This is a genomic window from Elioraea thermophila (ex Habib et al. 2022), from assembly GCF_003336755.1.
In the GTDB taxonomy this organism is placed as follows: Bacteria; Pseudomonadota; Alphaproteobacteria; order Acetobacterales; family Acetobacteraceae; genus Elioraea; species Elioraea thermophila.
Window position 1 is genome coordinate 56051 of record NZ_QMDI01000013.1, and the last position, 56067, is coordinate 112117.

Below are 56067 nucleotides of genomic sequence, written 5' to 3' on the forward strand. Positions count from 1 at the left end.
CTCGGGGGTCAGCGCCTCGCCGAACGCCACCGCCTTGGCGGCGATGACGTGCATCAGCGGCCCCCCCTGCAGGCCGGGGAAGACGGCGGAGTTGATCCGTTTGCCGAGCTCGGCGTCGTTCGAGAGGATCATGCCGCCGCGGGGCCCGCGCAGCGTCTTGTGCGTGGTCGTGGTGACCACGTGGGCGTGCGGAAAGGGCGAAGGGTAGAGCCCGGCCGCGATCAGCCCGGCGAAGTGGGCGACGTCGGCCATGAGCCAGGCGCCGACCTCGTCGGCGATCTCCCGGAAGGCCTTGAAATCGAGCGCGCGCGGGATGGCGCTGCCGCCGGCGATGATCATCTTCGGCCGGTGCTGGCGGGCGAGGTCGCGCACCTCGTCCATGTCCACACGATGATCATCCCGCCGCACGCCGTAGGTGACGGCCTTGAACCACTTGCCGGAAAGATTGACCGGGGCACCGTGCGTGAGGTGCCCGCCCGCGGCAAGGTCCTGGCCGAGGATGACGTCGCCGGGTTGCAGCAGGGCGAGCATCACCGCCTGGTTCGCCTGCGCCCCCGAGTGCGGCTGGACGTTGGCGAAGGCGCAGCCGAACAGCGCCTTGGCGCGGTCGATGGCGAGCGCCTCGACCTTGTCCACCTCTCCGCAGCCGCCGTAGTAGCGCCGGCCCGGGTAGCCTTCGGCATACTTGTTGGTCATCACCGAGCCTTGTGCCTCGAGCACGGCGCGGGAGACGAGGTTCTCGGAGGCGATGAGCTCGATCCCGTCCTGCTGGCGGGCGAGTTCGCCCGCGATCGCCGCCGCGACCGCCGGGTCGACCTCGGCCAAGGGGGCGGTGAAGAAGCGGGCGGGGCTGAGGGCAGCGGCGGCGACGTTCATCGCACGGGGTCTCCGGTCAGTTCGATCTTGGCGACACGACGCTCGTGCCGCCCACCCTCGAAGGGCGTGGCAAGGAAGGTCTTCAGCGCATCCAGCGCCGGCTCGACCCCCGTGGTGCGGGCGCCGAAGGCGATGACGTTGGCGTCGTTGTGGGCGCGGGTGAGGCGTGCCCCCGTGACGTCGTGGATCAGGGCGCAGCGGATGCCCGGATGGCGGTTCGCCGTCATCGACATTCCGATGCCCGTGCCGCAGACGAGCACGCCGAAGCGCGCCCTGCCCTCGAGCACGGCGCGGCAGACGGCATGCGCGAAATCCGGATAGTCGACGGAGGCGGTGCCGTCGGTGCCGCAGTCGATCACCGGGTGGCCCCACTCGGCCAGCGCCGCGGCGAGGGTCGCCTTCAGGGGGTAACCCGCGTGGTCTGCGCCGATGGCGACGGCGGATTTGGCTTCGGTGTCCGTCATTCGGGTGTCCTTGCGCCGCGTCAGTGGAGCGCCGGCTGTCTGTTACCACGGGCGGGGCAGGGTCGAAACCGTCGCCACAAGGGGTGGCAGGGGTGTGTCGCTTCGACAAAACCAGAAAACCAGTTGTTTGGCCGCAGGCGCGCGGCTAAGCTGAAGACATGACGCTCGACGAGGCGGCCGCGGTGCTCGCCCAACTCGGCAACCGCTCGCGGCTCGAGATCCTGCGGCTGCTGGTCCGTGCCGCGCCGGAAGGGCTGACCGTCGGCGAGATCGGCGAGCGGCTCGCCCTGCCGCCGTCCACGCTTGCCTTCCACCTGCGCGGTCTCGTTTCGGTCGGCCTCATTGCGCAGACGCGGGAAGGGCGCACGGTGCTCTGCCGCCCCTGTTTCGCCGCTCTCGACCAGGTGGCCGCGTTCCTGAAGGCGGAATGCCGCTGCGACGGCGCGGCGTCAGCCACGGATGCCTCCACCCGCGATGCCGCCTGAGCCCTCCCCGCGCTTCCCCAGCTGCGGAGGCGCGCGATGATCACCGAGGCCCTGACCCCGGGTGCCCCCTCCCCTCGCGCGCCCTGGCGCCACGTCTTCACCACGAGGCTTGGCCGCGCAGACCGCGTGGTGGCCGCAATCGGGGCGATCCTCCTCGCCCTTCTCATCGTCGATCCCACCCAGGCTTGGGCGAGCTTCATGTTCGCCGTGTGCGCCCTGGCCGCGATTGCGCCGTTCCTCGCCCTGTCCGTTCTGCTCGCCGCGGGGGCAAAAGCGACGGGAGCCGACCAGCAGGTCTCGCGCGTGCTGCAGGGACGGGAATCGGTCGCGATCCTCGCTGCTGCGATGTTCGGCGCCCTGTCGCCTTTCTGTTCCTGTGGCGTGGTGCCGCTGATCGCGGGCCTTCTCGGCGCAGGCGTGCCGCTTGCGCCGGTGATGGCGTTTTGGCTTGCGAGCCCGTTGATGGACCCGAACCAGTTTTTCCTCTTGGTCGGGGCCATTGGTGCCGACTTCACGATCGCCAAGACGCTGGCTGCCATCGGCATCGGCCTTCTGGGCGGCTTCGGAACGCTTGCGATCGCCTGCGCCGGTGGCTTCACCGAAGTACTCCGCCCGTCCATCGCCCGGCCGACCTGTTGCGCGAAGAAGCGCGCACTGAACCCGCTGCCGCCGGTCTGGCGCTTTTGGCAGGAGCCGGAGCGAGGCGGGCGTGAGGCGTGGTTCCTCGTCCGCATCCTCGCCCTCGCACTCCTGCTCGAAAGCCTGATGCTGACCTTCCTGCCGGCCGATGCCGTGGCGCGCCACCTCGGGGAGGGCAATACCTTCGCCATCCCGCTTGCCGTGGCGCTCGGCGTTCCCGCCTGATTGAACGGTTTAGCCGCCATCCCCCTCGTCAGCGGTCTGATCGAGCTCGGCATGAGCCCTGCCGTCGGCCTCGCCTTCCTGCTGGCGGGCGGCGCGACGTCGCTGCCGGCGGCCGTCGCGGTGTGGGCTCTCGTTCGCCCGCGCGTCTTCGCCGCCTACCTCGCCTTCGCCGGCCTCGGCTCGACCCTCGCCGCCCACGCCTTCGCTGCGGTGCTCTGCTGCGGGGGTTGCCTCGGCCGAATCGTGAGGTGGTGGGCTTGCCGGCTCCGCCCTGAAAACGCGTGCTCGTACCCGACGCCCCTACGCTCGCCCCCACCCGGCCCTTAGCCCGCTCACGGTGTCAGTCTCGCCTCAATCGCCGCGCGAGTTTCGCTGCCGCCAAACGCTCCACCATCGCCGGCGAATCCGCCGGACCCGTCGCCACCGCCTCCTCGCCGGTGCAGGGGTCGACCGCCGCCACGCGCAACCAGGCACCGAGGCGACGATGCTCGAACAGCACCTCGCCGCCGGTCCCCCACGGCCGCCCGCACGCCCCGTCTGGCACGCGGGACGGGGCTCGCCTATCGTCGCCGCCGGTCACACCGAATATCCACCGGGGAGGCGCCGCCGATGACCACGCATCGTCCCGAAACCCTCGTCCTGCACGCAGGCTACCGGCGCGACCCCGCAACCGGCGCCGTCGCCGTGCCGATCTACCAGACCACCTCTTACCAATTCGACAGCACCGAGCACGCGGCCAACCTGTTCGCGCTGAAGGAGCTCGGCAACATCTACACCCGCATCATGAACCCGACCGTCGACGTGCTGGAGAAGCGCGTCGCCGCCCTCGAAGGCGGGGTCGCCGCCCTCGCCCTCTCTTCCGGCCAGGCGGCCACCACCTTTGCCATCCTCAACCTCGCCCAGGCCGGCGACAACATCGTCTCCTCCACCGACCTCTACGGCGGCACCTGGAACCTGTTCGCCAACACCTTCAAGCAGCTCGGCATCGAGGTGCGCTTCGTCGATCCGCAGGAGCCCTCGAACTTCGCCGCCGCGACGGACGATCGCACCCGCGCCTACTACGCCGAGACGCTGCCCAACCCGAAGCTGCACGTCTTCCCCATCCGCGAGGTGGCCGAGATCGGGCGCAAGCTCGGCGTGCCGCTGATCATGGACAACACCGCAGCACCAGTGATCTGCCGCCCGCTCGAACACGGGGCGGCGGTGGTGATGCACTCGACCACGAAATGGATCGGCGGGCACGGCACCTCGATCGGCGGCATCGTGGTCGATGGCGGCAATTTCGACTGGGAGGCGAACGCCAAGCGCTTCCCGCTGCTGAACGAACCCGACCCCTCCTACCACGGCGCGATCTGGACCCAGGCGGTGAAGCCGCTCGGCCCCATCGCCTACATCATCCGCATGCGCGTCACGCTCTTGCGCGACCTCGGCGCGGCGATGAGCCCGTTCAACGCCTTCCTGTTCCTGCAGGGGTTGGAGACGCTGCCTCTGCGCATGCAGCGCCATTGCGAGAACACACTGAAGGTCGCGCAGTATCTCGCATCCCACAAGGCGGTGACGCGCGTCATCCACCCCTCGCTGTTCGCGGGCGAACAGAGGCGCCGGGCCGATGCTTACCTCAAGGGCGGCTACGGCTCGCTGATCGGCTTCGAACTCGCGGGCGGAGTCGAGGCCGGGCGTCGCTTCATCGACAACCTCAAGCTCCTCTATCACGTCGCCAACATCGGCGATGCGCGCAGCCTCGCCATCCACCCCGCCTCCACCACGCACAGCCAGCTCGATGCCGACGAGCAGGCGGCATCGGGCGTGACGCCCGGCTACGTGCGCCTCTCCATCGGCATCGAGCACGTGGACGACATCATCGCCGACATCGATCAGGCGCTCGCCGCCGCCACGGGCGGCATCGCCAAGGCCGCGGAGTGAGGTGAGCGTGCCGCACCGCTTCGCAGGCCGCTTCCCCGCCACCCGCGCGCGACGCAACCGCCGCGACGGCTGGACGCGCCGTCTCGTCGCCGAACACGTCCTCACCGTCGACGACCTGATCTGGCCGATCTTCGTCAAGGAGGGGGTGGATTCGTCCGAACCCGTCTCATCCATGCCGGGGGTGGAACGGCTCTCCATCGATCGCGCGGTGCGCGCGGCGGAGGAGGCGGCGCGCCTGGGCATACCCGCGATCGCGCTGTTCCCCGTCACCCCGCCCGAACTCAAGGACGAGGAGGGAACGGAGGCGACCAACCCGCAGAACCTGATGTGCCGGGCGGCGCGCGCGATCAAGTCGGCGGTGGGCGACGCGATCGGGCTGATCGGCGATGTCGCCCTCGACCCCTACACCAGCCACGGCCACGACGGGGTGATCCGCGACGGCTACGTGGCGAATGACGAGACGGTGGCGATCCTCTGCCGCCAGGCGGTGGTCCAGGCCGAAGCCGGGATCGACGTCATCGCGCCGTCCGACATGATGGACGGCCGCGTCGGCGCGATCCGGGCCGCGCTCGACCAGGCCGGATTGATCCACACCCGCATCATGTCCTACGCGGCGAAATACGCCTCGGCCTTCTACGGTCCGTTCCGCGACGCGGTCGGATCCGCCACGGCGCTGAAGGGCGACAAGAAGACCTACCAGATGGACCCGGCCAACACGGATGAGGCGCTGCGCGAAGTGGCAATGGACATCGCGGAAGGGGCGGACATGGTGATGGTGAAGCCCGGCCTGCCCTATCTCGACATCGTCCGCCGCGTGAAGGACGGCTTCGGCATGCCGACCTTCGCCTACCAGGTCTCGGGCGAGTACGCGATGATCGCGGCGGCGGCGGAGCGGGGCTGGCTCGATCGCGAACGGGCGATGATGGAGTCCCTCCTCGCCTTCAAGCGCGCGGGGGCGGACGGCATCCTCACCTACTTCGCGCCCTTCGCGGCGAAGCTGTTGCGCGGCGAGCGCTGAGGGCGTTCCCACTTCCGCTCGAACGGTTCGGTTGAGGAGGGATCGGTTCGCATGGCGATCGCAGCTGGTGCTGAGAAGCAGGTCGGCAAACTCGTCATCCGCAACCTCGGTCTGGTCGTCTCCGGCGACCTCGACCAACCCTTGCTGGACGCCGACACCATCGTCGCCGAAGGCGGCCGGATCGTCGCCATCGGGCGGCAGGCCGACTGCGACACGGACGGCGCGCGCGTGGTGATCGACGCCAAGGGCTGCGCGGCCATTCCGGGCTTGATCGACAACCACGTGCACACCGTGTTCGGCGACTGGACGCCGCGGCAGAACCAGCTGGGCTGGATCGAGTCCTGCCTGCATGGCGGCGTGACCAGCATGATCTCCGCCGGCGAAGTGCACCTGCCGGGCCGGCCGCGCGACCCCGTCGGCGCGAAGGCCTTGGCCATCGTCGCCCGCAAGTCCTTCGGCGACATCATGCCGAACGGCGTACGCGTGCTCGCGGGCGCGGTGATCCCCGAACGCGGCCTCACCGAGCCTGATTTCGCCGAGATGGCGGCGGCAGGGGTGAAACTGATGGGCGAGATCGGCCTCGGCTCGGTCACGCAGGCCGAGGAGGCGCGCGAGATGGTGGCGATGGCGCGACGGCACGGGCTTTCCACCGTCACCCATGTCGGCGGGCCGTCCGTGCCGGGCTCCTCCTACATCGGCGCCGACGTGGTGCTGGCGGCCGATTCGGATGTCTGTTCGCACATCAACGGCGGCCCCACCGCGCTCGATCAGCGCCAGATCCGGCGCATCTGCGAGGAAACCACACGCGCGGTGGAGATCATCCACAACGGCAACCCGCGCGTCGCCCTGTTCGCCATGCGCACCATGCTCGAACTGGGCAAGGAGGCGCAGCTCACCTTGGGCACCGATGCGCCGGCCGGCTCGGGCGTCCAACCCCTGGGCATGCTGCGCACCATCTCGCTGCTCTGTTCGGTCGGGGGTGCGGCGCCGGAACGCGCGATCTGCTGGGCAACCGGCAACGTCGCGCGCGTGCGTAGGCTTGAGCAGGGCGTGCTCGCCGTCGGCCGCCCTGCCGACCTCGTGCTCTGCGACCGTCCGCAGGGCTCGGACAGCACCAATGTGCTCGAGGCGCTCTCGGTCGGCGACCTGCCGGGGATCGGCATGGTCATCACGGACGGCGTGATCCGGGTGACGCGAAGCCGCAACACCCCACCGGCGGAACGGATGCCCGAGCGCGTGGTGTGACCGCGCTTCCCCTCGGCCCCGCGGTCGACGACACGCCGCGGCCATTGCCCGCCCGCATCGCGCACGCGGGACGCAGCGTGCGCCTCGAGCCGCTCGGGCCGAGCCATGCCGCCGACCTCTGGCTGGCGGCGGCGGGAGCCGAGGCGAGCTGGACATACCTCTCCTACGGCCCTTTCGAGAGCGAGACCGCCCTGCGCAGGCACCTCGCCCGCCTCGCCGCCCGGCACGATCCCCTGTTCTTCGCCGTCCTGCCCACGGCGAGGGGCGGTGCCGCGGGCTGGATCTCCTTCATGGAGATGCGGCCCGACGATGCCGACATCGAGATCGGCCACATCTGGTTTCCGCCTGTCCTCGCCCGCAGCCGTGCGGCGACGGAGGCGATCGCCATCCTGATGCGCCACGCGCTGGATGACCTCGGCTACCGCCGCCTGACCTGGAAGTGCGACGCGCTGAATGCCGCCTCGCGCCGCGCCGCCGAACGCCTCGGCTTCACCTTCGAGGGCATCCACCGCAACCACCGCATCGTGAAGGGACGATCGCGCGACACGGCGTGGTATTCGATCATCGATGCCGAATGGCTGCTGGTGCGCGATGCCCTCGCCGCCTGGCTCGATGACGCCAATTTCGACGAGGACGGGCAGCGGAAGCGGTCACTGGCCGCCATCAGGGCGGAGCTCGCCCGCGCGCGATGAACTATCGCCACGCCTTCCACGCCGGCAACCACGGCGACTGCCTCAAGCACGCCCTCCTCGTCGCCTTGCTCGATCGGCTCCTGCGCAAGGACGCGCCGCTCGCGGTGGTCGATCTGCACGCGGGTCGCGGCCGCTACGACCTCGGCGGCCCGGAGGCGAGCCGCACCGGCGAGTGGCGCGACGGAATCGGCCGCCTGCTCGACCAGCCGCCCGCACCGCTCGCCCGCTATGTCGGGCTCGTGCAGGCACTCGGCCTCTATCCCGGCAGCCCCGCCCTTGCGCAGGCTCTTCTTCGCCCGACCGATCGCCTCGTGCTGAACGAGAAGCAACCCGAGGAGTTCGCCGCCCTGCGCGCCTGGGCGGAGGGAGATGCCCGCATCGTGCTTCGTCAGGGCGACGCGTGGGCGCTGAAGGGGATCGTTCCGCCGGCGGGCTATCGGCGCGGCCTCGTCCTGTTCGACCCGCCCTATGAAGCGGAAGGCGAGCACGCGCGCCTCGCTGCTGCCTTGCGGGAGGCCCATCGCCTCGCCCCCACCTTCGTCCTCGCCGCTTGGTATCCGGTCAAGCATCTGGCGCCGGTGCGGGCCTTGCGCGACTCGCTCGCCGGCCTGCCCAAGCTGGTCGATGCCGCGCTCTACCTGCGCCCGCCGCTCGATCCGACGCGCCTGAACGGGTCGGGGCTAATCGTCGTCAACGCGCCCTGGGGCTACGCCGAGGAAGCGCAGGCGATCGTTGAGGCGCTGCGCGGCCGCCTCGCCGACGAGGCGGGGGCGGCGGTCCACCTCGCCGCGGCATGAGCCGGCTCACCGTGCTCGGTGCCGGTGCGTGGGGCACTGCGCTCGCCGTTCGGCTGGCGGAACGGAACCGTGTGACGCTCTGGGCCCGCGACCCCACGCGAGCAAAGGCGATCGCCAGCGCGCGACGCAACGAGCGCTACCTGCCGGGGATCTCCCTGCCTGAGGCCGTCGTGGTGACGGCCGATCCGGCCGAGGCGATCGCCGGTGCGGAGGCGGTGCTCGTTGTCATCCCCACGCAGCATCTGCGGGCGGTGGCGGAGCGTTTCGCCGCCCTTTGGCCCTCCGGCATGCCGGTGGTGATCTGCGCCAAGGGCATCGAGGCCGGCACGCTCCGGCTGCCGAGCGAAATCCTCGACGCGGTGTTGCCGGGAGCACCCCTTGCCGTGCTGACGGGTCCTTCCTTCGCGCACGAGGTGGCGCGGGGCCTGCCCGCCGCCCTCGTCCTCGCGTGTCCGGACGAAGCCGTGCGGGCCGACCTCCGCCAGCGTCTCGCCATCGACCGCATTCGCCTGTACGGCTCGCCCGACGTGATCGGCGCGCAACTCGGGGGAGCGGCGAAGAACGTGATCGCGATCGCCGCCGGCGTGGTCGAAGGTGGGGGTTTCGGCGAGAACGCCCGGGCGGCGCTGATCACCAGGGGGCTTGCCGAACTCGCGCGGCTGATCCTCGCGGAGGGCGGGCGGGCTGAGACGGCGTCGGGGCTCGCCGGGCTCGGCGATTTGATCCTCACCTGCACCGGGGCGGCAAGCCGCAACCACAGCCTCGGCGTCGCCCTCGGGCGGGGCGAGCCGCTGGACGCGATCCTCGCCGCCCGCCGCGGGGTGACGGAGGGGGTCGCGACTGCACCCGCCCTGGTCGCCCGCGCGCGCATGCGGGGTATCGAACTGCCGATCGCGGAGGCGGTGGCCGACCTGCTGGCCGGCCGCGCCTCCCCGTCGGACCTGGCCGAGCGCCTTCTTGGCCGCCCGCCGCGGGACGAGTGAGTTATTCCGCCGCCGAACGCAGCGCCACGCCGGCGGCGAGCGGCGCCAGCGGCAGGGCGGCGGCGAGCAGGGCGCCGAGCATGGCGAGATGGGGGGAGACGGGAAGACCCACCGAAGCGGCCTCCACCGCCGCCGCCCCGAAGATCAGCACCGGGATCGTCAGCGGCAGGACCAGCAGGGGAAGCAGCACGCCGCCGCGACGCGCACCGAGCGTGAGCGCGGCCCCCGCGATGCCGAGCAGGGAGAGCACCGCCGTGCCAAGCGCGAGGGCGGCAACCAGCGCGGGGATGGCGCGCAGCGGCAGCGCCAGCATCACGCCCCCGAACGGGGCGGCAAGCAGCAGCGGCACGCCGGTGGCAAGCCAGTGCACGGCCCCCTTCGCCGCCGCGATCGCCGCCGGATGCAGCCCCGAGACGAGCAGCTGATCGAGCGTTCCGTCCTCGTAATCGGCACCGACCAGGCGATCGAGCGGCAACAGCGCGGCAAGCAGGGCGGCGACCCACACCACGCCCGCCGCGATCCGCGCCAGCACCATCGGGTCCGGCCCCACCCCGAACGGAAAGAGCCCGCAGGCGAGCAGGAAGAAGGCGACGGCGGCGAGCGTGTCGCCGGCATTGCGGCGCGCAAGCGCAAGGTCGCGCGCCACCAGACCGAACCAGGCCTTCACGCCGCGAGCCTCAGCGTGCGGGCATCGGCGATCGGCAGATCGAGATGCGACGAGGCGACCACGATGCCGCCGCGCGCGCGGTGCGCCGCAACGAGACGCCCCAAGGTCGCAACCCCGGCGGCGTCCAACGCCACCGTCGGCTCATCGAGCAGCCAGAGCGGACGGTCGCCGAGCAGCAGGCGCGCGAGAGCCACGCGGCGTCGTTGCCCCGCCGAAAGGATTCGCACCGGCGCCTCGGCGAGCGGCTCGAGCCCGACCGCCACGATCGCCTCCTCCGCCGACCCGCCGCGAAGGCGCGCCTCATGATGGAGGGTCTCGAACACGGTCAGTTGCGGCTTCAGCGCATCGAGATGACCGAGGAGAGCGACGCGGGCGGCATGGGCGAGCGGATCTTCGCGGACGTTTTCGCCCTCCCAGGCGAGCGTTCCGTCGGCGACACGACCGAGACCGGCGAGCACGCGCAGGAGCGAGGTCTTGCCCGCCCCGTTCGCGCCGAGCAGCACCAGCGCCTCGCCGCGCGCAAGGCAAAACGAAACGCCGGCGAACACCAGCCGCCCCCCGCGCTCGCCGGCCAAGTCCCGCGCCTCCAACACCGCTGCCCCCGACTCCCGCTCGATGGACGGGTCGCACCCTATGGTGTAACGAGCCCTTCCGCCAACACGCCCAGGCGCTGTGTGCCATCTGGGGCGAAAGGAGAGCGACCGCCATGCGCATGATCGGGCAGGACAGCCTGAACACCCGCCGCCGGCTCGCGGTGGACGGCAAGGAATACGTGTATTTCTCGCTGCCGGAGGCGGGGCGCGCCCTCGGCGTGGATCTCTCCCGCCTGCCGATGAGCCTGAAGATCCTGCTCGAGAACGTGCTGCGCTTCGAGGACGGGCGGAGCTACACGGTGGAGGATGCGCGCGCGATCGCCGCTTGGCTGGAGGCCGGTCACTCCGAACGCGAGGTGCCGTTCCGCCCCGCGCGCATCCTGATGCAGGACTTCACCGGCGTGCCGGCGGTGGTCGACCTCGCCGCCATGCGCGACGGCATGATCCGCCTCGGGGGCGATCCGCAGAAGGTCAACCCGCTGGTGCCGGTCGACCTCGTCATCGATCACTCCGTGATGGTCGATCACTTCGGCCGCCCCGACGCCTTTCGTCGCAACGTGGAGGTCGAGTTCGCGCGCAACCGCGAACGTTACACCTTCCTCCGGTGGGGGCAGGAGAGCTTCAACCGTTTCCGCGTCGTCCCACCGGGCACCGGCATCTGTCACCAGGTCAACGTCGAGTATCTCGCCCAGGTGGTCTGGACCGACGAGGTGGACGGCACGACCTACGCCTACCCCGACACCTGCTACGGCACGGACAGCCACACCACGATGGTGAACGGGCTCGGCGTGCTCGGCTGGGGGGTGGGCGGCATCGAGGCCGAGGCCGCGATGCTCGGCCAGCCGATCGCGATGCTCATCCCCGACGTGGTCGGGTTCCGCCTGACGGGCAGGCTGCCCGACGGAGCGACGGCGACCGACCTCGTGCTCACCGTCACCCAGATGCTGCGCAAGAAGGGGGTGGTGGGGAAATTCGTCGAGTTCTTCGGGCCGGGGCTTGACGACCTTCCGCTCGCCGATCGTGCCACCATCGCCAACATGGCCCCCGAGTACGGCGCGACCTGCGGCTTCTTCCCCATTGATGCCGCGACCTTGCGCTACCTCGAACTGACGGGGCGCGATGCGCACCGGATCCGCCTCGTCGAGGCCTACGCGCGCGCGCAAGGCCTGTTCCGCGATGCGACCACGCCCGAGCCGCGCTTCTCGGACGTGCTCGAGCTCGATCTCTCCACCGTGCAGCCCTCGCTCGCCGGCCCGAAGCGGCCGCAAGACCGCGTGCCGCTGGTGAACGTCGCGCGCGCCTTCGAGGAGGAGCTGACGAAGAGCCTCGGGGTGTCGCCGCAAGAGGCGACGAAGCGCGTGCCCGTCGAAGGCACGAACTACGAGCTCGGCCACGGCGACGTGGTGATCGCCGCCATAACCTCCTGCACCAACACCTCCAACCCCTCGGTGATGATCGCGGCCGGGCTGCTCGCCCGCAACGCCCGCCGGCGCGGGCTCACCACCAGGCCATGGGTGAAGACCTCGCTGGCGCCAGGGTCGCAGGTGGTGACGGAGTATCTGGAGAAGTCCGGGCTGCAGGCCGATCTCGACGCGCTCGGGTTCAACCTCGTCGGCTATGGCTGCACCACCTGCATCGGCAACTCGGGCCCGCTCGATGAGCGCATCGTCGAGGCGATCGAAGGCAACAAGCTCGTCGTCGCCGCCGTGCTGTCGGGCAACCGCAACTTCGAGGGTCGGGTGCACCCCAACGTGCGGGCGAACTACCTCGCCTCCCCGCCCCTCGTCGTCGCCTATGCGCTGGCGGGCTCGATGCGGGTCGATCTCGCCGCCGACCCGATCGGCCACGACCCGGACGGCAAGCCGGTCTTCCTGCGTGAGATCTGGCCGTCGAACGCCGAGATCGCGCGCGTCGTCGAGGGTAACGTCACGCGGGAGATGTTCCGTACCCGTTACGCCGACGTCTTCAAGGGCCCGCCCGAGTGGCAGGCGATCGCGGTCGAAGGCGGCGAGACCTATCGCTGGAACGACGCGTCGACCTACGTGAAGAACCCACCCTACTTCGAGGGCATCACGCCGACCCCGGCGCCGATCGCCGACATCGTCGGCGCGCGGCTCTTGGCGCTCCTCGGTGACTCCATCACCACCGACCACATCAGCCCGGCGGGGTCGATCAGGAAGACCTCGCCCGCCGGCCAGTACCTGCTCGAACGCCAGGTGCGGCCGGAGGACTTCAACAGCTACGGCGCGCGCCGCGGCAACCACGAGGTGATGATGCGCGGCACCTTCGCCAACATCCGGCTGCGCAACGAGATGGTGCCGGGCGTGGAAGGCGGGGTGACGCGGCATCAGCCCTCGGGCGAGGTGATGACGATCTACGACGCCGCCATGCGCTACGCGGCGGAGGGCGTGCCGCTCGTGGTCGTCGCCGGCAAGGAGTACGGCACCGGCTCCTCGCGCGACTGGGCGGCGAAGGGCACGCGGCTCCTTGGCGTGCGCGCGGTGATCGCCGAAAGCTTCGAGCGCATCCATCGCTCCAACCTGGTCGGCATGGGGGTGCTGCCGCTCGTCTTCCGCGAGGGGACGGACCGCAAGACGCTCGGCCTCGTCGGCGACGAGACCTTCGACGTGCTGGGGGTTGCCGATCTCCGCCCGCGGATGGAGCTCGAGCTCGTCATCCGACGTGCCGACGGGCGCGTCGATCGCGTGCCGGTGCTCTGTCGCGTCGATACCGCCGATGAGGTTGAGTATTTCCGCCACGGCGGCATCCTGCCCTACGTGTTGCGCGGCATGGCGAAGGCGGCCTGAGCCGCTCCGCCGCCGGGGCGAAGGCGGAGGCGGCGGTCAGTCGAGCTGCAAGAGGAGGCTCTTGAGGTAAGCGCTCTCGGGCAGTTGCGGGTGTACGGGGTGGTCGGGCCCTGCCCCGGCAGCGCGCAGGATGCGCCCTTCCCGTTCAGCCTTTGCGAGGCCCTTGGCTGCGCAGGCAGCGAACTCCTCCGCCGAGACGTGGTGGCTGCAGGAGGCGAGGAACAGGAAGCCGCCCGGCGCGACCACCGAAGCGGCGAGGCGCGCGAGCTTCTCGTAGCCCTTCAGCGCCGGGCCGTGGTCCTTGCGTGACTTCGCGAAGGCCGGCGGGTCGGCGATCACGAGGTCGAAGCGGGCGCCTTCGGCGGCAAGGTGCTCGAGCAGGCCGAAGGCCTCCGCCCGCACGATCTCGACCCGCTCGGCAAGCCCGTTCGTCCGCGCCGTCTCGGCCGCGATTGCCAAGGCCGGTTCCGAGCGGTCGGCGAGCGATACGCGTGCCGCCCCGGCGGCGGCGCAGCGCAGCCCGAAGGCGCCGGTGTGGCAGTAAAGATCGAGCACGCGCGCCCCTGCGGCGAGGGCTGCGACGGCGTCGCGGTTGAACCGCTGGTCGTAGAACCAGCCGGTCTTCTGCCCCTTCAGCACGTCGATCGGAAAGACGACGCCGCCCTCCTCCAGCTCGAGCCGCTGCGGCAGGCGGCCGGCGAGGACGGCCGCGCGCTCCGGCAGACCCTCGAGGGCGCGCGCTGGTCCTTCGTCGCGCGCGACCACGGCGAGTGGGGCGAAGAGATCGTCGAGCGCATCCAGGAGCTCCGCCTCCAGCCGCGCCGCCCCGGCCGCGCCGGCGGAGACGACGAAGACCTCGCCGTAGCGATCGATCACGAGGCCCGGCAGGCCGTCGGCCTCGGCGTGGCACAACCGATACCAGGGGGATGCGAAAAACCGCGCGCGCAGGCAGGATGCGGCGGTCAGACGGGCGGCAAGGAACCGGGAATCGATCACCGCCTCCGGGTCGGGGGAGAGACGCCGGGCGGCGATGAGGCTATGGGGATTGAACATGAAGGTGCCGAACGCACGTCCCGAGGCGCTCTCGAGGCGCACGAGCCCGCCGGCAGGCAACGCGCGCAAGCCCGGGCTCCACTCGAGCTCGTTCGAGAACGCCCATGGATGACCCGCGCGGAGCCGTCGGTCATGCCCGGGCAGAAGCCGAAGAAGAGGGCGATCAAGGCGTGTCGGATGATCGGGATTGTCGGACATTCGCGGCGAACTCCGGCGGGCCTGCAGGGAGCGGCGGGCCGTCAACCCCCGTTGTTTCCGACCGAAAAACTCGGGTAACCCTCGAGCGAGCGGGCGAGGTGAGCGACATCGCGGATCGCCTCAAAGGGGAGTTGAGCGCAGCCATGGTTCAGCACGAACCCCTTCGCGTCGTCTCGCAGCGTCTCGGCGCGCTGCCCGCCCCCTGCGCCCACTGCGACGTGCGTGAACGCAACTTTTGCGCCGCGCTCGAGCCGGAGGAGGTGCTGGCGCTGACCAAGATCATGACGGAGGCGAGGTTCGCCCCGCACGCCACGCTGTTCCGGGAGGGCGAGCCGGCCGAGACCGTCATGAACATCACCTCCGGGGCGGTGAAGCTGTACAAGCTGCTCGCCGACGGCCGCCGGCAAATCCTCGGCTTCCGCTTCGCGGGCGACTTCATCGGGCTGACCGCAGGACGCGAATACACCTACACGGCGGAGGCGCTGGAGGACACCCGAGTCTGCCGTTTCCCGCGCAAGCGCATGGAAGCCTTGCGCGAGAGCTTCAAGCGGATCGACAAGCGGCTGCTCGAACTCTCCATGGAGGAACTGGCGGCGACACAGGAGCAACTCGTCCTGCTCGGGCGCAAGACGGCGGAGGAGAAGGTCGTCTCCTTCCTGCTCCTGCTCGCCAACGGCCAGGTCCGGCGGGGCGAGCCGCTCGAGCCGATCCGGCTGCCGATGACGCGCAGCGACATCGCCGACTATCTCGGGCTGACCATCGAGACGGTGAGCCGCACCTTCTCGCTTCTCAAGCGGCGCGGGCTGATCGCGCTCGACGACACCACCCACGTGCGGGTGAGCGATCGCGCGGCGTTGGAGGAGATCGCCGCCGGTTCCGGCTGACGCCCGCGGGACGGGGCGAGGGTCGCGGTGCGCTGCGACGGCGCGCGCCGCCGACAGGGCGCTCAGCGCACGAACACCCGCACCTCGGTGACCGTCGCCTCGCGCGCGGTCGCCGCCGACAGCGACAGCCGCTCCGACGGCATGCCCATCTCGACCAGCGCGCGCAGCACGCCCTCCGCCTGCCGGCGTGCCTCGTTCGCCGCCCGCGCCTGTTCGGCGGGCTCGCCGCGCGCCGGTGCCACCCCCTGCACCTCGAACTGGACGGCCGGGTTGCGGTCGAGCGCGGCGGAGACGGCGTCGTAGAGCGGCTGCCGGTAGGCGACTTCGGGGCGGTCGAAGCGGATGGTGACGAGCGGGCGTCGCTGCGCCGCCGCCGGCACGGGGCGGGGTGGTGCGGCCTGCGGCCCCGTGGCGACACGGGCCGAGAGGGGAGCGCCGAACATCCGTCCCGAATTGATCGCCAAGCCCAGGCTGCCCAGCGTGCGCCGCTCGGCGGCCACGGTGGCGGATTGGCGGCTGATGTCGTCGGTGATCTCGTTCAGAAGCCGCTCGATGGTGACGATGGTTCGGTTCAGGTCGTCCTCGAGCAGGTCGAGATTGCGGTGATCCTGATCCACGCCGCCCGACAGGCGATAGGCCGAGCGGATGGCGCTGTGCAGGAAGTTGGCGGTCGCGGCATTGGCAGCCACACGGGTGGAGAGGGCGGAAAGACGCCCGACGTTGCGGTCGAGCTCACCGAGCAGCCCCTGCGCTTCGTTCCAGGCCGCGATGAGCTCGGGATTGCCCGGCGTGGTGCCGACCTGCAGCCGCGCGGTCATCGTGCCGACGAGCGTCTGATAGCGGCCGGTGATGTCGGCGATCGCGGCCCGCACGGCGCGGAACTCCTGGGCGTTCGCCATCACCGAACTGCGCAAGCCGGAGAGTTCGGAGGCGAGACCCTGCACGCGCTGATCGACCACCGTGCCCGTGGGCACCAGCCTGGCCGGCCCGGCGCCGAGGATCGAGGAGTCCTCCGAGGCCGCGCCAAGCTCGAAGCGCGGCGACGCTTCCTCGGGCACCCGGCTCTGACAGGCGACCGCGAGCAGGGCGACGAGGGCCAGGGCGACGGGCTGAGCCGGAAGTCGGGCAGAAGGCACGGTCACGATTTTCCCAGGGATCGCCGGGCGGAGGGAGGACGCTCGCGCCTCCTCTAGCAGAGCGGTCGGCAGCCGCGAAAGGCCCGGGGCCCGTTCTGGCCCGCCGGCGCGCCGAGTGCTATCGAGCCCCCGCCGAACGGAACAAGGTCAGTCATCGTGTCGCTCGACGCCGCAACCGTCAGACGAATCGCCGATCTCGCCCGCATCGCCGTCACCGACCAGGAGGTCGCCCGCCTGCAGGGCGAACTCAACGGCATCCTCGCCTGGATCGAGCAACTGAACGAGGTGGCGACAGAGGGGGTGGAGCCGCTGACCGGCGCGGTGCGCATGCGGCTTCGCCTGCGCGAGGACATGGTGACGGAGGGCGACCAGCACGAGGCAATCCTCGCCAACGCGCCCGACCGCGCGGACAACGCCATGGGCTCGTTCTTCGCCGTGCCGAAGGTGGTGGAATGAGCAAGCCGACCGATCTCACCATCGCCGAGGCGCGCGAGATGCTCGCCCGGCGCGCGCTGTCGGCGCGCGAACTCGCCGAAGCCCACATCGCGGCGATCGAGCGTCTCGCTTCGCTCAACGCCTACATCACCGTCACCGCCGAGCGGGCTCTCGCCGATGCCGCGCGGGCGGATGATCGTCTCGCCCGCGGCGAAGCGCGCCCCCTTGAGGGGATCCCGCTCGGCATCAAGGACCTGTTTTGCACCGAGGGGATCAGGACCACCGCGGCGAGCCGGATCCTCGACGGTTTCACCCCACCTTACGAGAGCACGGTCACCCGCAAGCTGTGGGAGGCGGGGGCGGTGTGCCTGGGCAAGACCAACCTCGACGAGTTCGCCATGGGCTCGTCGAACACCACCTCCGCCTTCGGCCACGTGGTGAACCCGTGGCGCCGTCGCGGCGACAATCGCGATCTCGTCCCGGGCGGATCCTCGGGCGGATCGGCGGCGGCGGTGGCGGCCAGGCTCTGCCTCGGCGCGACCGCAACCGACACCGGGGGTTCGATTCGCCAGCCCGCAGCCTTCACCGGCACGGTCGGCATCAAGCCGACCTACGGGCGCTGTTCGCGCTGGGGCATCGTCGCCTTCGCCTCCTCGCTCGATCAGGCCGGGCCGATCGCGCGCACGGTGCGCGACGCCGCGATCCTGTTGCGCGCGATGTCCGGTTTCGATCCGAAGGACAGCACAAGTGCCGATGTGCCGGTGCCGGATTTCGAGGCCGCGGTCGGCCGCGGCGTGAAGGGGCTGAGGATCGGCGTGCCGAAGGAGTATCGCCTGCCGGGGATGAGCGCGGACATCGTCTCGCTCTGGGAACGGGGGGCGGCGTGGCTGCGCGAGGCGGGGGCGGAGATCCGCGAGATCTCGCTGCCGCACACGAAATACGCGCTCCCTTGCTACTACATCGTCGCCCCGGCGGAGGCGTCGTCGAATCTCGCCCGTTACGATGGCGTCAGGTTCGGCATGCGGGTCGATCCGGGTGGCGATCTCGATGATCTCTACGCCGCGACGCGCGCCGCCGGTTTCGGCGCCGAAGTGCGGCGGCGGATCCTGATCGGCACCTACGTGCTGAGCGCGGGCTACTACGACGCCTACTACCTCAAAGCGCAGAAGGTCCGGGCGCTGATCGCGCGCGATTTCGAGACCGCCTGGGCGGAGGTCGACGCCATCCTCACCCCCGCCACGCCGACCTCGGCCTTCGCCATCGGCGAGAAGCAGGACGACCCGGTGACGATGTACCTGAACGACGTGTTCACGGTGACGGCCAATCTCGCCGGCCTGCCGGGAATCAGCGTGCCGGCCGGGGTCGACGAGGGCGGCCTTCCCCTCGGCTTGCAGGTGATCGGCCGGCCGTTCGATGAGGAGACGGTGTTCGCGGTGGCGGGCGCGATCGAGCGTGCGGCCGGTTTCGATGCGCTGCCGGCGGTGAGGGCGTGACGATGGGCTACGTGATCGAAGGGCGGACGGGTCCATGGGAGATCGTCTGCGGGCTTGAGGTGCATGCGCAGGTGATCTCGAAATCGAAACTGTTCTCGGGGGCGGCGACGGCCTTCGGCGCGGCGCCGAACACCCAGGTCAGCTTCGTCGATGCCGCCTTTCCGGGGATGCTGCCGGTGCCGAACCGCGAGTGCATCGCGCAGGCGATCCGCACCGGGCTGGGGCTGAACGCGCAGATCAATCTCTGGTCGCGCTTCGACCGCAAGAACTACTTCTACGCCGATCTGCCGGCCGGCTATCAGATCAGCCAGTACCAGCACCCGATCGTCGGTCGCGGCGAGATCACCATCGAGCTTGCGGACGGCAGGACGCGCCGCATCGGCATCACGCGCCTTCATCTGGAACAGGACGCAGGCAAGTCGCTGCACGACCAGCACCCGACGAAGTCCTACATCGACCTCAACCGCGCCGGCGTGGCGCTGATGGAGATCGTTTCCGAACCCGACATCCGCAGCCCCGAGGAGGCCGGGGCATATCTGACGAAGCTGCGCCAGATCCTGCGCTATCTCGGCACCTGCGACGGCAACATGGAGGAGGGCTCGCTGCGGGCGGACGTGAACGTCTCCGTCCGCCGGCCGGGCGAGGGCTACCGCACGCGCTGCGAGGTGAAGAACGTCAACTCCATCCGCTTCGTCATGCAGGCGGTGGAGGCGGAGGCGCGGCGCCAGGTCGAGGTGTGGGAGTCGGGCGGCGAAGTGGCGCAGGAGACGCGCCTCTTCGACCCGGCGCGCGGCGTCACCCGACCGATGCGGTCGAAGGAGCACGCCCACGACTACCGCTACTTCCCCGACCCCGACCTCTTGCCGCTCGAACTCGACGCCGCGTGGGTGGAAGAGCTCCGCCGCACTTTGCCCGAACTGCCGGACGCGAAGGCCGAGCGCTTCCAGCGCGAGTACGGGCTTTCCGCCTACGATGCCCGGGTTCTGGTGGCTGAGCGCGCGACGGCCGACTTCTTCGAGGCGGTGGCACGAGGGCGCGACCCCAAGCTCGCCGCCAACTGGGTGATGGGCGACCTGTTCGCGGCGCTGAACCGAACGGGGCGGACGATCGAGACCTCGCCCGTCTCCGCCGAGGCCTTGGGGCGTCTGCTTGATCTGATCGCAGACGAGACGATTTCGGGCCGGATCGCCAAGCAGGTGTTCGAGGACATGGTCGAGACGGGGGCCGACCCCGCCGCCATCGTCGACGCCAAGGGGCTGCGCCAGGTGAAGGATACGGGCGCGATCGAGGCGGCGGTCGCTCAGGTGCTCGCCGCCAACGCCGACAAGGTTGCGGAGTACAAGGCCGGCAAGGAGAAGCTGTTCGGCTTCTTCGTCGGTCAGGTGATGAAGGCGATGGGTGGCAAGGGCAATCCGGCGCTCGTGAACGAGGTGCTGAAGCGCGCACTCGGCTGAGCCTCGCCGTCCCTCCCATCAGAGGAGCGAGACCCGCCGACGGTCGGGAGCGGCGATGGTCGGCCGAGCTTGGGGGCTCGTTCGAGGGAAGCGGGCCGCGAGCGTCCTTCCCGATCTCACGGCGTTGGCGTGCCGGGGGCGGCGGCGGTTCGTTGACGCTCCGGCCGGCGGTCTCTACAAGCGGTTGTCGCATACGCCGTGGGCGTGCCACTCACGGCGGAGGGGTGGCCGAGTGGCTGAAGGCGGCGGTTTGCTAAACCGTTGTACGGGTGTAAGCCCGTACCGTGGGTTCGAATCCCATCCCCTCCGCCACTCCGTCCTACCGTTCAGCCCGAACCGACGGCGCCGAGGGGATTGGATTCCGATCACCCAGGGCGGTCGTGTGCGGCGCACGCCGCTTAGCCTTCGGCCCCCGCGTCCTTCGCCCCGGGGTCATCCAGGCTGAACTGGCGAGTTTGGTCGTCGTAGGCGAACGCCTCGGCAAAGCGTCCCCAGCCGATGACGGCGCGCAGGCTCTCCGCTGCCGCTTGTGGCGACATGTGATCCTCCAGTTCGTCGGCGAAGCGTGTCCACGGCGCCCCATGATTCGGGCGTTCGTCGAGGACGCGGCGGATATGGCCGGCAAGCGGCACGTAGGCGAGCAAGTGGCGGCGGAAGAGCCGTTTGCGCTCCTCCGTGCCGGCGGGGGCGAACTGCCGCCCGGCTTCGGTGAGCCGCACGTCGCCGCCGGCCACCTCGGCAACGCAGCATTTGCAGCGTCTCGGCGATCGGGAAGAGGTCGTCGATCGTAAGGTGCAGCGCCGATGCCAGCACCGGCAGGTCGGCCTCGCCGCCATAGGGGGCCGGGCCAGCGTCTCGGCAAGGCCGGCGAGCAGGTTCGACGACACCCGCGGCAGCACGATCCCGATGCCGGAGCCCGGCAAGTGATCGGTCGCGGCACGGCCCGTTCGGCCGGGCACCTCCTGTTCGGTGAGCGCGACGTAGAGCCGCTCCACCACCTCGCGGAACGCAGGATCGAGCCGATCGCGCGGACGAGGCAGCACGATCGCGACCTCGTCGACGATCCGCCCCGGGTGACTGCCGAAGACGAGAACGCGGTCGCACGTCAGCACCGCCTCCTCGATGTCGTGCGTGACCAGCACCACCCCGCGGATCGGCAGCCTTCCATCCGACCACAGGTCGAGGAAGTCGCCGCGCAACGTCTCCGCCGTCAACACGTCGAGGGCGGAGAACGGCTCGTCCATCAGCAGCACGGCCGGATGGACGACGAACGCGCGCGCGAAGCCGACCCGCTGGCGCATGCCGCACGAGAGTTCGCGCGGATAGGCGGAGTCGAAGCCGTCAAGCCCGATCAGGTCGATCGCGGCGTTGGCGCGCCGGCCGTCGTGTCGAGGCGAAACCGTTCCGACCAAGCGACGAGGGGGCGAAACAGGCGCTGATCGTACAGGAGGATGACCACCAGCATAGCCGCCAGCGCCCAGAGGATGGCGGCAAGGTCGCGCGCGGCGATCGCCGCCGCGATGAAGGAGCCGATGCCCGGCAGGGTGATCGTGGTTTCGCCGACGGTGATCGCCTCCGATGCGACGACGAAGAATCAGCCGCCCGACATCGACATCATCATGTTGGCGACCAGTTGCGGCACGGCGAACGGCACCTCGAGGCGCCAGAACCGCGCCCAGGCCGACAGCCGGAAGCTCCGCGCCGCCTCCGCCAGTTCCTCCGGCACGGTGCGCAGCGACTGGTGGAAGCCGAACACCATGTTCCAGGCCTGACTGGTGAAGATGGCGAAGATCGCGGCGAACTCCGCCCCCGCCATGCGGCCGGGCGTGAGGGAGAGGAAGAACGTCACGGTGACCGAGATGAAGCCGAGGATCGGCACCGACTGCAGGATGTCGAGCAAGGGGGTCAGGAGGCGCTCGGCGAAGGCGCTCTTCGCCGCCAGCGGCGCCTAGGTGAAGGTGAACAGGAGGGAGAGCGCAGGCGCGGCGAGCCTGCGCACCACCGTCTGCACCGCGTAGGCCGGCAGGGAGGTGGCGGAGAGCCGGATCGCCGCGAGACCCGCTTCCGGCAGGGGCTGCAGGGCCTCGCGGCTTGCTTCGGCCACTACCACCAGGGCAGCGAAGACGAGGATCACCGCGACGAGGTCGGCCCGGGTCGGGAAGCGTGCTGGAAGGGCTTGAAGGCTGGATGGTCTCATGCAGGGAACATGCGGCCGCCGCCAGCCCGTGCATCGCAGGCCGGCAGCATCCGACGCGCTCGGACGGACTGACGGGACGCCAGCAGTTCGAGCCGCCGCGCCGATAGCGTTGCGTCCTTCGTCCAAGGCGGCTCAGTCCGGCCTATCTGGAGGTCGCCACGCCGGACACGATTTCGTAAGCACAGCAAGACGGAGCGATCGAGCGAAGGAGCCAAGATGCGCGGCGTGTTCTCCTGGCCGTTCTCCGGCCGCCGACGGTTCGATACCCTTTCGGCAGAAGAGATCCTCGCTCTCGCCATCTCCGCCGAGGAGGAGGACTCCCGCATCTACGCGCTCTACGCCAAGCGTCTTCGCGACTCCTACCCCGCCACCGCCGGGATGTTCGAGGCGATGGCGGCAGAGGAGGACGCGCACCGGCGGCGGCTGATCGACCTCTATCGCGCCCGCTTCGGCGACCTGATCCTGCCCATCCGGCGGGAGCACGTCGCCGACTTTTACGACCGCCGCCCCGTCTGGCTGGTGGAGAACCTGCCGCTCGATCGCATCCGCGCCGAGGCGGCGGCGATGGAGCGCGAGGCCGAGCGCTTCTATCGCCAAGCGGCAGCGCGGACGACGGATGCCGAGGTGCGCGCCCTGCTCGGCGACCTCGCCGCCGAGGAAGCCCGGCACGAGCGCGACGTCGAGGCGATGACGGAGGAGCTGCGGGCGAGCGGGGCCGCTTCCGAGGAGGACCTCGCCGCGCGCCGGCAGTTCATCCTGACCTGGGTGCAACCGGGCCTGGCGGGGCTGATGGACGGCTCGGTCTCCACCCTCGCCCCCATCTTCGCCACCGCCTTCGCCACCCAGGACCCGTGGACGACGTTCCTGGTCGGGCTCTCGGCTTCGGTCGGCGCCGGCATCTCCATGGGCTTCACCGAGGCCGCGCACGACGACGGCAAGCTGTCGGGCCGGGGCTCACCGGTGAAGCGCGGGCTTTCCTGCGGCGTGATGACGACGATCGGCGGGCTGGGCCACGCCCTGCCCTACCTGATCCCGCATTTCTGGACCGCCACCGTCATTGCGCTCGCCATCGTCTTCGTCGAGCTCTGGGCGATCGCCTGGATCCAGAATCGCTACATGGAAACGCCCTGGCGAAGGGCGGTGTTCCAGGTCGTGCTCGGCGGCAGCCTGGTGCTGGCGGCGGGGATCCTGATCGGCGGCGGCTGAGCGGGCATTCAGCCTCCGCCGACGGCGCGGACCAGGCCAAGCGACAGCGACGGCAGCGCGACGCAGAGCGCGAGCTTCAGCGCATCCGCAGCCAGGAACGGCAACACGCCGGCGAAGATCCGCGGCAGCGCCACGTCGCGCGCGATGCCACCGGCCACGAACACGTTCAGACCCACGGGCGGCGAAATCAGCCCCATGCCGACCACGATCAGCACCAGCACACCGAACCAGATCGCGACCTCATCCCGCGTCAGCCCGAAGTCGAGCGCAACAACGAGCGGAAAGAACACCGGCAGCGTGAGCAGGATCATCGCCAGCTCGTCCATCACCGCGCCGAGCAGGATGTAGAGGGCAAGGATCGCGACCAGCACGGCAACGGGCGAAACGTCGAGCCCCTCCAGCCAGAACTGCAGCACGTCCGGCGCCTGGGTGAGCGCGAGGAATGCGTTGAACACGTTGGCGCCGAGCAGGATGGCGAAGATCATCCCCGAGGTCTCGGCGGTGGCGCGCAAGGCTTCGGCCAAGCCCCAGAGCCCGAAGCCGCGCCGTGCGAGGGCCACCAGCAGGACCGCGACCGCGCCGACGGACGCGCCTTCGGTCGGCGTAAACACGCCGCCGTAGATGCCGCCCAGGACGATGACGCCGACCCCGAGCACGGGCAGAACGCGGCGCAGGGCCGCGCGGTCCCCCCTGCCCTCGCCCTCTCCCGCGAGTTCCGGCCGCAGCCGCACCGTCAGCGAAACCGCGAGAGCGTAGAGAAGCACCGCGAGCAGGCCGGGCAGGAGCGCGGCGAGGAAGAGGCGGGCGATGTTCTGTTCCGTGACGATCGCGTAGATGACGAGGATTACCGACGGCGGAATCAGGATGCCCAGGGTTCCGCCCGCCGAAACGAGGCCGGTGGCGAAGCCCGGCGCGTAGCCGAGACGGCGCAGTTCCGGCAGCGCGGCGCGCGCGAAGGTCGCCGTGGTGGCGACGGAAGAGCCGCAGACGGCACCGAAGGCCCCGCAGGCGACGATGACCGCGATCGCCGGCCCGCCGCGCCTACGCCCGAACAGGGATTCGGCGGCAGCGAACAGATCACCGGCGAGACCTGCCCGCTCGGCGATCGCGCCCATCAGGACGAAGAGGGGGATGACGGAGAGGGTGTAGTTAGCGAACAGGTGGTACGGCGTGCCCTTGAGGTAATTGAGCAGGATCGGCCAGCCCGCGATCTGCGCGTAGCCCACACCGCCGACGAGCAGCATGGCGAGCGCGATCGGACAGCGCAGCACGATCAAGACCAGGAGGGCGGCGAAGCCCTCGAGCGCGGCCAGGATCTCAGGCGGCACGCCGGTCAATGGCGGGGATCGTGCGAAGCGACGAAGGGGCGGACGAGGGCGGCAAGACCCGCCAGCGCGAAGGCGGCCGAGCCGATGCCGGCCACCCACCAGGTCGACATGCCGAGCGCCATCGTCACCGTGCCGGTGCGATGGAGTTCGGTGGCCGTGACGAACAGGCGCTCGGCGAGCAGGAAGCACACGCCAGCCCAGACCAGCAGCCACACCGTGTCGATCGCGCGCTGCAGCCGTTCGGGAAGCCAGACGGTGAAGCTCGTCACCGCGACATTGGCGCCGCGCGAGGCGGCGAAGGCGAAGGCGACGAAGAGCGCGATGGCGGAAGCGAGCGAGACGAGTTCGAAGTCGCCGCGGATGGCGCGGCCATCGAGCCAGCGACGGAGCACGCTTGCGCAAGTGAGCAATGCGGCGGCGACCAGGACGACCCCGCCCGCCACCGCGACATGGCGCGCGACCAAGCCGGGCAGGCTTGCTGCACCGGGCGTCCGCACTCCCTTGCGCACGCCGCTTCCCGCTTCGCCGACCCGACCGCGCTCAGCCGAAGGTCGTCACGCCCGCCCGCGGCCGATCTCGCTGATCAGCGCGCGCGCCTCCTCGAGCAGCGCCCCGCCGTCGATGTTGCGCTCGCGCATCGCGCGCACCCAGGCGTCGATCACCGGCTCGGTCGCGCGCTGCCAACGGAGGCGCTCCTCCTCGGTGATGCTGACGATCTCGTTGCCGCGCCGGCGCACCTGTTCCACCACCACGGGACCCTGCTCGTCCCACACCTTGGAGGCCATCTCGGCCGCGGCCTCGCCGGAGTTGCGATCCAGCACCGCGCGCAGGTCGGCGGGCAGGGAGTCGTAGCGCGCACGGTTCATCGCCAGCACGAAGGTGGCGATGTAGAGCGTGGGGCTGCCCGGAATTTCGGTGTGGTGGCGAACCATCTCGTGCAGACGAATGGCGGGCACCACCTCCCACGGCACCACCGCGCCGTCGATCACGCCTTGGGAGAGGGCTTCGGGCACCTGCGGGATCGGCATGCCGACCGGGGAGGCGCCGAGCGCGCGCAGGGCCTCGCCCGCCTGGCGGGTCGGAAAGCGCAGCTTGAGGCCCCGCAGATCCTCCATCGTGCGCACCGGCTTGCGCGCGTGGATCACGCCATGGTCGTGGCCCCAGGCGCACAGGATGTGGGTGTCGGCGAACTCCTCGCGCAGGCGGCGTTCGAAGAAGCGCTGCACGGCGAGCGCGTTCACGTAGGACTGGCGGTGCGGCACGAAGGGCAGTTCGAACACCTCGATGCGCGGGAAGCGCCCGGGCGTGTTGCCGGGCAGGGTCCAGACGATGTCCACCACCCCGTCGCGCGCCTGGTCGTAGAGCTGCGGCGGGGCCCCGCCCAGTTGCATGGCGGGGAAGATCTGCACGCGCAGACGCCCGCCGCTCTCGGCCTGGATCTTCTGCGCCCAGGGGACGAGGAAGTTGCGGTGCACGTTGCTGACGGGGCCGAGGAAGTGATGCAGCCGCAGCGTGACTTCCTGGGCGCGCGCAGCGGTGGGGCGCAGGAGCGCCGGTGCGGCCAGGGCACCGGCAATCAGTCCGCGCCGTGCAAGGCCCACGCCTTTCGTCATGGTCCGTCTCCTGCTTCGTTTCTTGCCGGCTCTAAACCATGCTCCGGGAGCGTCCGCAACGCCTTACCGTCAGGCGCGCATGCCCCCTTCCTCCATCCAAGTGAGCAGGCTCGCCACCGGCGCGTCCCGCTCGATCGGCACGAGGTGGGCAGCGCGGCGCAGCAGCATGAAGTCGGCACCGAGATCGGCCGCCAGCGCCTCGCCCAGCGCCGGTGGCGTCGCCGGATCCTCGGACGCCGAGACGACCAGCGTCGGCACATGGCGCGGCGGACGCGTGCCGCGCAGGTCGAAGCGGCCGATGGCGCGGCAACAGGCGGCGTAGCTGGCGGGATCGACGCGCAGGAACGCCTCGCGCACCTCTGCCACGCGTTCGGGCTCGCGCGCGGCGAAGCCGGGCGTGAACCAGCGCCCCATCACGGCATCCACGATCGCGCCGAGCCCGTCGCGCTCCACCACGCGTGCCCTCTCCTCCCACGTCTCGGGCGAGGGGATGTGCGCAGCGGTGGCGATCAGCACCACCGCGATCAGACGCTCGGGCGCGCGCCGCAGCAGCAGTTGGCCGATGAGGCCACCGATGGACAAACCGACGAAAAAGGCTCGCCCTCCGTTCTCCGCGATCAGTTCCGCCACGCGGTCTGCGATCGCCTCGAGGGTCAGCCCGGGCGCCGGCGGAGATGCGCCGTGCCCCGGCTTGTCGAAGCGAAGGCAGCGGAACCGCATGGAAGCCCGGCCGATCACCTCCCGCCACATGTGCAGGTCGGCGCCGAGGGAGTTGGCGAAGACGGCCAGCGGCGCATCGTCCGGTCCGTCCAGACGGTGATGGAGAACGAGCGACGTGTCGGTGGTCATTCCTCCCTCCCCTCCCCCGCGACTCGGCGCAACGCCGAGGCGACATCCCTCACCCGGCGCGCCGCCGCGATTGCGCTGCGGGCACCCGCTGCCGATGCCGCGTCCGGCGTGCAGGCCTCCGCCGCCTCGGCATGGCCGGCCGCGCGCAGGGCGTCTTCGAGCGTGCCGGCCGCGCCCGAGCGTACCATGTCCGCCGCCCGCGCCACCGCCTCCGCCGCCCTCTTGCGCCCGAGCCGAGGGGCGAGCGCCTCCGCCGCCCGGTCGGCGAAGACGAGGCCGCGAGCGGCAGCGAGGTTGGCACGCATACGCTCCCCGTCGGGCTCTCCTGCGGCGGCGAGCCGGGCGAGCTCGGCACTCGCGCGCGCCGCAAGCGAAAACAAGGCCGGCAGGGCCTGCCACTCCGCCTGCCAACCGCCGCCGCCGCGCTCCTCCGCCACGGCCGTCGCCGCGATCAGGGCGGAGGCGAGACCGGGCGCGAGATGATGAGCGGCCAGGATTGCGCTCTCGCCGGCAGGGTTGCGCTTGTGCGGCATCGCCGAGGAGCCGCCGCGGCCCTCGCCGGTGCGCACGATCACCTCGCCGACGGCATCGGAACGAAGCTCGGCGAGGTCGCGCGCGATCTTTGCCGCCGTGCCGATGAGGCCAGCGAGCCAAGTGCCCGTGCGCGCGATGCGCCAGCGCCGCGCGTGCCAGGCAAGCGGCTCGGCAGCGAGGCCGAGGAGAGCGGCGAACCGGGCGGTCAGGTCGGGCGCGGCGTCGCCGTAGGCCGCGGCGATGCCGACCGGCCCGCCGAGCGACACCGCGGTCACAAGGCGGAGCAGCTCGGGCAGCTCCGACGCCGGCTCGGCAAGCCCCGCCGCCCACTGCCCGACACGGGCGCCGAAGGTGATCGGCGCTGCCGCCTGGCCGTAGGTGCGCCCGAGACAGAGGAGATGGGCGTAGCGTTCCGCCAGCGCAGCGAAACCGTCGAGCGCGGCAGAAAGGTCTTCGGCAAGCAGGCGGAACGATCGGCGGATCAGCAGCGAGAGAGCGGTGTCGAGCAGATCCTGGCTGGTGGCGCCGCGATGCAGAGCCCAGGCGAGATCCGACGGCAGTCGGGCCTCGAGTTGGGCGAGGAAGGCGATGGTCGGCACGGCGGAGCGCCGTGCACCCTCGGCGATGGCGGCGAGATCGAACGCCTCCGCCGGCACGGCCCGGATCGCATCGGCGAGCCCCATCGGGGCGAGGCCGAACGCGGCCTGCGCCTCCGCCAGCGCTGCCTCCACCTCGAGCATGGCAGCGAGAAGCGAGCGATCTGACCAGATCGCCGCCATCCGCGGCTCGACGACGACGGCGTTGAGGAGGGAGTCCCCGATCACGCGCGGCAGAGGGCTCTGCGGCTCAGGCGACCGGCGCGGCTGGCAGGCGAAGGATGGCCCGCGCCTCGGCCACCGTCGCCGGCCGCCGGCCATATTCGCCGCAGAGCGCGACCACGCGGCGCACCAGAGCGGCGTTGGAGGGTGCGAGCGTCTCGCGATCGAGCCGGACGTTGTCCTCGAGCCCCGTCCGGCAGTGCCCGCCGAGCTCGAGCGACCAGCGGTTCAGCACGATCTGGTTGCGCCCGATCCCCGCGCCGGTCCAGGTGGCGTCGGGAGCGAGCCGCGCCAGCGTGCGGACGAGGAACTCGAAGGTCTCGCGGTCCGCCGGCAGCGCGTTCTTCACCCCCATGACGAACTGCACGTGCAGCGGCCGAACGATCTTGCCTGCCTCCGCCATCGCCACCGCGTTGAACAGCATGGCGAGGTCGAACACCTCGATCTCGGGCTTGACGCCGTATCGCAGCATCTCGGCGGCGAGCCAGTCGATCAGCTCGGGGTCGTTCTCGTACACGCGCGTGGGGAAGTTGCAGGAGCCCGTCGCCAGCGAGCACATGTCGGGGCGGAGGGGGATCATGCCGCCGCGCTCGCGCCCCGTCCCGGAGCGCCCGCCGGTGGAGAGCTGGATGATCATGCCCGGGCAGTGCTTGCGGATCCCCTCCATCAGCCGCGCAAAGCGCTCGGGGTCCGAGGTCGGGCGGCCCTGATCGTCGCGCACATGGGCGTGCACCAGCGTCGCACCCGCCTCGAACGCCTCGTGGGTGGACTCGATCTGCTCGGCGATCGAGATCGGCACCGCGGGATTGTCGGATTTCTGCGGCAGCGACCCGGTGATCGCCACCGTGATGATGCAAGGTGTCGCTTCTGCCATCGGCGCCTTTCTTGTCGCGTTTCCGACCGCTCGGCCTCGCGCTCAGAGGTCGAAGAACACCGTCTCGTTCTCGCCCTGCAGCCGGATGTCGAAGCGGTAGCGTCCGGGGGCGAGCTTGTCTGCGAGGAGGGTTGCGCGTCGCGCGGGCGGCACGGCGAGCAAGATCGGATCGCGCGCGTTCCGTTCCGCCTCGTCCGCGAAATGGACGCGGGTCACCAGCGGGCCGAGCAAGCCCCGCGCCTGCACGATCAGCCAGAGATGCGGCGCCTCGTCGCCGGCGGCAACGCCGGGACGAACGGTGCGGAAGCGGAAACACCCATCCCTGTCCGTCGCCGCCCGGCCGTAGCCGCGGAAGCCTCGTCCCGGCTCCCAGCCACCGCGGGCATCGCGTTGGCGCGCCTCGATCAGGGCGTCGGAGACGGGGGCGCCATCGCCGTCGAGCACCCGGCCCATGAGCACCAGGGGTTCGCCTTCGGCCTCGTCGGTCGCGATCTCCTCCGTGGCGAGGGGAAGGAAGGGCAGGCCGATGCGGTGCGGCGCCAGCCCGATCGCGAAATAGGGGCCGACCGTCTGCGTCGGCGTCTGCCCGAGCCGGTTGGCGCGCGCCATCACGTGGTCTCCCACGGGGTGGCGGCCGGCCCGCGCAGGACGAAGTCGAAGGCGAAGCCGAGGGCGTAGCCCTCGACGGTGAGGCTGAGATCGAACCGCGCGATCAGCCGTTCGCGGGCATGCTCCGGCACGCTGCGGAAGATCGGGTCGAAGGCAAGCAGCGGGTCGCCCGGAAAATACATCTGGGTGACGAGACGGTCGGCGAAATGCCGCCCGAACAGGGCGAAATGCAGATGCGCCGGCCGCCAGGCGTTGGGGTGGTTGCGCCACGGATAGGCCCCCGGCCGGATGGTGACGAAACGGTAGCGCCCCTCGGCATCGGTCCGGCAGCGACCCACGCCGAGGAAGTTGGGATCGAGCGGCGCGTCATGATCGTCCACCGGGTGGCGGTAGCGGCCCGCCGCGTTCGCCTGCCAGAGCTCGACGATGGTGTCCGCAACCGCGCGCCCCTCCTCGTCGAGCACGCGCCCCGCGACGATGATGCGCTCGCCCACCGGCTCGCCATTGATGCGGCCGTTGCGCGTCAGATCGGCATCGATCTCGGTGACCACGACGTCGGAAAGATCCGGTGCCGGCACGAGCGCGGCGAGCGGAGGAACCGCAACGAGCGGCTCGCGCGGGCCGCGCCGCGCCGTCGAGCGGTATCCGGGGTCGATCCAGGCCGGATTGGCGGCGCGATCGCGCGGAGCAAGCGGGGGGAGGCCGGCGTCAGTCGAGCGGGAGTCCGACATAGTTCTCGGCGATCACGGTGCGGGCGGCGCGCGAGGCGGCGACGTAGGCGCGTTCCGCCTCCTGCATCTTCGCCTCGAACGGCGCGAGGTCAGGGAAGCTGTGCATGAGCCGCGTCATCATCCACGAGAAGCGCTCGGTTCGCCAGACCCGCGCCAGCGCTATGGCCGAGTACGCGTCGAGCGCGGTCTCGTCGCCCTCGCGCAGGAAGCGGATGGCGGCACGCGCGGCGTACCAGGCATCGGCGGCGGCGAGATTGAGGCCCTTCGCCCCCGTCGGCGGCACGACGTGCGCCGCATCGCCGAGCAAAAGGAGGCGGCCCACGCGCATCGGTTCGGCGACGAAACTTCGCAACGGCGCGATCGAACGCTCGATCGCCGGCCCTGCCGTGACGCGCGCCGCGATCTCGGCCGGCAAGCGACGGCGAAGCTCGGCCCAGAACCGCTCCTCGGTCCAGTCCTCGAGACGCTCACCGGCGGCGACCTGGACGTAGTAGCGGCTTCGCGTGGGCGAGCGCAGGGAACAGAGGGCGAAGCCCCGGTCGGAAGCGGCGTAGACGAGCTCCCCGTGCGCCGGAGGGACGTCGGCCAGCAGGCCGAGCCAGCCGAACGGATAGGCGATCTCGTAGGTCCTGATCGCCTCGGCCGGCAGGGCCCGCCGAGCGAGGCCATGGAAGCCGTCGCAGCCCAGCACGAGGCGGCAGGAGAGGACGATCGTCTCGCCCGCGCGGCGACAGACGACGCGGGGCGCCGCATCCAGGTTCTCGATCGCCACCGCCTCCGTCTCGAACAGGAGCGGCAGACCGGCCGCCTCCCGATGCGCGATCAAGTCACGCACCACCTCCGTCTGCCCGTACACGGTCACATGACGGCCGGGGACGAGATCGGGGAAGGCGATCCGCACCATCGTCTCGCCGAAGGCAAGCACGAAGCCCTCGTGCACGAGGCCCTCGCGGTCGAGACGCGCCGCGGCGCCAAGCCGGCGCAGGGTCTCGACGGTCGACTGCTCGAGCACGCCGGCCCGCACGCGCTGCAGCACGTAATCGCGCGCGCGGTGTTCGACGATGATGGTCTCGATTCCGGCTTCGGCGAGCAGGGCTGCCGATATGAGCCCCGCCGGCCCGGCGCCGATGATGCAGACGTCGGTTCGCACCGTCCCCTGTTCCCTGCTGCGCGTTCTCGCGCGTGCGTCGGTCGAGAGGATAGCCGGCCGACGCAGAGCCGCCAGGAGGGCCGGCCGGTCGTCCTGAGGTGGCGTCCCGTACGGGATTCGAACCCGTGTTGCGGCCTTGAAAGGGCCGAGTCCTAGGCCTCTAGACGAACGGGACGCTGCTCGGCACCGCCGCCTAGCGCGGCCGCGCCGGGGATGCAAGCGCGGTCAAGGCAACGCGGCATCAACGAGGCGCAAGCCGACCGCCTCGCCGCCGCGGAAACGGTCCGGCCGCAACGCCCCGACAGCGCGGACCAAGCCGCCGCGGGCCGCCGCAAGCCCCTGCGCCAGCGCCGTACCACCGCAGCGGAAGGCGATCGCCTCGACGCGGCGCCCGCTCTCGCCTTCCAGCACGACGCGCAGATGCGCCCCCGACCCGCCGACCGCGCTGACCGCCGCGACCCGCCCAGCCACCTCGACCAGCGGCTCCGCGTTGCCGAGGCCGAAGGGCCCAAGCCTCGCCAGAGCCTGCACCGCCTCCGACGTCGCACCCTCAACCCGGCAGCGGCCTTCGATCACCACGGGCTCCCGCACCTCGCCCTCGGCTCCCCAGGCAGCGTCGAGCGCCTCGGCCAAGCATTGGAGCCGCGAGGCCGGCAGCGTCACCCCGGCGGCCGCGGCGTGGCCGCCGCCCTTCAGCGCGATGCCCTCGCGCACCAGCGCCGCAATGGCCGCCCCGAGATCGAAGCCCGGCACGGACCGCCCCGAGCCCACCGCCCTCTCGCCCTCCAACGCCAGGGCGAGCGCAGGGCGGCCGAAGCGTTCGCGCACCCTGCCGGCGACGATGCCGACCACGCCGGGGTGCCAGCCAGCTCCGGCCACCACCAGCACCGATCGGCCCGCCTCCACTTGGCGTTCAGCCTCGGCAAAGGCAGCCTCCACCACCGCCGCCTCGATCGCCTGCCGGTCGCGGTTTAGCCGATCGAGCCGTTGCGCCAGCGCCTGCGCCTCGCGCGCGTCATCCGCAAGCAAGAGGGCGACACCGAGCCCCGCGTCATCGAGCCGCCCGGCGGCGTTCAGCCGCGGCGCCAAGGCGTAGCCGATCGCTTCCGTATCGATCGTCTCGATGCCGACGCCGGCGACGGCCGCCAGCGCCGCGAGGCCGGCCCGAGGGCTGCGCCGCATCGCCTCCACCCCGCGCGCGACGAAGGCCCGGTTGAGGCCGACGAGCGGCATCACGTCGGCCACGGTGGCGAGTGCCACGAGATCGACGAGATCAAGCACAAGCTCGTTGCCGACCGCGCGCGACGAGCCCGCTTGCCGGAGCGCCCGGTTGATCGCGACGGCGGCAAGAAAGGCGAGCCCGCTCGCGCACAGCGTGCCGAGGGCTGGGTCGCGTGGCGGCGCATTCGGATTGACGTGGGCGAAAACGCCCGGCGGCGGTCCATCGCAGCGGTGGTGATCGAGCACCAGCACGTCCGCCTCGGGCGCGATCGCGGCGATCGGTCCCGGCGCGTTCGATCCGCAGTCGAGACAGACGATCGCCCTCGCCCCGGCGGCGACCAGCTCACGGAAGGCGCGCTCGTTCGGCCCGTAGCCGTCGCGCAGACGATGCGGCACGGCGTGCAGCACGCGGACGCCGAGGCCGGCGAGGAACCGCGCAAGAAGGGCGACGGCCGCCTGACCGTCGACGTCGTAGTCGCCGAACAGGGCGATGGTCTCTTCGCGCCGCGCCGCCCAGGCGAGACGATCGGCGAGCGCGTCCATGCCGGGCAAGGAGGACGGGTCGGGCAGCCAGTCCTTCAGCCGCGGCGCGAGATGACGCGCGAGGTCGGCCTCCGCCACGCCGCGCGCGACGATCACACCGGCGAGCAGCTCCGGCAGGCCGTGACGCTGCGCGAAGCGCAGAGTGGTGTCGGGATCGGCGGTGCAGTCCTGCCAGGGTCGCCCGGAGAAGGATCGGACGTCGCTCCCCGCCTGACCGCCGCGCACGATCGCCTCAGCCGCCCATCCACAGCTTGCGGTTGAAGTTGTGGTGCGCCTCGATGTAGCGCACCGTGCCGGACTTGGAGCGCATCACCAGCGAATGAGTGATCGCGCCACCGCCGAAGCGGCGCACGCCGCGCAGCATGGTGCCGTTGGTCACGCCCGTCGCGGCGAACATCACGTCGCCGCGGGCCATCTCCTCCGTCGTGTACTTGCGCGAGAGGTCGGTGATGCCCATCCGCCGCGCGCGGGCCTTCTCCTCCTCGTTGCGGAAGACGAGCCGGCCCTGGATCTGGCCGCCGATGCAGCGAAGCGCGGCGGCGGCGAGCACGCCTTCCGGCGCGCCGCCCGTGCCCATGTAGACGTCGATGCCGCTCTCGGGCTGGCTCGTCGCGATCACGCCCGAAACGTCGCCGTCGCTGATCAGCATGATGCGTGCTCCGGCGGCGCGCACCGCCTTGATCAGTTCCGCATGCCGCGGCCGATCGAGGATGCAGACGACGAGGTCGGACACTTCCATGCCCTTCGCCTTCGCCACCTCCTTCAGGTTGCGCTCCGGGGTTTCGTCGAGATCGACGATGCCCTCCGGCAGACCGCCGCCGACGGCGATCTTTTCCATGTAGACGTCAGGCGCATTGAGGAAGTTGCCGGCCTCGGCGAGTGCGACCACGGCGAGCGCATTGTTGCCGCCCTTGGCGGTGATCGTCGTTCCCTCGAGCGGGTCGAGCGCGATGTCGGCCTTCATGCCGCCGCAGCCGACCTTCTCGCCGATGTAGAGCATCGGCGCCTCGTCGCGCTCGCCCTCGCCGATCACCACCGTGCCGTCGATCGCCACCGTGTCGAAGGCCCGCCGCATCGCGTCCACCGCCGCCTGATCGGCCGCCTTCTCGTCGCCCCGCCCCATCAGGCGCGAGGCGGCGAGGGCCGCGGCCTCGGTGACGCGGACCAGTTCGAGGGCGAGGTTGCGGTCGATGTGGCGGGCATCGGGCGCGTTGCCGCCGGCGGCGAAGACGCGCGCGGAAGTGGCCGTGTCGCTCATGAGATCGTTTCCTTCCCGAACCTTGTGATCCACCCCGTTCAGAGGGTTTCGATCCTGATCACGGTCGGCGGCTCGACCACCGCCTCCAGCGAGGCGATGCGGGCCACCGCCGCGGCGAACGCCGCCTCCTCGCACGGATGCGTCGTCAGCACAACGGGAACCGTCTCGCCGGGCGAGCGACCACGCTGCAGCATGCTCTCCAGGCTCACCGCATGGTCGCGCAGCACGGCCGAGACCTCTGCGATCACGCCCGGGCGGTCCACCACCATCAGACGCAGGTACGCCGCCCCGCGGCGATGCGCGATGGGAACGGCGGCCGCGGGCTCGAGGCCCACCGCACTGCGTCCCCAGGTCGGCGTACGCCGGCCGCGCGCGATGTCGATCAGATCGGCGACCACCGCCGACGCCGTCGGCCCCCCGCCGGCGCCACGACCTTCCAGGATGACGCGGCCGGCATGATCGCCTTCGATCATCACCGCATTGAACACGCCGTCGACATGCGCGAAGGGCGAGGCTTCGGGCACGAGGGCGGGATGGACGCGCGCCGCCACCCCCTCGTTGGTTTCCTCCGCGATGCCGACCAGACGGATGACGTAGCCGAGGTCGCGGGCGAAACGGATGTCGAGATCGGTAATCCGTCGGATCCCCTCGACGGAGAGCGAGGCGAAGTCGAGCGGGCGGCCGAAAGCGAGGCCAGCGAGAATGGCGAGCTTGTGTGCGGCATCCACCCCGTCGATGTCGAAAGAGGGATCGGCCTCGGCGTAGCCGAGCGCCTGCGCCTCGGCCAGCACCTCGGCGAAGGCGCGGCCCGTGTCGCGCATGGCAGTGAGAATGTAGTTGGAGGTGCCGTTCAGGATGCCGGCGATGCGCAGCACGCGGTTGGCGGCGAGGCCTTCGCGCAACGCCTTGATGGCCGGAATGCCGCCGGCGACCGCCGCCTCGAAGGCGAGCGCCGCCCCTGTTCGTTCCGCCCGCGCAGCGAGGTCGGCGCCGTGCAGGGCGAGCATCGCCTTGTTCGCCGTCACCACCGGCTTGCCGGCGTCGAGCGCGGCCTCGACCGCCGCGCGCGCCGGACCATCCGCCCCGCCGATCACTTCGACCAGGACCTCGACCGAGGCGTCGCGGGCGAGCGCCACCGGATCCTGGAACCAGGCGAGCCCGTCAAGCGCCACGCCGCGATCCTTGCCGCGATCGCGCGCGGAGACGGCGACCGGCACGATCGGCCGGCCCGCCCGCGCCGCGATCAGTTCCGCGTTCGCGCGCAACAGGCCGAGGGTCGCTGCCCCCACCGTGCCGAGTCCGGCGAGGCCGACGCGCAGGGGAGCCCCGCTCATGCCGCCGTCTCGACCTCGGAGGACATGGCCGGCGCGTTCGTGCCCTGCAGGAAGGCGCGGATGGCCCGGCAGGCCTGGCGGATGCGCTGCGTGTTCTCGACGAGCGCGATGCGCACGTGCCCATCGCCATGCTCGCCGAAACCGACACCGGGGCTGACCGCAACCTTGGCGCGATCGAGCAGGAGCTTGGCGAATTCGAGACTGCCCAGATGGCGGAAGCGCGGCGGGATCGGCGCCCAGGCGAACATCGAAGCGGCGGGGGCGGGAACTTCCCAGCCGGCAGCGGCAAGGCCGCGGATCAGCACATCGCGCCGTTCGCGATAAAGCGCGCGCATCTGCTCCACGCAGTCCTGCGGCCCGTTCAGGGCGGCGACGGCGGCGACCTGAATCGGGGTGAAGGCGCCGTAGTCGAGATAGGACTTCACCCGGGCGAGAGCGGCGATCAGCCGCGGGTTGCCGGCGGCGAAACCGATGCGCCAGCCCGCCATCGAGTAGGTCTTCGACATCGAAGTGAACTCGACGGCGATGTCCTTCGCCCCCGGCACGGCGAGGATGGAGGGTGGCGGTTCGCCCTCGAAATAGATCTCGGCGTAGGCGAGATCGGAGATGACGAACACCTCGTGCCGGCGGGCGAAGGCAACGACCTCGCGGTAGAAGTCGAGCGAGGCGGTGAGCGCGGTCGGGTTGGAGGGGAAATTGACGATCAGCGCGGTCGGCTTCGGCACGGAGTGGATCACCGCGCGATCCAGCGCACGCAGCATCTCCTCGCCGGGCTCGTGCGGGATGGAGCGCACCGCAGCACCGGCGATGACGAAGCCGAACTGGTGGATGGGATAGGAGGGGTTGGGGACGAGAATGACGTCGCCCGGTGAGGTGATGGCCTGCGCGAGGTTGGCGAGCCCTTCCTTCGAGCCGAGGGTGACGCAGACCTCCGTCTCGGGGTCGAGGGCGACGCCGAAGCGGCGGGCGTAGTAGCCGGCGAGCGCGCGGCGCAGTCCCGGGATGCCGCGGGAGACCGAATAGCGGTGCGCGCGCGGGTCGGCCACCGTCTCGACGAGCTTGGCGACCACATGCGGCGGTGCGGCGCTGTCCGGGTTGCCCATGCCGAGATCGATCACGTCCTCGCCGCGAGCGCGCGCCTCCGCCTTCAGCCGGTTCACCTCGGCGAAGACGTACGGGGGAAGGCGACGGATGCGGTGGAATTCGCTCTGGGCGGAGGGCATGCGCTTCGGTTCCGGGGCTCTCTCGGGTCGGAGGGCCACAGCCGGACCCGACTCGTCAACCTGGACCTTCAGTATATCAGCCGGACCTCGGCGCCGCGACCGGCAGGACCCGGGCGGGATTCGGCCGCGATCTCCACCGCCTCCGCCGGAACGCCGGCCGCCCGCAACGCCTGGGCGACGGCCTGAGCGCGCGCCAGCGCAAGCCCGTGATCCTCGCCGGCCGCGTCGAGAAAGCCGATGACGCGCAGCCCCGCCGCCCCGCGCGTGCGGGCGATGGCCAGCAGCGTGTCGCGCTCGCCGGGCGGCAGGACGGCGGAGCCGCGGGCGAAGGCGATGGCCGCGCCGGAACCGGTGGCGCTCGGCCGCACCGCGACCGGCGTCGCTGCCGGCGGCAGGACGGAGCGGTCGACGATGACGGAAGGATCGGGCGTGGGCGTGGCAGCGGCCGCGCGGGGTGACAGGTCCGCCGGCGGCGGGGGCACAGGGGACGGGGCCATGGGCGGTGCCGGCCTTGCGGATGCTGGCGAGGGCTGGACAGGCGACGGGGGCGCGAGGGGGGCGGGATCCGCCTCGAGCCGGGCCGGCGGCGGCGGGGCGGGCGGAATGTCCGGCACGGGCGGAGGCGAGGTCACCGTCGGTGCTACGGTAACGGGTGGCGCGGCAGCCTCGCGCGCTGAAGCAGCGACGGCAGCCGACGGCGCGCCGGCGATCGGCGGCGGAGAGGGCGGGGCGACAACCAACGGGTCAGGCACGACAGGACCGACGATGCCCTCGGGCTCGGCGCGGAAGCCGAGCGGCCCCGCCGTTTCGGCCGCGGCGGGGAGCGGCGTCGCGCCGGGCGGGCGGCGCGGTGCCCCGGTGTGCCGTGCATTTTCCCGATCCGCCACCAGCGCTTCGGCCACCCGCCGCCGCTCCTCCGCCGACGGCGGCACCGGGCGGGCCGGCACCGTGCCGAGATTGGGGAACGGACGATCCGCACCCGGCACCTCCGGCAGGCCGGCAAGCGACGGACGCCCGCCGAGCACGCGCACCTGCTCGATCGGATCGAGCCGCGGGCCGCAGCCGGTGGTCAGCAGAAGGACGAGCCATGCGATGGGCGCGCGCCGGCAACGCCCGCGCCCCCTTGCTTGATCGCACCTCCGCGCGGCACTAGGGTCCTTCGACATTCCTCATCTCCGCGGCCGATCCGGGACAAGGACGCTCAACGCGATGGCAGAGGACAAGGCCGCCCAGGCCTTCAAGATGCCCGACCCCGCCCTGCTGACGCGCAACATGGCGGACATCGCGCGCCGTAGCCAGCGCATCGTGATGGAGTTCCTCAAGCGCCAGGGCAACGGGACTTTGCCGGGATTCGATCCGCTCAACATCGGCGGCGCCTTCCTGGAAATGACCGCCCGGCTGATGGCCAACCCGGTGGCGCTGATGCAGGCGCAGGTCGCGTTCTGGCAGGACTACATGCTGCTGTGGCAGAACACGGCGCGCCGGCTGCTCGGCGCCGAAGCCGAGCCCGTCGTCACGCCGCCGCCCGGCGACCGTCGCTTCCGCCACGAGGACTGGCACGAGAACGAGATCTTCGACTTCATCAAGCAGTCCTACCTCCTCTCCGCCCGCTACATCCAGTCGCTGGTGAAGCAAGTGGAGGGGCTGGACGAGAAGACGGCGCAGAAAATCGACTTCTACACGCGCCAGTTCGTCGATGCGATGGCCCCGACCAATTTCGTCCTGACCAACCCGGAGGTTTTGCGCCGCACGATCGAGACGGGCGGGGAAAATCTGGTGCGCGGCCTCAACAACCTGCTCGCCGACCTCGAACGCGGCAAGGGCCGGCTGCAGATCAAGATGACCGATTACGAGGCGTTCAAGGTGGGCGAGAACATCGCCACCACGCCCGGTTCGGTGATCTACCGCAACGACCTGATCGAGCTCATCCAGTACGCCCCCGCCACGGAGGAGGTCCTCAAGCGCCCCCTCCTCATCATCCCGCCCTGGATCAACAAGTACTACATCCTCGACCTGCGGCCGAAGAACAGCTTCATCCGCTGGGCGGTCTCGCAAGGCCACACGGTGTTCTGCATTTCCTGGGTGAACCCGGACGAGCGGCTCGCGCAGAAGACCTTCGAGGACTACATGCTGGAAGGGCCGCTCGCCGCGCTGGAGGCCATCCGCAAGGCGACCGGCGAGACGGACGTCAACGCCATCGGCTATTGCCTGGGCGGCACGCTGCTCGCCTGCACGCTCGCGCACATGGCGGCGAAGGAGGATGCGCGAATCCGCTCCGCCACCTTTTTCACCACGCTGGTCGATTTCTCGGAAGCGGGCGAACTCTTGGTGTTCATCGACGAGGAGCAGCTGAAGGCGCTCGAGGAGACGATGAACAAGCGCGGCTATCTCGACGGGCACGAGATGGCGGTGACCTTCAACATGCTGCGCGCCAACGACCTGATCTGGTCGTTCGTGGTGAACAACTATCTGCTCGGGCAGGAGCCGTTCCCGTTCGACCTGCTCTATTGGAATTCCGACTCGACCCGCATGCCGGCGGCGATGCATTCGTTCTACCTGCGCAAGATGTACCAGGAGAACAAGCTGGTCGAACCGGGCGGCATCACGCTTGCCGGCACGCCGATCGACCTGCGCAGGATCGCCGTGCCGACCTACATCCTGGCCACGCGCGAGGACCACATCGCGCCGTGGAAGGCCTGTTACAAGGCGACACAGATCTATTCCGGCAAGAAGCGCTTCGTGCTCGCCGCCTCGGGCCACATCGCCGGCGTGGTCAATCCGCCAGAGGCCGGCAAGTACAGCCACTGGGTGAACACGGACTTGCCGCCCGACCCTGAAGCCTGGCTCGCTGGCGCGACCGAACTCGCCGGCTCCTGGTGGCCGGATTGGCAGCGTTGGGTGGCCGGGTTGTCGCGCGCCAAGGTGAAGGCGCGCACGCCCGGTGAGGGCGAACTGCCGGTACTGGAACCCGCGCCCGGCAGTTACGTGCGCGTCACCGCACAGTAGGCCGCGCTCGAAGCGAGACCTCAGCGCGGCGGACCCGCCTCGCGCTCGAGAGCGAGCCGGAGTTCGCGCAGCGGCCGCACGACCTGGCGGGGAACCTCGAAGCGCTGCAAGCGCTCGCGCGTCGCGGTCGGGTCCGGCGAGACGGGAGGAGCGAAGGCGGCGCGCGCCGCCGCCTCGTCGCCGCGCCGCAAGGCTTGGGTGGCGGCCCACAACGCATCGACCACCGCCTGCGCAGTCGCTTCCGACGCGATCGCCGCCGCCGCGCGCAGATTTGGCCGTGCCTCGCGCAACAGCCGCCCCGGCCAGCGATCGGCCATCCGGCCGGACGACGCCTCGACGGTGGCGATCTCGTACATCAGGAGCGCATAGGCCGCGTTCGCCGGCCGGTCGATCAACGCGTGCGGGCGGGCGACGAGCAGGTGGAACGCATTCTCCGCCGCCTGGAACAGGGGATCGGCTGCGCCCTGGAACACGCCGGGCGGGATGACGATGCTTTCCACGGGCTCCCCTCCGCAGGCGGCGAGGGCGGCGAGCGCCGGTGCGACAAGAACGACCCGCCGCCGGATCATTCCGCCGCCTTACTCAGGGCGCGCGCGCGATACTCCATCCGGTAGCGGGAAGCCAGATCGGCGTAGTGAGGCGCCGTTTTCGCGAAGAAGGCGTCGGTCGGCCGATCCAGCTTGCGCATGAACTGCGCCGGCGCCCCGGCCCACAGCTCGCCCTTGGGGATCACCTTGCCGGGCGGCAGCACGCCGCCGGCGGCGAGCATCCCGCCTTCCTCGATCACCGCGCCATCCAGCACGATCGCCCCCATGCCGACGAACGCCCTGTCCTCCAGCGTGCAGGCATGCACGATCGCCATGTGGCCGATCGTCACCTCGTCGCCGATCAGGCACGGGTGGGTTTCGCGGTTGACGTGGATGATGGTGCCGTCCTGCACGTTGGTGCGCGCACCGATGCGCACGCGGTTGACGTCGCCGCGCACCACGCAGTGGAACCAGATCGAGCTCGCTGGCCCGACAACCACGTCGCCGATCACCGCCGCGGTGGGCGCGATCCAGGCGGTGGGGTCGACCTCCGGCAGCTTGCCCGCGAAGGGGTAGAGCGGCCCTTGCATCATCGTCTCCTGCCCACCACGACCCACCTCACGCGGCGCGGATCAGCCCGCCGCCATCGGCGAGCCGCGCAAGATGATGGGCGGCATTGCCGAACAGCGCGTCGATCGCGAGCAGCCGCGCCATGCAGTGCCCGACCGCGTAGTCCATGGTCAGGCCGATGCCGCCGTGCAGCTGCACGGCCATCTCGGCGACGAAACGGCCGCGCCGGCCGATCAAGGCCTTCACCGCCGAAAGCGCCCGCCGCCGCTCCGCCGCATCCGGCTCATCGAGGCTCATCGCGGCCCAGATCGCCATCGACCGCGCCTCCTCGATCGCGATCAGCATGTCGGTCGCGCGATGTTGTAACACTTGAAACGAGCCGATCGGGCGCCCGAACTGCCGACGCGTCTTCAGGTAGTCGATGGTGAGGCGATGCGCGAGCGTCATCACGCCGACCGCCTCGGCGGCGAGGGCGGCGATCGCCTCCTGCACCACGCGCTCGATGAGGGGAAAGGCCTCCCCCGGTTCGCCGAGCACGCAGTCGTCGGCGACCGCGACGTCGTCAAGCACGATCTCCGCCGCGCGGCGACCGTCGTTGGTGCGCAGCGTGCGGCGCGCAAGACCCGACGCCGTCGCCGGCACCAGGAAGGCGGCAAGCCCCCGCTCCTCTCCCGGCGCACCCGTCACCCGCGCCGTGACCACCAGATGGTCGGCGACATCGCCGTGCAGGACGAGCGTCTTGCGACCGTTGAGGCGCCACCCGCCATCCTCCCGTCGCGCCGTCGTCACGACGTCGGCAGGATCGGCCGTTGCCCCGCGCTCGGTGTGCGCGAAGGCGAGCAGGACCTCCCCGGCGGCGAGGCGCGGCACGATCGCCGCGCGCAGTTCGGCCGAAGCACCGTGGCGCAGAAAGCCGCCGCCCAACACCACCGTCGCCAGCCACGGCTCGAGCACCAGCGCCTCGCCCAAGGCCTGCGCGACCAACATGGTCTCCACCGCGCTTCCGCCGAGACCCCCTTCCTCCTCGGCGAACGGCAGCGCGAGGACGCCGAGCTCTGCGAACGCGCGCCAGACCTCGCGGCTCCAGCCCTCGGGCGTACGCGCGTGGGCCTTGCGCCGATCGAACCCGTAGCGGTCGGCGAGCAGGCGGCGAAGGCTCGCCTCGAGCAGACGCTGTTCCTCGGAAAGCTCGAACTCCATCGCCTCAGAGCCCCAGGAAAGCCTTGGCCATGATGTTGCGCTGGATCTCGTTGGTGCCTCCGTAGATCGAGAACTTGCGCCAGTTCATCCACAGGGGCGCGCTCATCGCCGCCCAGTCCGGCACGGATGGCACTTCGTTGCTCGGCCGGTCCGGCTCCGCCTCGGGTGCGGCGAGCGCCCCCTCCCCCGCCGCCTCCAAGGTCAGCGTGGCGATCGCCTGCAGGATCTCCGATCCGCGGATCTTGAGAAGCGACGACGCAGGATCCGGGGCACGGTCGCCGGCGCGCGTCGCCTCCGCCGCCACCACCCTCAGGCAAGTGATCTCCAGCGCCTTCACCTCGACCTCGATGGCGGCGAGACGGTCGCGGAACGAGGGATCGTCGATCAGCCGCCCCCGGGGGGAGCGGGTTTCGGCGGCGATCCGCTTGAGGCGCCTGATCCGCTCCTTCGCGATGCCGACCCGCGCCTGGCCCGCCCGTTCGTGCGACAGCAGGAACTTGGCGCAGTCCCACCCGCGCCTCGGGTCGCCCACCATGTTCTCCGCCGGCACCCGCACCTCGTCGAGGAAGACCTCGTTCACCTCGTGCTCGCCGTCGATGGTGAGGATGGGCCGGACGGTGATGCCAGGGCTCCTCATGTCGATCAGCAGGAAGCCGATGCCTTCCTGGGGTTTCGCCGCGCTCGGATCCGTGCGCACCAGGGCGAACATCCAGTCCGCCCAGTGCGCGAGCGTGGTCCAGGTCTTCTGCCCGGTGACGATCCAGTGCTCTCCCTCGAGGCGGGCCGTTGTGCGCAGGCTCGCGAGATCGGACCCCGCCTCCGGTTCGCTGAAGCCCTGGCACCACCAGTCCTCGAGCGTGACGATGCGGGGCAGGAAGCGGCGCTTCTGCGCCTCGGTGCCGAAGGCGATCAGCACCGGGCCGACCATTTGGGTGCCGAACTGTTGCGGCTGCGGTGCGGGTGCCGCCTGCAGGGCTTCGCGGAACAGGTAACGCCGCACCGGATCCCAGCCGGGACCGCCAGCCTCCTTGGGCCAATCCGGCACCGACCAACCGCGCGCGGCGAGGGTGCGGTGCCAGGCCACCCACTGCTCCTTGGTCGGCAGGCGTCCACTCTCCATCCGCGCGCGCGTCGCGGGATCGAGCGCGGCGTCGATGAAGGCGCACACCTCCTCGCGGAAGCGGCGCTCCTCCTCGCTCAGGCGCAGGTCCATCGCCGCCTCACGCCGCGCGGGCGAACCCTTCGCCGGCGGCGGCGAGGCGTTCCAGCAAGGGGGCCGGGCGAAGGGTCTCGTCGCCGGTGAGGGCGGCGAGTTCGGCGAGGCGATCGCGCACTGCGGCGAGGCCCCGGTTCTCCGCATACCACATCGGCCCGCCGCGCCAGGCGGGCCAGCCGTAGCCGTGGACGAACACGACGTCGATGTCGGAGGCGCGGGCGGCGATCCCCTCCTCCAGCACGCGCGCTCCCTCGTTCACCATGGCAAGCACCATGCGATCGAGGATCTCCTCGGGCGGAATGGCGCGCGGCGTCCGGCCGAGCTTGGCCGCCGTCTCGCGGATGATCCGTTCCGCTTCCGGATCGGGCTCGCCGGTCCGTCCGTCCGCACCGTAGCGGTACCAGCCAGCCCCGGTCTTCTGGCCGAGCCGTCCGGCGGCGACCATCGCGTCCGCGATCGGGAAGGAGATGCCGAAGGCGCGTCGGGCCGAGGCGCCGATGTCGAGCCCGGCGAGATCGGCCACCGCGAAGGGGCCCATCGCCATGCCGAAGGCCGTCAGCACGCGGTCGATCTCCCACGGCAGCGCCCCCTCCTGCAGCATCAATTCGCCCTGACGGGAGCGCGCGAAGGCGACCCGGTTGCCGACGAAGCCGAACCCGTTGCCGACGACGACCGCAACCTTGCCGATCCGTTTCGCCACCGCGAGCGCGGTCGCGAGCGTGCCGGGTTCGGTCGCCTTGCCGCGCACGATCTCAAGGAGCCGCATCACATGCGCGGGGCTGAAGAAGTGCAGGCCGAGAACATGGCCCGGGCGAGACGTCGCGGCCGCGATCGCATCGACGTCGAGATAGGAGGTGTTGGTGGCGAGGATCGCGCCGGGACGCGCGAGGCGATCGAGCTCGCGGAAGACGCCTTGCTTGACCCCCATGTCCTCGAACACGGCTTCGACCACGAGATCGGCGTCGCGGAGGTCGGCGAGGTCGGTGCTGCCGCGGATGCGCCCGAGCCGCTCGCTCAACTCGGCTTCCGTCAACTTGCCGCCCTCGACGCTGCGCCGCCAGGTGGACTCGATGCGGCCGAGGCCGCGTGCGAGCGCGTCGGCGGCGCGTTCGACGACGACGACCGGCAGCCCCGCGGCGGCGAACGCCATCGCGATGCCGGTACCCATGGTGCCGGCGCCGACGACGCCGACGCGCTCGACCGCCGCGGGCTCGACACCCTCCAGGCCCGGCACCTTCTGCGCCTCGCGTTCGGCGAAGAAGACGTGGCGCAGCGCCCGGCTCTGGTCTCCCGCCACCAGGCGGTCGAACAGGGCGCGCTCGGTGCGCATCCCCTCCTCGAACGGCACGGTGAGCGCGGCGCGCACGGCCTCCGCCGTCGCCGGCGGGGCCTCCATGCCGCGCGCGCGACGGACCACCGCCTCCGCAGCCCGGTCGTAGCTCGTGAGTTCCCCGGCGGTGCGACGGTCGCGCACGCGCGGGATTTCTCGCCCCGAAGCGAGCACCTCGCGCGCGAAAGCGATCGCGCCGGCTTCGAGATCGCCCTCGATCAGCCGGTCGATGATGCCGAGCGTCAGCGCGCGTTCCGCCGGCACCGCATCACCGGTGGAGATCAGCGCCAGCGCGGGTTCGGCGCCGATCAGACGCGGCAAGCGCTGCGTGCCGCCCGCACCGGGCAGGATGCCGCGCTTCACCTCCGGCAGGCCGACCATGGCGCCGGGCGAAGCCACCCGTGCGCGACAGCCGAGCGCGAGTTCGAGTCCACCGCCGAGGGCATGGCCATGGATCGCAGCGACCGTGAGCCCGGGGAAGGCATCGAGCGCGTCGATCACCTCGGTCAGCGTAGGCGAGAGGCGCGGCTTGCCGAATTCCGTCATCTCCGCGCCGGCCGAGAACATCCGCCCCTCGCCGATCAGGACGAGCGCCTTCGCCCCCTCGCTCTTCGCCCGCTCGATCGCCGCAACCAGCTGAGCGCGCAGTGCGTGCTTGAGCGTGTTCACCGGCGGGTTGGCGAGACGAAGCACGACCACCTCGCCGTGCCGGACTTCGCGGACCAGCGCGTCCTCGACCATCGTTCCTCCCGTCATCGCGGCAAGGGTGAGCCGGCCAACGCGCCGAGGCAAGAGGACCTGAAACGCGCAAAGGGCGCCGGAAGTGGTCCTCCGGCGCCCCGCCGCGAACCTGCCCGGTCGCGACCCGTCAGGCGGACTTCGCCATGATCTGTTCGGCGATGTTCCGCGGCACCGGGTCGTAGTGGTGGAACTGCATGGTGAAGGAGGCTCGCCCCTTCGACATCGAGCGCAGATCCGAGATGTAGCCGAACATTTCGGAGAGCGGCACGTGCGCCCGCACGATCACCGACGTGCCGAGGATGTCCTGGCTCTGGATCATGCCGCGGCGTCGGTTGAGGTCGCCCACCACGTCGCCGACATGGTCGGGCGGCGTGGTCACCTCCACGTCCATGATCGGCTCGAGGATGATCGGCCCCGCCTTCTTCATCCCTTCGCGGAAGCAGGCCTTGGCCGCGATCTCGAAGGCGAGCGCGGAGCTGTCCACGTCGTGGTACTTGCCGTCGAGCAACGTGGCCTTGAAGTCGACGGTCGGGAAGCCCGCGAGCACGCCGGTTTCGGCCTGGTTGCGGATGCCCTTCTCCACCGCCGGGATGTACTCCTTCGGCACCGCGCCGCCGACCACCGCGTTCTCGAACACGATCCCCGCGTTGCGCTCGAGCGGCTCGAACTGGATCTTCACCTCGGCGAACTGGCCGGCACCGCCCGTCTGCTTCTTGTGCGTGTAGGTCTCGACATGGGTGCGGGTGATCGTCTCGCGATAGGCCACCTGTGGGGCGCCGATGTTGGCCTCCACGCCATATTCGCGCTTCAGGCGATCAATGACGATCTCCAGGTGCAACTCACCCATGCCGGAGAGGATGGTCTGCCCGGTCTCCTGGTCGGTGCGCAGACGCAAGGACGGATCCTCGGCGGCGAGCTTCTGCAGACCGAGCGTCATCTTCTCGATCGCGTCCTTTGTCTTCGGCTCGACCGAGATGTCGATCACCGGCACCGGGAAGGCCATGCGCTCGAGCACCACCGGGTAGGAGGGGTCGCAGAGCGTGTCGCCGGTCTGCGTGTCCTTCAGCCCGATGAAGGCCGCGATGTCGCCGGCGTAGACTTCCTTGATCTCGTCGCGCTTGTCGGCGTGCATCTGGAACATCCGCCCGATGCGCTCCTTGTGGCCCTTGGTGCTGTTCAGCACCTGATCACCTGAGCGCAGGACGCCCGAATAGACGCGCACGAAGGTGAGCGTGCCGTACTTGTCGTTGATGATCTTGAAGGCGAGCCCCGAGAACGGCGCGTCCTCGCTGATGACGATCTCGCGCGGCTCTTCGGACGAACCCTCGGGCGGGACGGTCTTGATGCCGGGGATCTCGTTCGGCGCCGGCAGATAGTCTAGAACGGCGTCCAGCAACGGCTGCACGCCCTTGTTCTTGAACGAGGTGCCGCACAGCACGGGGCGGAACGTTCCGGCGATGGTGCCCTTCTTGATGCAGCGCTTCAGAGTCTCGACAGAGACGTCACCCTTGTCGAAGTACTCCTCCATCGCCGCGTCATCGACGGAGAGCGCGGTGTCGAGCAGCTTCTGGCGATACTCCTTCGCCTTCTCCTCGAGCTCGGGCGGGATGGGGGCGTCGCGGAAGGAAGCACCGAGCTCGGACCCGTCCCACACCACGGCCTTCATCTCGACCAGATCGACGATGCCGACGAACTGGTCCTCGGCGCCGATCGGCAGTTGGATCTCCAGCGGAACGATACCGAGCTTGTCGATCAGCGACTGCACCGCCTTGTAGAAATCGGCCCCCGTGCGGTCCATCTTGTTGATGTAGACGATGCGCGGGACGTTGTAGCGGTCGGCCAGACGCCAGTTCGTCTCGCTCTGCGGCTGGACCCCCGCCACCCCCTCGATGATGAAGATCGCGCCGTCGAGCACGCGAAGGCTGCGGTTCACCTCGATGTTGAAGTCGATGTGGCCCGGCGTATCGATGATGTTGATGCGGTGCCCCTTCCACTCGCAGGTGACGGCGGCCGAGGTGATGGTGATGCCGCGCTCGCGCTCCTGCTCCATGTAGTCGGTGGTGGTGGAGCCCTCGTGCACCTCGCCGATCTTGTGGCTGCGACCGGTGTAGTAGAGGATGCGCTCGGTCGTCGTCGTCTTGCCGGCGTCGATGTGCGCGGTGATGCCGATGTTGCGGATGCGCGAGAGGGGAACGTTGCGCGGCACGGTGGCCTCCTCGGTCTCGCCCCAAGCATGGCCGGGGCCTCAAGCAAAGGGCGGGCGCGACCGGGGGCGGTGACCAGGGCACCGCCGCGATCGCGCCGCGCTCTCGGAACGCGCGCTAGATGACGCGGCGAGCGGCAAAAAGCAAGCGCCGCAGTGTCTGGCCGGCGTGCGGGCGGCGCGGGGCGGATGGGCGACTGCCCGCGAGTCTCACGGATGCGTGAGCCTAACGAGGCCTGAGGCGGCGCGGTCCACCCGACGTCAGACGTTGAAGCGAAACAGCATCACGTCGCCGTCCTGCACCACGTAGTCCCGCCCCTCGATGCGTAGCTTGCCCGCCTCGCGCGCGCCCGCTTCGCCGCCGCAGGCGACGTAGTCGTCGTAGGCGATCGTTTCGGCGGCGATGAAGCCACGCTCGAAATCGCCATGGATCACCCCCGCCGCCTGCGGCGCCTTGGTGCCGCGCACGATGGTCCAGGCCCGCGTCTCCTTCGGCCCCGCGGTGAAGAAGGTGATCAGGCCCAACAGCCCGTAGCCCGCGCGAATGACGCGATCGAGCCCGGAGTCGGCAAGGCCGAGGCTGTCGAGGAAGGCCTTCTTCTCCTCCGCCGGCAGTTGCGCGATCTCGGCCTCGATCGCAGCCGAAACGACGACCGAGGCCGCCCCCTTCGCGCGCGCCATCTCCGCCACCTTCGCGCTCCAGGCATTGCCGGTGGCGGCAGAAGCCTCATCCACGTTGGCGACGTAGAGGACGGGCTTGGTGGTGAGCAGATTGAGCGCCCGCGCCCGCCCTTCCTCACCCGGCGGGATGGCAACGCGGGCCGGTTGACCACGGGCGAGGGCGGCCATGATCGGCTCGATCAGCGAAACGTGCGCCGCCGCGTCGCGATCGCCTCCGCGCGCCTTCTTCTGCAGGGCGGGCAGGCGTTTCTCCAGGCTCTCGAGGTCGGCGAGCATGAGTTCGGTCTCCACCGTCTCGGCATCGCGCAGCGGGTCGACCGACCCCTCGACATGGGTGACGTCCGTGCCCTCGAAGCAGCGCAGCACATGGACGATCGCATCGACCTCGCGGATGTTGGCGAGGAACTGGTTGCCCAAACCTTCCCCCTTCGAAGCGCCGCGCACCAAGCCCGCGATGTCGACGAACTCCAGGCTCGTCGGCACCACCTTGGCCGACTTCGCGATGCGGGCGAGCGTGTCCAGCCGCGGGTCCGGCACCGCCACCCGGCCGACATTCGGTTCGATGGTGCAGAAGGGATAGTTCGCCGCTTGGGCGGCCGCCGTCTCGGTCAGCGCATTGAACAAGGTGGATTTGCCGACGTTGGGCAGGCCGACGATGCCGCAGTTGAAGCCCATCGCGTGGTCTCCGGCGGGGTGAAGGCGGGGTGAAGACGTGGGGAGCGCGGGTCAGACCGAGGGCGCGCGCGCGGGCCGCTCGGCCGCCATGTTCACCGCGTTGAGGAACGGCTCGATCCGGCCCTCGACGAGCAGCGGGGCGGCTTCGGCGAGGCGATCGAGCAGCGGCTCGAGCCATACCGAATCCGAGGCGTGGAAGTTGCCGAGCACGTGGCCGACCACCTTCTCCTTCTGCCCCGGATGGCCGATGCCGAGGCGCACGCGCCAGAACTCAGGGCCGCCGCAGAGCTGGGTGATGGAGCGCAGCCCGTTGTGGCCGGCATTGCCGCCACCCTTCTTCACTCGCACCCGGCCCGGCGCGAGGTCGAGCTCGTCGTGGAAGACGACCACATGCTCGAGGGGCAGCTTGTAGAAGGCCATCGCCGCCCGCACGCTCTCTCCGGAGGCGTTCATGTAGGTCTGCGGCTCGAGGGCGAGCACCTTGCGCGCCGCAATCGTGCCTTCCGCGAACAGGCCGCGAAACCGCGCCCGCCACGGCGCGAAGCCGTGGCGGGCGGCGATGCGCTCGATCGCCATGAAGCCGATGTTGTGGCGGTTGCGCGCATGCTCCGGGCCGGGGTTGCCGAGCCCGACCCAGAGCGCGGGCAGCGTCACTTCTTGGCGGGCGCCTTGGCCGGAGCGGCCGCCTTGCCTGCCGCCGGCTGCGCGCCCTTCGCAGGCGCGGCACCCTTGGCCGGCGCGGCCGGCGCGGCCTCGGCGGCAGCCGGCGCGGCCTCCGCGCCCTTGGTCGGCGGCGCGATGGTGGCGATGGTGAAGTCGCGATCCGCGATCACCGGCCGCACGCCCGGCGGCGCCTTGATCGCGCTCCAGTGGATGGTGTCGCCGATGGTCAGGCCCGCGAGATCGACCTCGAACTTGTCGGGCACGTTCTCCGGGGTGCAATAGACCTCGACCTCGTGGCGCACGACGTTCAGCACGCCCCCTGCCTTCAGCCCCGGACAGGTGGCCTCGTTGAGGAACACCACCTCGACCGCGAACCGCACCTCCTGGCCGGGAGCGAGGCGCTGGAAATCGACATGCTCCGGCCGGTCGGTGACCGGGTGGAACTGCACGTCGCGCAACAGCGCGCGCTCGCTCTCCTCGCCAACCTTCACCTCATAGAGGCGCGACCGCCAGCCGTGGCGGTTGATCTCGCGCAGGATGGCGCGGGGCTCGACCGCAATCAGCCGCGGCTCTCGCTTGGCGCCGTAGATGACGCCGGGGATCCTGCCTTCCCGCCGGGTCGCGCGCGCCGCCCCCTTGCCGGCCCGCTCGCGCGACACGGCCTCGATCGTGACGATCTCGACCATCGCTCGCTCCATTTCCATGCAACAGAAAACGCGGGCCTCCAGGGGTGCCCGCGCACAGAGGTGATTACACTTCGAGGGCGGGGACCGCAAGCGGGGTCAGCCGCCAGACGCCCCCTTGCTCCTCCGGCGGCTCGAGCAGCAACGGCTCGGCGTTCGGGGTCTTGACGTCGATCGGAAGCCCCATGGCGGCACGCACGGCCCGGAAGAAAGCACCGTGCCCCACGACGAGCACGATCGGGTCGCGGGCGAGCGCGCGGTTCATGGCGCCCAGCGCACGGGCCGAGAGGACAGCGAAGGACTCTCCCCCCACCGGCGTGAACGCCCCCCTCACCCAGTGCCCGAACCACTCGCCGTTCGGCTGGCCCTCCTGCACGCCGAACGCCGCCTCGCGAAGGTCAGGGTCCTCGTGCAGCGGCAGATCGAGCGCCTCGGCGATCACCGCCGCCGTGTCGCGGGCGCGCGAGAGGGGAGAGTGGACGATGGTGGCGATGCCCTGGCCGCGCAGGGCGGCGGCAGCGGCGCGGGCCTGGGCCCAGCCGCGGGCGTTCAGCGGCACGTCCACATTGCCCTGGCTCACCCCGCGCGCGTTCCACTCCGTCTCGCCGTGACGAAGGAAGATGAAGCGGGTGCGAATCAGCGCCACGGCGTGATGGATCCCCGCTCAGCAGAACAGCGAGGAGACGGAACTCTCCTCGCTGATGCGCCTGATCGCCTCGGCGAGCAGGGGGGCGACCGTGATCTGGCGGATGTTGTGGCAGACGCGCACCGCCTCGGTGGCGAGGATGGAGTCCGTCGTCGTCATCATCTCGATCGGGGACGATGCCACGCGCGCCACCGCCCCTCCCGAGAACACGCCGTGCGTGACGTAGGCCGAGACCGACGTCGCGCCCGAACGCATCAGCGCCTCGGCCGCGTTGCACAACGTGCCGGCGGAGTCGACGATGTCGTCGATCAGGATGCAGTGCCGGCCGGCGACGTCGCCGATCACGTTCATCACCTCGGACACGCCGGCGCGTTCGCGGCGCTTGTCGATGATGGCGAGGTCGCAGTTGAGCCGGGTCGCGATCTGGCGCGCGCGCACGACGCCACCGACATCCGGGCTCACCACCATGATGTCGCGGCCCTCGTAGCGCTGGCGGATGTCGGCGGCGAACATCGGCGCGGCGAAGAGGTTGTCGACCGGGATGTCGAAGAAGCCCTGGATCTGGCCAGCGTGCAGGTCGAGCGTCAGCACGCGGTCGGCTCCGGCTTCGGTGATCAGGTTGGCGACGAGCTTGGCGCTGATCGGCGTGCGGGGGCCCGACTTCCGATCCTGCCGCGCGTAGCCGTAGTAGGGGATCACCGCGGTGATGCGGCGCGCGGAACCACGGCGCAGCGCATCCATGGTGATCAAGAGCTCCATCAGGTTGTCGTTCGCCGGATAGGAGGTGGACTGCACGACGAACACGTCCTCGCCGCGCACGTTCTCGTGGATCTCGACGAAGATCTCCATGTCGGCGAAGCGCCGCACGGAGGCCTTGGTCAGCGGCAGGTTGAGCGCCGTGGCTACCGCCTCGGCGAGGGGGCGGTTGGAGTTGCAGGCGACGATCTTCATCGCGCGCTCCGTCGCGGCGTGGGCTGAGGGCAGGGTGGCCGAGGGGTTAGCAACGGGGGCTTGGCGCGTAAAGGCGCGCGCGCCGCACGGCAGGGCTCAGCCGCCGGCGCGCGCGCGGCGGATCACCTCGGCCACTCCACCGGCCGCCTGCTCGGCGACCACCGACGCGACGTCGGCCCACAGCCCATCCAGCGTGCCGCGTGGCACCTCGTTCAGCTGCGTCACCGTGCCGAGCTCGGTGCCGTCCGCCCGCGTGACAGTCCAGATGATCTCCACCCGTTGTTGCCGTCGCGGCAGGTCAGTGATCGAGACGCGGCCCTCGAGGTCGAATTCGGCCTGGGCGCCCTCCTGCACCACCAGGCCCTCGCGGGCCAAGGCGTTGCGCAAGGCGCGGGCGAGCGAAACGTTGCCGTCGCCCGGTGCGCCGCGCACGCCGGCAAAACGAAGGGTCGGCGCCCGCGCCTCCGCCGCCTCGGCGCCTGCCGCGCGCGTCGAGGCGTCGACCCGGGCAAGCAAGTCGGCGACCGCTGGGGCAGCTTCCGCTGCGGCTCGCCGCAGCACGCCCTCCTCCCCGCCGGCCCAGGGCCCGGCGGGCAGCGGCCGCGGGCCGCCCGCCGCCCCGAGCACCGCGCCTTCGGCATCGACCAGCGTGTAGGTCAGACGGACCACGCCGGCGGCGGGTTCGGCGGCGGCAAGCAGGCGGTAGCGCGGACGGGCAATGCCGGCCGCGGTTGCCGGCACCTCGCGCTCCTGCAGCGCCTCGGCGAGGAAAACGGCGAAACGCCGGGCGGCATCCTCGGTCAAGCCCAGGCTGGTCGAGGGGGGAACGACGATGCGCGCGGGCGGACTGCGCGTCAGTTCCGCCGGCGAACCGCTCTCGGGCGTGCGCTCGAACGGCATCGGCAACCGCCCGCAGGCGGCGGCCGCGAGCAAGACCAACACGGCCAGGATACGCATCACGTCAGCACGCAGGTCGCGAGCAAGGCAAGGAGGAGAAGGAGCAGAAACCAGACGAGGTAGGGCACGGCGCGCGCCTTAGCACAGGCAGGAGCGTGAGCGGAGACCGGGCGGCTAGGCCCGTGCCACACGCCGCCGTATCCTGGTCGTGCCGGGGAGGATCGCACAGCCCGCTCGAGGAAACCTGATGACCACGCACATGCGCCGGGGCCTCCTTGCCCTGCTGCTCGCCCTGCCCTCTGCCGCCGCCCTCGCACAGCCGCGCCAGCCGGGCCAGGGCCGCGGCGGCGGGCAAGCGGGCCAGGGCCGGGGGCCGGGGCAGGGCCAGCCGCGGGCGCAACAGCGGCCGCAGCAACAGCCCCCGCGGCAACAGCAGCGTCAGGCGCAGCGCCAGCCCCAGCGGCAGCAGCAACAACGGCAACAACAGCAGCAGGAGCAACTGCGCCGGCAGCGGCAGATCGAGGAGCAGCGCCGCCGCCAAGAGCAGCGTGGTCCGGCACCCAACCAGTCTCCCGGCCCGAGAGGTCCCGGCGGCCCGCCCGGCCGCGGCTGAGCCTGGCCCCTCAACCCGGCAGCGCGATCGCCGAAAGCTGGTGCCCGATCGGGCCGCCGCCCCCGTGCATGGCGCGGCGATGGCTGAAGAACCGCGCTTCGTCGGTGTAGGTGTCGAGGCCCAGGTCGAACACCCGCGGCACCCCGGCGGTGACCAGACGCGCGGCGCAGTAGCCGGGCAGATCGAACAGGCGGCGGTCGGGTCGAGCTGCGGGCGCGAGGAACGGGGCTCCGGTCGGCCCGAGTGCGACGATGACGTCCTCGCCGACCTCGTAGAAGGGTTGGCGTATGCAGGGGCCGATCGCGGCGAGAACCCGCTCCCGCCGCGCACCGAGCCGCTCCATCGCCGCCACCGTCGCCTCGAGCACGCCGGCGATCGCGCCCCGCCAGCCCGCATGCGCCGCCCCGACCACACGGGCTTCGGCGTCCGCGAACAGCACGGGGGCGCAATCGGCGGTGACGATGGCGAGCCCCACGCCCCCGAGCCGGGTCACGGCGGCATCCGCCCGCGGACGATCCGCCTCGCCCCATGGCGTCTCGAGCACCGCCACCTCAGCCCCGTGCACCTGAAACAGCCCGATCAGGCGATCGACCCCGAGGGCGGCGGCGGCCCGGCGTCGGTTCTCGGCCACCGCGGCCGGGTCGTCCTTGCCCGAAAGCGAACAGTTCAGGGAGGCGAAGGGGCCTGAGGACACGCCGCCCTGCCGGGTGAAGAAGCCATGCAGGACGGGAAGCCCGGCGGTGAGCAGCGGCGGGGTCACGGCGTGAAGCCCGGCGGGGTCGCGGCGCCGGGCGGCAGCACCGCGAGCGCCTTGAACAGGAGCCCCATCGCGTCCGGGTCCATCAGCCGGCGCGCCGCGGCCTGCAGCTGGCGGGCCGTCGCCGGCGGAGCGTTGCGGCAAAGGATCGCCGTCCGCTCCGGCAAGCCGAGCGCGCGCAGGAAGGCGCCCTGCGGAACGGGGCCGAACACCGATGCCCCCGCCCCGCGCGCCGCGCGGGCCAGAGCGGCGAAGTCGACCTGGGCGGAGAGGTCGGCCTCACCCGGTGCGGCGAGCGGATCGACCGGCTGATGAGCGCGCACCGCCTGCAGCGTGTCCTCCGCCCCGCCGAGGTGACCGTAGTCGAGCACGAGCACCGCCCCGCCGAAGCGTACCACCCGCTGTGCCGCTTCGGCGATCCATGCCTCCACCGCCTCGCTGACCTCCCCTGCCCTGCCCGGCGGCGGCGTGGCGGGGATCTCGGTCCAAACCAAGTTGTCGCCGTCGAGCGCGACCGCCCGCTCCGCCCACGCCTCACCGCGGCGGCGGAACTGCCGCACGGGCAGCGCATCGAGGAACTCGCTGGCGATCAAGAAAAGTGGGGCCTCAGGCAGAGTGGCGAGGCTCTCGTGCCAGGCAGCGACGCGGTCGCCGAGACGCGCTGCCTGCAGGGCGCGCAGGGTGGGGCTCGTCTCGATCAGGTGCACCGAACAGGCGGCGGCGAAATCCGGCGCAAGCCGATCGATCAGCCGCAGCGCATCGGCCATCAGCGTGCCGCGCCCCGGCCCCGCCTCGGCGAACACGGCGGGCGTGGGCGCCCCTTGCGTCCGCCACACCTCCACCATCCAGGCGCCGATGAGTTCGCCATAGGCCTGGGTGGTTTCGGGGGCGGTGATGAAGTCGCCCCCCCGCCCGAGCGGGTCGCGCGTGCCGTAATATGCGGCGTTGGCCAGCGCCATGAAGCGATCGAGCCGCATCGGGCCTCGCGCGGCGATCTCGGCCGCGATCACCGCGCGCGCGTCCGGCTGGTCGCGATCGCCCATGCGCCGACGAGGAGCATCGGGACGGACAGTACCTGGCCCATGGTCAGCCCACCCGCCAGGAATCCCATGAAATCGTCCGGTTCGCGAAACAGTTCGCCGACGATGCGGGC

Annotated in this window: 56 protein-coding genes and 2 tRNA genes (2 of these 58 only partly in view); 18 read left to right on the top strand and 40 right to left on the bottom strand. The window is 70.9% G+C overall.

Annotation, left to right across the window (positions count from 1 at the left end):
* Both glyA and rpiB read right to left on the bottom strand, forming a co-directional pair.
* A protein-coding gene (gene glyA / locus DWB05_RS13875; RefSeq protein WP_114377812.1) for a serine hydroxymethyltransferase crosses the window boundary here: on the bottom strand, positions 1-876 show its 5' portion. The gene continues 426 nt to the left of window position 1, outside the view; the window shows 876 of its 1302 coding nt (coding positions 1-876); it begins with the start codon at positions 874-876; its stop codon lies off the left edge, out of view.
* Positions 873-1340, bottom strand: coding sequence for a ribose 5-phosphate isomerase B (gene rpiB, locus DWB05_RS13880; RefSeq protein WP_114377813.1), 468 nt, complete (start codon positions 1338-1340; stop codon positions 873-875). The genes glyA and rpiB overlap by 4 nt, the downstream gene beginning before the upstream one ends.
* Before the next feature lie 158 nt (positions 1341-1498).
* Between rpiB and DWB05_RS13885 the strand changes: the two genes are divergently transcribed.
* The 3 genes from DWB05_RS13885 to DWB05_RS14930 are packed head-to-tail and all read left to right on the top strand — an operon-like array spanning position 1499 to position 3016.
* A complete protein-coding gene (locus DWB05_RS13885; protein ID WP_114377814.1) occupies positions 1499-1825 on the top strand; it encodes an ArsR/SmtB family transcription factor in 327 nt (108 codons plus the stop codon).
* Positions 1826-1861: 36 nt separating this feature from the next.
* On the top strand, positions 1862-2689 hold the full coding sequence (locus DWB05_RS13890) for a permease (protein WP_198669185.1): 828 nt from the start codon (positions 1862-1864) through the stop codon (positions 2687-2689).
* Between the two features lie 51 nt (positions 2690-2740).
* Complete coding sequence (locus tag DWB05_RS14930; RefSeq protein WP_198669186.1) at positions 2741-3016, top strand: hypothetical protein; 276 nt, start codon at positions 2741-2743, stop codon at positions 3014-3016.
* A 13-nt stretch (positions 3017-3029) separates the two neighbouring features.
* Here DWB05_RS14930 and DWB05_RS14935 read toward each other — a convergent pair whose 3' ends face one another.
* On the bottom strand, positions 3030-3188 hold the full coding sequence (locus DWB05_RS14935) for a DUF6898 family protein (RefSeq protein WP_198669187.1): 159 nt from the start codon (positions 3186-3188) through the stop codon (positions 3030-3032).
* Between the two features lie 110 nt (positions 3189-3298).
* Between DWB05_RS14935 and DWB05_RS13895 the strand changes: the two genes are divergently transcribed.
* The 6 genes from DWB05_RS13895 to DWB05_RS13920 are packed head-to-tail and all read left to right on the top strand — an operon-like array spanning position 3299 to position 9347.
* Complete coding sequence (locus DWB05_RS13895; RefSeq protein WP_114377815.1) at positions 3299-4612, top strand: O-acetylhomoserine aminocarboxypropyltransferase/cysteine synthase family protein; 1314 nt, start codon at positions 3299-3301, stop codon at positions 4610-4612.
* A 7-nt stretch (positions 4613-4619) separates the two neighbouring features.
* Complete coding sequence (gene hemB, locus DWB05_RS13900; RefSeq protein WP_114377922.1) at positions 4620-5630, top strand: porphobilinogen synthase; 1011 nt, start codon at positions 4620-4622, stop codon at positions 5628-5630.
* Between the two features lie 51 nt (positions 5631-5681).
* The gene (locus DWB05_RS13905; RefSeq protein ID WP_114377816.1) at positions 5682-6875 is read left to right on the top strand and encodes an amidohydrolase family protein; all 1194 of its coding nucleotides are present in this window, start codon (positions 5682-5684) and stop codon (positions 6873-6875) included.
* Positions 6872-7567, top strand: a complete 696-nt coding sequence (locus DWB05_RS13910; RefSeq protein ID WP_114377817.1) for a GNAT family N-acetyltransferase — start codon at positions 6872-6874, stop codon at positions 7565-7567. The genes DWB05_RS13905 and DWB05_RS13910 overlap by 4 nt, the downstream gene beginning before the upstream one ends.
* Positions 7564-8364, top strand: coding sequence for a 23S rRNA (adenine(2030)-N(6))-methyltransferase RlmJ (rlmJ, locus tag DWB05_RS13915; protein WP_114377818.1), 801 nt, complete (start codon positions 7564-7566; stop codon positions 8362-8364). Before DWB05_RS13910 ends, rlmJ begins: the two co-directional genes overlap by 4 nt.
* A complete protein-coding gene (locus tag DWB05_RS13920; RefSeq protein ID WP_114377819.1) occupies positions 8361-9347 on the top strand; it encodes an NAD(P)H-dependent glycerol-3-phosphate dehydrogenase in 987 nt (328 codons plus the stop codon). Before rlmJ ends, DWB05_RS13920 begins: the two co-directional genes overlap by 4 nt.
* A 1-nt stretch (position 9348) precedes the next feature.
* Here the strand turns inward: DWB05_RS13920 and ccmB are convergent, their stop codons facing one another.
* A complete protein-coding gene (ccmB, locus tag DWB05_RS13925; protein WP_114377820.1) occupies positions 9349-10014 on the bottom strand; it encodes a heme exporter protein CcmB in 666 nt (221 codons plus the stop codon).
* Positions 10011-10607 (bottom strand): heme ABC exporter ATP-binding protein CcmA, encoded by a 597-nt coding sequence (ccmA, locus tag DWB05_RS13930; RefSeq protein ID WP_114377821.1) that lies wholly within the window; start codon positions 10605-10607, stop codon positions 10011-10013. Before ccmA ends, ccmB begins: the two co-directional genes overlap by 4 nt.
* Positions 10608-10720: 113 nt before the next feature.
* Here ccmA and acnA point away from each other — a divergent pair, with 113 nt between their 5' ends.
* Positions 10721-13414, top strand: coding sequence for an aconitate hydratase AcnA (gene acnA / locus DWB05_RS13935; RefSeq protein ID WP_114377822.1), 2694 nt, complete (start codon positions 10721-10723; stop codon positions 13412-13414).
* 36 nt (positions 13415-13450) lie between these two features.
* Here acnA and DWB05_RS13940 read toward each other — a convergent pair whose 3' ends face one another.
* The gene (locus DWB05_RS13940) at positions 13451-14665 is read right to left on the bottom strand and encodes a class I SAM-dependent rRNA methyltransferase (protein WP_114377823.1); all 1215 of its coding nucleotides are present in this window, start codon (positions 14663-14665) and stop codon (positions 13451-13453) included.
* A 98-nt stretch (positions 14666-14763) separates the two neighbouring features.
* Here DWB05_RS13940 and DWB05_RS13945 point away from each other — a divergent pair, with 98 nt between their 5' ends.
* Positions 14764-15549, top strand: a complete 786-nt coding sequence (locus DWB05_RS13945; protein ID WP_232818557.1) for a cyclic nucleotide-binding domain-containing protein — start codon at positions 14764-14766, stop codon at positions 15547-15549.
* Between the two features lie 62 nt (positions 15550-15611).
* On the opposite strand, the gene DWB05_RS13950 is transcribed toward DWB05_RS13945, so the two are convergent.
* Positions 15612-16691 carry a hypothetical protein gene (locus tag DWB05_RS13950; RefSeq protein WP_114377824.1) on the bottom strand — a complete coding sequence of 360 codons (1080 nt, stop codon included), beginning with the start codon at positions 16689-16691 and terminating at the stop codon, positions 15612-15614.
* A 150-nt stretch (positions 16692-16841) separates the two neighbouring features.
* Between DWB05_RS13950 and gatC the strand changes: the two genes are divergently transcribed.
* The 4 genes from gatC (at position 16842) to DWB05_RS13970 (ending at position 20379) form a co-directional block, all read left to right on the top strand.
* Positions 16842-17141, top strand: a complete 300-nt coding sequence (gatC, locus tag DWB05_RS13955) for an Asp-tRNA(Asn)/Glu-tRNA(Gln) amidotransferase subunit GatC (RefSeq protein ID WP_114377825.1) — start codon at positions 16842-16844, stop codon at positions 17139-17141.
* Complete coding sequence (gene gatA, locus DWB05_RS13960) at positions 17138-18613, top strand: Asp-tRNA(Asn)/Glu-tRNA(Gln) amidotransferase subunit GatA (RefSeq protein ID WP_114377826.1); 1476 nt, start codon at positions 17138-17140, stop codon at positions 18611-18613. Before gatC ends, gatA begins: the two co-directional genes overlap by 4 nt.
* 2 nt (positions 18614-18615) lie before the next feature.
* Entirely contained in the window at positions 18616-20067 is a 1452-nt protein-coding gene (gatB, locus tag DWB05_RS13965; RefSeq protein WP_114377827.1) for an Asp-tRNA(Asn)/Glu-tRNA(Gln) amidotransferase subunit GatB, read from the top strand.
* A 218-nt stretch (positions 20068-20285) separates the two neighbouring features.
* Positions 20286-20379 (top strand) — tRNA-Ser (locus tag DWB05_RS13970).
* A gap of 86 nt (positions 20380-20465) precedes the next feature.
* On the opposite strand, the gene DWB05_RS13975 is transcribed toward DWB05_RS13970, so the two are convergent.
* The 3 genes from DWB05_RS13975 to DWB05_RS15410 all read right to left on the bottom strand — a co-directional run bounded on the left by DWB05_RS13975 (position 20466) and on the right by DWB05_RS15410 (position 22264).
* Complete coding sequence (locus tag DWB05_RS13975; RefSeq protein ID WP_198669188.1) at positions 20466-21479, bottom strand: AAA-associated domain-containing protein; 1014 nt, start codon at positions 21477-21479, stop codon at positions 20466-20468.
* 182 nt (positions 21480-21661) lie between these two features.
* A complete protein-coding gene (locus tag DWB05_RS15405; RefSeq protein WP_456298236.1) occupies positions 21662-22009 on the bottom strand; it encodes an ABC transporter permease subunit in 348 nt (115 codons plus the stop codon).
* Positions 22010-22015: 6 nt separating this feature from the next.
* Complete coding sequence (locus tag DWB05_RS15410; RefSeq protein WP_456298234.1) at positions 22016-22264, bottom strand: hypothetical protein; 249 nt, start codon at positions 22262-22264, stop codon at positions 22016-22018.
* Between the two features lie 216 nt (positions 22265-22480).
* Here DWB05_RS15410 and mbfA point away from each other — a divergent pair, with 216 nt between their 5' ends.
* Positions 22481-23470 (top strand): iron exporter MbfA, encoded by a 990-nt coding sequence (gene mbfA, locus DWB05_RS13985; RefSeq protein ID WP_114377828.1) that lies wholly within the window; start codon positions 22481-22483, stop codon positions 23468-23470.
* An 8-nt stretch (positions 23471-23478) separates the two neighbouring features.
* On the opposite strand, the gene DWB05_RS13990 is transcribed toward mbfA, so the two are convergent.
* The 15 genes from DWB05_RS13990 to DWB05_RS15265 all read right to left on the bottom strand — a co-directional run bounded on the left by DWB05_RS13990 (position 23479) and on the right by DWB05_RS15265 (position 38721).
* The gene (locus DWB05_RS13990) at positions 23479-24798 is read right to left on the bottom strand and encodes a TRAP transporter large permease (RefSeq protein WP_114377924.1); all 1320 of its coding nucleotides are present in this window, start codon (positions 24796-24798) and stop codon (positions 23479-23481) included.
* Positions 24799-24803: 5 nt separating this feature from the next.
* Positions 24804-25307, bottom strand: coding sequence for a TRAP transporter small permease (locus DWB05_RS13995; protein WP_114377829.1), 504 nt, complete (start codon positions 25305-25307; stop codon positions 24804-24806).
* Positions 25308-25352: 45 nt separating this feature from the next.
* The gene (locus DWB05_RS14000) at positions 25353-26411 is read right to left on the bottom strand and encodes a TRAP transporter substrate-binding protein (protein WP_114377830.1); all 1059 of its coding nucleotides are present in this window, start codon (positions 26409-26411) and stop codon (positions 25353-25355) included.
* Between the two features lie 69 nt (positions 26412-26480).
* Positions 26481-27260: an alpha/beta fold hydrolase gene (locus tag DWB05_RS14005; RefSeq protein WP_114377831.1), complete on the bottom strand. Its 780-nt coding sequence runs from the start codon at positions 27258-27260 to the stop codon at positions 26481-26483.
* Positions 27257-28618: a lyase family protein gene (locus tag DWB05_RS14010; protein ID WP_157967215.1), complete on the bottom strand. Its 1362-nt coding sequence runs from the start codon at positions 28616-28618 to the stop codon at positions 27257-27259. The genes DWB05_RS14005 and DWB05_RS14010 overlap by 4 nt, the downstream gene beginning before the upstream one ends.
* A gap of 22 nt (positions 28619-28640) precedes the next feature.
* A complete protein-coding gene (locus DWB05_RS14015; protein WP_114377833.1) occupies positions 28641-29486 on the bottom strand; it encodes a 3-oxoadipate:acetyl-CoA acetyltransferase in 846 nt (281 codons plus the stop codon).
* 42 nt (positions 29487-29528) lie between these two features.
* Positions 29529-30095 (bottom strand): protocatechuate 3,4-dioxygenase subunit alpha, encoded by a 567-nt coding sequence (gene pcaG, locus DWB05_RS14020; RefSeq protein ID WP_114377834.1) that lies wholly within the window; start codon positions 30093-30095, stop codon positions 29529-29531.
* Positions 30095-30826 (bottom strand): protocatechuate 3,4-dioxygenase subunit beta, encoded by a 732-nt coding sequence (gene pcaH, locus DWB05_RS14025; RefSeq protein WP_114377835.1) that lies wholly within the window; start codon positions 30824-30826, stop codon positions 30095-30097. Before pcaH ends, pcaG begins: the two co-directional genes overlap by 1 nt.
* Positions 30804-31976, bottom strand: a complete 1173-nt coding sequence (pobA, locus tag DWB05_RS14030; RefSeq protein ID WP_114377836.1) for a 4-hydroxybenzoate 3-monooxygenase — start codon at positions 31974-31976, stop codon at positions 30804-30806. The genes pcaH and pobA overlap by 23 nt, the downstream gene beginning before the upstream one ends.
* Positions 31977-32075: 99 nt before the next feature.
* Positions 32076-32151 (bottom strand) — tRNA-Glu (locus DWB05_RS14035).
* Between the two features lie 50 nt (positions 32152-32201).
* Positions 32202-33965, bottom strand: coding sequence for a single-stranded-DNA-specific exonuclease RecJ (gene recJ, locus DWB05_RS14040; protein WP_157967216.1), 1764 nt, complete (start codon positions 33963-33965; stop codon positions 32202-32204).
* A gap of 7 nt (positions 33966-33972) precedes the next feature.
* On the bottom strand, positions 33973-34998 hold the full coding sequence (gene glpX, locus DWB05_RS14045) for a class II fructose-bisphosphatase (protein ID WP_114377838.1): 1026 nt from the start codon (positions 34996-34998) through the stop codon (positions 33973-33975).
* Positions 34999-35036: 38 nt separating this feature from the next.
* Positions 35037-36332 (bottom strand): homoserine dehydrogenase, encoded by a 1296-nt coding sequence (locus DWB05_RS14050; protein WP_114377839.1) that lies wholly within the window; start codon positions 36330-36332, stop codon positions 35037-35039.
* On the bottom strand, positions 36329-37555 hold the full coding sequence (locus tag DWB05_RS14055; protein ID WP_114377840.1) for an LL-diaminopimelate aminotransferase: 1227 nt from the start codon (positions 37553-37555) through the stop codon (positions 36329-36331). The genes DWB05_RS14050 and DWB05_RS14055 overlap by 4 nt, the downstream gene beginning before the upstream one ends.
* A gap of 68 nt (positions 37556-37623) precedes the next feature.
* On the bottom strand, positions 37624-38721 hold the full coding sequence (locus DWB05_RS15265; RefSeq protein WP_114377841.1) for an OmpA family protein: 1098 nt from the start codon (positions 38719-38721) through the stop codon (positions 37624-37626).
* 43 nt (positions 38722-38764) lie between these two features.
* On the opposite strand from DWB05_RS15265, the gene DWB05_RS14065 reads away from it, so the two are divergent.
* A complete protein-coding gene (locus DWB05_RS14065) occupies positions 38765-40561 on the top strand; it encodes a class I poly(R)-hydroxyalkanoic acid synthase (protein WP_114377842.1) in 1797 nt (598 codons plus the stop codon).
* A gap of 20 nt (positions 40562-40581) precedes the next feature.
* Here DWB05_RS14065 and DWB05_RS14070 read toward each other — a convergent pair whose 3' ends face one another.
* The 12 genes from DWB05_RS14070 to DWB05_RS14125 form a co-directional block, all read right to left on the bottom strand.
* Entirely contained in the window at positions 40582-41130 is a 549-nt protein-coding gene (locus tag DWB05_RS14070) for a hypothetical protein (RefSeq protein WP_114377843.1), read from the bottom strand.
* Positions 41127-41678, bottom strand: coding sequence for a gamma carbonic anhydrase family protein (locus tag DWB05_RS14075; protein ID WP_114377925.1), 552 nt, complete (start codon positions 41676-41678; stop codon positions 41127-41129). Before DWB05_RS14075 ends, DWB05_RS14070 begins: the two co-directional genes overlap by 4 nt.
* Before the next feature lie 28 nt (positions 41679-41706).
* Complete coding sequence (locus DWB05_RS14080; RefSeq protein ID WP_114377844.1) at positions 41707-42858, bottom strand: acyl-CoA dehydrogenase family protein; 1152 nt, start codon at positions 42856-42858, stop codon at positions 41707-41709.
* Positions 42859-42862: 4 nt separating this feature from the next.
* Positions 42863-44071, bottom strand: coding sequence for an acyl-CoA dehydrogenase family protein (locus DWB05_RS14085; protein WP_114377845.1), 1209 nt, complete (start codon positions 44069-44071; stop codon positions 42863-42865).
* A 7-nt stretch (positions 44072-44078) separates the two neighbouring features.
* Positions 44079-46145, bottom strand: coding sequence for a 3-hydroxyacyl-CoA dehydrogenase NAD-binding domain-containing protein (locus DWB05_RS14090; protein ID WP_114377846.1), 2067 nt, complete (start codon positions 46143-46145; stop codon positions 44079-44081).
* 127 nt (positions 46146-46272) lie between these two features.
* Entirely contained in the window at positions 46273-48351 is a 2079-nt protein-coding gene (gene fusA, locus DWB05_RS14095; RefSeq protein ID WP_114377847.1) for an elongation factor G, read from the bottom strand.
* A gap of 258 nt (positions 48352-48609) precedes the next feature.
* Positions 48610-49704: a redox-regulated ATPase YchF gene (gene ychF, locus DWB05_RS14100; RefSeq protein WP_114377848.1), complete on the bottom strand. Its 1095-nt coding sequence runs from the start codon at positions 49702-49704 to the stop codon at positions 48610-48612.
* Positions 49705-49755: 51 nt separating this feature from the next.
* Entirely contained in the window at positions 49756-50352 is a 597-nt protein-coding gene (pth, locus tag DWB05_RS14105; protein ID WP_114377926.1) for an aminoacyl-tRNA hydrolase, read from the bottom strand.
* A 2-nt stretch (positions 50353-50354) separates the two neighbouring features.
* Complete coding sequence (locus DWB05_RS14110; protein ID WP_114377849.1) at positions 50355-51053, bottom strand: 50S ribosomal protein L25/general stress protein Ctc; 699 nt, start codon at positions 51051-51053, stop codon at positions 50355-50357.
* A 64-nt stretch (positions 51054-51117) separates the two neighbouring features.
* Positions 51118-51696, bottom strand: coding sequence for a histidine phosphatase family protein (locus DWB05_RS14115; RefSeq protein WP_114377850.1), 579 nt, complete (start codon positions 51694-51696; stop codon positions 51118-51120).
* Between the two features lie 18 nt (positions 51697-51714).
* Positions 51715-52647 (bottom strand): ribose-phosphate pyrophosphokinase, encoded by a 933-nt coding sequence (locus DWB05_RS14120; RefSeq protein ID WP_114377851.1) that lies wholly within the window; start codon positions 52645-52647, stop codon positions 51715-51717.
* A gap of 96 nt (positions 52648-52743) precedes the next feature.
* Positions 52744-53604: a hypothetical protein gene (locus tag DWB05_RS14125; protein ID WP_114377852.1), complete on the bottom strand. Its 861-nt coding sequence runs from the start codon at positions 53602-53604 to the stop codon at positions 52744-52746.
* A 187-nt stretch (positions 53605-53791) separates the two neighbouring features.
* Between DWB05_RS14125 and DWB05_RS14745 the strand changes: the two genes are divergently transcribed.
* On the top strand, positions 53792-54157 hold the full coding sequence (locus DWB05_RS14745; protein ID WP_157967217.1) for a hypothetical protein: 366 nt from the start codon (positions 53792-53794) through the stop codon (positions 54155-54157).
* Between the two features lie 10 nt (positions 54158-54167).
* Here DWB05_RS14745 and DWB05_RS14135 read toward each other — a convergent pair whose 3' ends face one another.
* The 3 genes in view from DWB05_RS14135 to lgt are tightly spaced (each overlapping or abutting the next) and all read right to left on the bottom strand, a layout consistent with a single transcriptional unit that may run on beyond the window.
* A complete protein-coding gene (locus tag DWB05_RS14135; RefSeq protein WP_114377854.1) occupies positions 54168-54917 on the bottom strand; it encodes a purine nucleoside phosphorylase YfiH/LACC1 family protein in 750 nt (249 codons plus the stop codon).
* On the bottom strand, positions 54914-55957 hold the full coding sequence (locus DWB05_RS14140; protein ID WP_232818558.1) for a class I SAM-dependent methyltransferase: 1044 nt from the start codon (positions 55955-55957) through the stop codon (positions 54914-54916). Before DWB05_RS14140 ends, DWB05_RS14135 begins: the two co-directional genes overlap by 4 nt.
* On the bottom strand, positions 55921-56067 hold the 3' end of the coding sequence (gene lgt / locus DWB05_RS14145; protein ID WP_114377855.1) for a prolipoprotein diacylglyceryl transferase. It continues 645 nt past the right edge of the window; the window shows 147 of its 792 coding nt (coding positions 646-792); the start codon falls outside the window, past its right edge — the gene reads right to left on this strand; it ends in the stop codon at positions 55921-55923. The genes DWB05_RS14140 and lgt overlap by 37 nt, the downstream gene beginning before the upstream one ends.

Coding starts and splice junctions, on each gene's coding strand:
- DWB05_RS14080 (WP_114377844.1), bottom strand. CDS start 42,858: ATGGAGTTCGAGCTTTCCGAGGAACAGCGTCTGCTCGAGGCGAGCCTT.
- pcaH (WP_114377835.1), bottom strand. CDS start 30,826: ATGTCGGACTCCCGCTCGACTGACGCCGGCCTCCCCCCGCTTGCTCCG.
- DWB05_RS14085 (WP_114377845.1), bottom strand. CDS start 44,071: ATGGACCTGCGCCTGAGCGAGGAGGAGCGCCGCTTCCGCGAGGAGGTG.
- DWB05_RS14005 (WP_114377831.1), bottom strand. CDS start 27,260: ATGACCACCGACACGTCGCTCGTTCTCCATCACCGTCTGGACGGACCG.
- DWB05_RS13905 (WP_114377816.1), top strand. CDS start 5,682: ATGGCGATCGCAGCTGGTGCTGAGAAGCAGGTCGGCAAACTCGTCATC.
- DWB05_RS14090 (WP_114377846.1), bottom strand. CDS start 46,145: ATGGTCGAGGACGCGCTGGTCCGCGAAGTCCGGCACGGCGAGGTGGTC.
- DWB05_RS13890 (WP_198669185.1), top strand. CDS start 1,862: ATGATCACCGAGGCCCTGACCCCGGGTGCCCCCTCCCCTCGCGCGCCC.
- DWB05_RS13920 (WP_114377819.1), top strand. CDS start 8,361: ATGAGCCGGCTCACCGTGCTCGGTGCCGGTGCGTGGGGCACTGCGCTC.
- rlmJ (WP_114377818.1), top strand. CDS start 7,564: ATGAACTATCGCCACGCCTTCCACGCCGGCAACCACGGCGACTGCCTC.
- gatA (WP_114377826.1), top strand. CDS start 17,138: ATGAGCAAGCCGACCGATCTCACCATCGCCGAGGCGCGCGAGATGCTC.
- DWB05_RS13895 (WP_114377815.1), top strand. CDS start 3,299: ATGACCACGCATCGTCCCGAAACCCTCGTCCTGCACGCAGGCTACCGG.
- DWB05_RS14120 (WP_114377851.1), bottom strand. CDS start 52,647: ATGAAGATCGTCGCCTGCAACTCCAACCGCCCCCTCGCCGAGGCGGTA.
- DWB05_RS14070 (WP_114377843.1), bottom strand. CDS start 41,130: ATGATCCGGCGGCGGGTCGTTCTTGTCGCACCGGCGCTCGCCGCCCTC.
- acnA (WP_114377822.1), top strand. CDS start 10,721: ATGCGCATGATCGGGCAGGACAGCCTGAACACCCGCCGCCGGCTCGCG.
- DWB05_RS14055 (WP_114377840.1), bottom strand. CDS start 37,555: ATGCCCTCCGCCCAGAGCGAATTCCACCGCATCCGTCGCCTTCCCCCG.
- DWB05_RS15265 (WP_114377841.1), bottom strand. CDS start 38,721: ATGTCGAAGGACCCTAGTGCCGCGCGGAGGTGCGATCAAGCAAGGGGG.
- DWB05_RS14050 (WP_114377839.1), bottom strand. CDS start 36,332: ATGAGCGGGGCTCCCCTGCGCGTCGGCCTCGCCGGACTCGGCACGGTG.
- DWB05_RS14015 (WP_114377833.1), bottom strand. CDS start 29,486: ATGGCAGAAGCGACACCTTGCATCATCACGGTGGCGATCACCGGGTCG.
- DWB05_RS14110 (WP_114377849.1), bottom strand. CDS start 51,053: ATGGTCGAGATCGTCACGATCGAGGCCGTGTCGCGCGAGCGGGCCGGC.
- mbfA (WP_114377828.1), top strand. CDS start 22,481: ATGCGCGGCGTGTTCTCCTGGCCGTTCTCCGGCCGCCGACGGTTCGAT.
- DWB05_RS14140 (WP_232818558.1), bottom strand. CDS start 55,957: ATGGGCGATCGCGACCAGCCGGACGCGCGCGCGGTGATCGCGGCCGAG.
- DWB05_RS15410 (WP_456298234.1), bottom strand. CDS start 22,264: ATGAGACCATCCAGCCTTCAAGCCCTTCCAGCACGCTTCCCGACCCGG.
- DWB05_RS14745 (WP_157967217.1), top strand. CDS start 53,792: ATGACCACGCACATGCGCCGGGGCCTCCTTGCCCTGCTGCTCGCCCTG.
- pcaG (WP_114377834.1), bottom strand. CDS start 30,095: ATGGCGCGCGCCAACCGGCTCGGGCAGACGCCGACGCAGACGGTCGGC.
- DWB05_RS14065 (WP_114377842.1), top strand. CDS start 38,765: ATGGCAGAGGACAAGGCCGCCCAGGCCTTCAAGATGCCCGACCCCGCC.
- glpX (WP_114377838.1), bottom strand. CDS start 34,998: ATGAGCGACACGGCCACTTCCGCGCGCGTCTTCGCCGCCGGCGGCAAC.
- DWB05_RS13885 (WP_114377814.1), top strand. CDS start 1,499: ATGACGCTCGACGAGGCGGCCGCGGTGCTCGCCCAACTCGGCAACCGC.
- DWB05_RS13940 (WP_114377823.1), bottom strand. CDS start 14,665: ATGTCCGACAATCCCGATCATCCGACACGCCTTGATCGCCCTCTTCTT.
- DWB05_RS14075 (WP_114377925.1), bottom strand. CDS start 41,678: ATGCAAGGGCCGCTCTACCCCTTCGCGGGCAAGCTGCCGGAGGTCGAC.
- DWB05_RS14930 (WP_198669186.1), top strand. CDS start 2,741: ATGAGCCCTGCCGTCGGCCTCGCCTTCCTGCTGGCGGGCGGCGCGACG.
- ychF (WP_114377848.1), bottom strand. CDS start 49,704: ATGGGCTTCAACTGCGGCATCGTCGGCCTGCCCAACGTCGGCAAATCC.
- DWB05_RS14000 (WP_114377830.1), bottom strand. CDS start 26,411: ATGACGAAAGGCGTGGGCCTTGCACGGCGCGGACTGATTGCCGGTGCC.
- rpiB (WP_114377813.1), bottom strand. CDS start 1,340: ATGACGGACACCGAAGCCAAATCCGCCGTCGCCATCGGCGCAGACCAC.
- gatB (WP_114377827.1), top strand. CDS start 18,616: ATGGGCTACGTGATCGAAGGGCGGACGGGTCCATGGGAGATCGTCTGC.
- DWB05_RS14125 (WP_114377852.1), bottom strand. CDS start 53,604: ATGCGTATCCTGGCCGTGTTGGTCTTGCTCGCGGCCGCCGCCTGCGGG.